Consider the following 56259-nt stretch of genomic DNA (forward strand, 5'->3'; position numbering starts at 1 on the left):
TGCCCGACATGCCCAGATGGCTGATCAGCGTGCCCACTTCGGCATTGATCAACAGGTACTTGGCCCGCCGCTCCACTCCCACGATGCGCTGCCCGGACAGGCGCACATCCAGGTCCTCCGGGATCGGCCAGCGCAGGCGCCGTTCGCGCACCACCACGCGACTGACGCGCTGGCCTTCCAGGTGCGGCGCAATCCCGCGACGGGTGGTTTCGACTTCGGGTAACTCGGGCATGTGTACCTCTTGGCTGACGGGTCAGTTCGCGCCCAGCTCGCGGATCGACAACTTCATGCTTTCAAAGTCGTAGTCCGACAGGCCGACGTAATCGAGCACCAGGTGACCGATGGCATTCCACTCATGGTCTTCTGCCTGACCGCCCAGTACGCGGTGAGAGGAACAGATGTGCTCGGCCATCTTCAGGATCGCCAGCAGGTTTTTAAGCTGCGGAGTGCGCGACGACTCATCGCTGAAAATCGCCAGGGCGTTATGGTGATTGGCGATAGCGTCGGTCACATGCTCCGGCAGGCGCCAGGACTTGGCGGTGTAGTAGCCGACCACCGCATGGTTGGTGTTGAACGCGTTGTTCTCGGTGTCGACCACCCGACAGTCGGGGCCGGCATTGGCGTAGGCCTGCTCGAGCACCGTCATGTAGTCGGGGAAGCGCTTGAGCATCAGCGGCACGCCGCAATCGTGAAACAAGCCCAGGGCGTAGGCTTCATCGACGGTCTGCGAGCCGGTGCGCTTGGCCAGGGTGAGGCAGGTCATGGCCACGTCCTGGGCGGTGTCCCAGAAGCGATTGAGGGTGACGATGGTGTCATCGCTCATCTCGCCCTTGATCGACTGCGCATTGATCAGGTTGATGATCGAGCGGCTGCCCAGCAGGTTCACCGCGCGCTGGATCGAGGCGATCTTGTTGCTCAGGCCGTAATACGGTGAGTTGACGATTTTCAGCAACGCGCCGGACAGGCCAGGGTCCTGGGCGATCAACCGGGCGATGACGCCCAGGTCCGGATCGGGCATGTACTGCTCCATCTGCAAATCCACCATGATCTGCGGTTGGGGCGGTACGCTGATACCTTGCAGGGCCTGCTGGATCTGCTCGGCGGAAAGCTCTTGGGACATAAGTACATACTCTGGGCTAGGCGGCGATTCTAACCTTTATGAAGACTTCGCCGACACCCAAATACCGAACTGAAACCGCTCCCACATGTCCGGCGGCGGGGCGAGTTCCTACACAACACGGTATACTCCCGCTCTTTTTTCCGGAGCGACGTCATGTCCCTGCCAAGCCTGCGTCTCAAAGCCAACGCCGATCGTCGTTTGCGCAACGGCCACCTGTGGGTCTACAGCAACGAAATCGACGTGGCCGCCACCCCACTCAACGGCTTCCAGGCGGGCGACCAGGCCATCCTCGAAGCGGCCGGCGGCAAGACCCTGGGCATCGTGGCCATGAGCCCCAACAACCTGATCTGCGCCCGCCTGCTGTCCCGTGACATCAAGTTGCCTTTGGACAAATCCCTGCTGGTGCACCGCATCAACGTCGCCCTGTCCCTGCGTGATCGCCTGTTCGACAAGCCGTTTTACCGCCTGGTCTACGGCGATTCCGACCTGCTGCCAGGTTTGGTGGTCGACCGTTTCGGCGACATTCTGGTGGTGCAGATCGCGTCAGCGACCATGGAAGCCCACAAAGAAGACGTAATTGCCGCGCTGACCCAAGTGCTCAAGCCCAGCGGCATCCTGTTCAAGAACGACTCCGCCGCGCGCGACGCCGAAGGCCTTAACCGCTACGTCGAAACCGTGTTCGGCTTGGTGCCGGAGTGGGTGGCGCTGGAAGAAAACGGCGTGAAATTCGAAGCCCCGGTAATCCAGGGCCAGAAGACCGGCTGGTTCTACGACCACCGCATGAACCGCGCGCGCCTGGCCCCGTATGCCAAGGGCAAACGCGTGCTCGACCTGTACAGCTACATCGGCGGCTGGGGCGTGCAAGCGGCCGCGTTCGGCGCCAGCGAGGTGTTCTGCGTCGACGCCTCGTCTTTCGCCCTCGACGGCGTGGAGCGCAACGCTGCGCTGAACGGCGTTGCCGAGAAGATGACCTGCATCGAAGGCGACGTCTTTGAGGCGTTGAAAGAACTCAAAGCCAGCGAAGAACGCTTCGACGTAATCGTCGCCGACCCACCGGCCTTCATCAAACGCAAAAAAGACATGAAAAACGGCGAAGGCGCCTACCGCCGCCTGAACGAGCAAGCCATGCGCCTGCTCAGCAAGGACGGCATCCTCGTCAGCGCCTCGTGCTCCATGCACCTGCCGGAAGACGACCTGCAAAACATCCTGCTCACCAGCGCCCGCCACCTGGACCGCAACATCCAGATGCTCGAACGCGGCGGCCAGGGCCCGGACCACCCGGTGCACCCGGCGATTGTCGAGACGCGGTATATCAAGAGCATTACGTGCCGGTTGCTGCCTAACAGCTGATAGAACGCAGATCAAATGTGGGAGCAAACCGCTCCCACATCTGCTTATGTGGCGCCATGAAGATTTTTCTTACGGCTGCGCACTACGCGAATCAGGGAAGCTTCCCACCCGGTTTTGATTGAATTCGATTTTTCGCAGACTACTATCGGTCTCTGGTTTTAAACCGGAAAACCCCCATGTCTGCACTCGCATCAACTACGCAAAAAACATCCTTCGTCACGCTACTGATGACCATGACACTGCTCGCGGTCTTCCCACTCGACGTGGTACTCCCCTCCTTCCCCGCGCTGTCCAGTCAATTTCACACAACACCTTCCGAGGTTGCTCAATCAGTGAGCATTTTCGCCCTGGGCCTGGCCGTTTCGCTGCTGTTGATCGGGCCGTTGTCCGACATGTTCGGTCGCAAAAAACTGTTGTTGATCGGCATCGCTGTGTCAGCAGCCGGCGCAGTGGGTTGCTTGCTGGCCCCGACGTTCGGCTGGTTTGTCGGCTTTCGCGTGCTTCAAGCGGTGGGATGCGGGGCGTTCGCCTTGTCGCAGGCGCTGATCCAGGACGTGTTTGCGGGCCGGGAGCTGGAGCGAATTCGAATATGGATGACCACCGCCGGCGGGATTTTCATCTCCAGCTCGCCGCTGATGGGCACCTGGCTACAACTTTACGGCGGCTGGGAGGCGAGTTTTTATGTCTTCATCATGCTCGCCACTGCGGTATGGCTCTGGTCTGCACGCCTGATGCACGACTCGCGCAGCACTCATCGCCCTTCATTGCGGCAGTTTTTCAGCGGCTATTGGCTGCTGTTTTCCGACTTTCGTTTCGTCGGCTATTGGCTGATTTCCGCCCTGGCTTTTGCCTGCCATTTCTCGTTTATCGTCATGTCACCCGTGATCTTCATGGAGCGCCTGAACCTCTCGGCCTATCAGTTCGCCTGGGCACTACTGCTGTACGGCGCGGCTTACGTATTGGGCGGCGTCATGGCCAGCATCCTGCACCGCAGGATGACCGGCGACAGGCAGATCAACGCAGGCCTGTTGCTGATCGCTTTTTCGGGACTGGTCATGCTCTGGCTGGCCTGGCAATGGGGCCTGTCTGCCGCCGCCGTTTTAATCCCCATGCTGATCTGCACCGCTGGCACTACCATTTGTCGCCCCATCGCCAACTCCAGGGCCATGACGCTCTACCCGCAGCTCGCCGGCACAGCGACCTCCGCCGGCAGCCTGCTGATTTTCATGTGCGGCGGCCTGATCAGCCTGGTGGTCAACCTGGCCAGCGCCAACCTGACCACGGCCCTCGCCCTCTGCTTCTTAATCCTCAGCGCCGTCGGGCTCGGCTTGAACGCGCTGATCCGTGATCGTCCGCACGTCCTGTAGCCGCTATCTTCACATCCGGGCCATTCCCTCAAACCCCCAGCGGTGTAGAATCGGCGCTATTCATCGCCAGTCATCCCCCGGCGGGTTTATGAGCTCAAGGCCCAGCATGCGGCGATCCCGCAACGCGAGAGGCAACTTTTGCGCACACAGCCATTTTCTGAGTGTGTCAGATGTCCATAGAAGCTCACTCCCCTCAAGAACCTGATTAGCCGCCCGGAGTGTTCCATGCCAGATTACCGCTCGAAAACATCCACCCATGGCCGCAACATGGCCGGCGCGCGCGCACTGTGGCGTGCCACGGGGATGAAGGATGACGACTTCAAGAAGCCGATCATCGCGATTGCCAACTCCTTTACCCAGTTCGTGCCCGGCCACGTGCACCTCAAGGACCTGGGCCAATTGGTCGCCCGCGAAATCGAACGCGCCGGCGGTGTAGCGAAAGAATTCAACACCATCGCCGTGGACGACGGCATCGCCATGGGCCATGACGGCATGCTCTATTCGCTGCCGAGCCGCGAGATCATCGCCGACTCCGTCGAATACATGGTCAACGCCCACTGCGCAGACGCCATCGTGTGCATCTCCAACTGCGACAAGATCACCCCTGGCATGCTGATGGCCGCCCTGCGCCTCAACATTCCGGTGATCTTTGTGTCCGGCGGCCCGATGGAAGCCGGCAAGACCAAACTCGCCTCCCACGGCCTCGACCTGGTGGACGCCATGGTCATCGCCGCCGATTCCAGCGCCTCTGACGAGCAGGTCGCGGAATACGAACGCAGTGCCTGCCCGACTTGCGGTTCGTGCTCTGGCATGTTCACCGCCAACTCGATGAACTGTCTGGTCGAAGCCCTGGGCCTGGCCTTGCCGGGCAACGGTTCGACACTGGCCACCCACAGCGACCGCGAGCAGTTGTTCCTGCAGGCCGGCCGTACCATCGTCGAGCTGTGCAAGCGTTACTACACCGAGAACGATGAGTCGGTATTGCCGCGCAACATCGCCAACTTCAAGGCGTTCGAAAACGCCATGACCCTGGACATCGCCATGGGCGGTTCCACCAACACCATCCTGCACTTGCTGGCCGCCGCTCAAGAGGCCGAGATCGATTTCGACCTGCGCGACATCGACCGTCTGTCCCGCCACGTGCCGCAGTTGTGCAAGGTCGCGCCGAACATCCAGAAGTACCACATGGAAGACGTGCACCGCGCCGGCGGGATCTTTTCGATCCTCGGCTCCCTGGCCCGTGGCGGCCTGCTGCACACCGACCTGCCGACCGTGCACAGCAAATCCCTGGCCGAAGGCATCGCCAAATGGGACATCACCCAGACGGACGACGAAGCGGTGCATCACTTCTTCAAGGCCGGCCCGGCGGGTATCCCCACGCAGACCGCGTTCAGCCAGTCGACCCGTTGGGACACCCTGGACGACGACCGTGAAAACGGCTGCATTCGCAGCGTCGAGCACGCCTATTCCCAGGAAGGCGGCCTGGCCGTGCTGTACGGCAACATCGCCGTCGACGGATGCGTGGTGAAAACCGCCGGTGTGGATGAGTCGATCCATGTGTTCGAAGGTCGCGCCAGGATCTACGAAAGCCAGGACAGCTCGGTACGTGGCATCCTCGCTGACGAAGTGAAGGAAGGCGATATCGTGATCATCCGCTACGAAGGCCCGAAAGGCGGCCCAGGCATGCAGGAGATGCTCTACCCCACGTCCTATCTGAAATCAAAGGGCCTGGGCAAAGCCTGCGCCCTGCTCACCGACGGCCGTTTCTCCGGCGGCACCTCGGGCCTGTCCATCGGCCACGCCTCACCGGAAGCTGCTGCCGGCGGCGCGATTGGCCTGGTGCAGGATGGCGACAAGGTGCTGATCGACATTCCGAACCGCTCGATCAACCTGTTGGTCAGCGATGAAGAACTGGCGGCACGCCGGGTCGAGCAGGACAAGAAGGGTTGGAAGCCGGTGGAGAAGCGTCCGCGCAAAGTCACCACCGCCTTGAAGGCTTACGCGCTGTTGGCCACCAGTGCCGACAAGGGCGCGGTGCGTAACAAGGCGATGCTCGACGGCCTGTAAGCTCGCCCAAAAAATGCCCCGCCAGCTGCGGGGCATTTTTTTGCCTGGAGAAAGTCCCCGGGCAATGAGGATCAAACATGTGGGAGGGGGCTTGCTCCCTCCCACAGTTGCCTGTGTGCACCCGGAGTTACTGAATCTCGTCAGGCTTGACGATCACCCAGTTCTTGTCTGCCGTCACCGGCAACCCTTCCTTGGCCTGCGCCGCTGCGTGCTTGGCCATCATGCCGTTCAGTTGGGTCATGTATTTGTCCTTGCGGTTGATCCACAGGTGGATGCCGCCCTTGGCCACGTCCACGTCGTGAAACAGCATGTAGCCATCGCTGGTCGGTGTGTCGCCGCCGACGATCACCGGTTTTTTCCATTCGTCGATGTAGGTGAGGATCGCCGCGTGCTTGCCGGCCATCCAGGTCGCCGGGGTCCACAGGTAAGGGGTGAGTTCCAGGCCAAGGTTGGCCTTCTCGTCATACTTGCCGGCGGCGATCTGTTTACGTGCGGTGGTCAGCTCGCCGGTCTTGCGGTCCTTGAGCAGGGTGCTCACGCCGATAACGTTTTCGGGTTTGACGTTGTAGCCGTACTTCGGATCGGCCGCGACCATGCGCACCAGCTCCTCGGACGCGGCAGTCATCACGTACACCTCGATGCCGTTTTCCATCAGCTTGTTGTACAGCTCGGCCTGGCCGGTGAAGACCTTCGGCGGCTGCACCTCGGATTTCTTCACCACGTCGCCTTCGAAATAGCTGACCGGCACCGGTTTGCCGGACGCCATCAGCTCATCCACCTGCACCTTCAGCTCCTTGAGGGTGAAGCCGGAGAACACCTGGGCCACCCACGGGTAGCAGACCATGTCGTCCACTTCGCACAAACGATAGTAGTAACTGAACAGGCTTTCCTTGTGCTCGGCGGTGTCTTTGAACGGCATCAGCTTGAGCGAGGGGTCGAGACTGTCACGCGTAATCAGCCCCTTGTTTTCCATGTAGGGCAGCAGGGACTCTTCGAGGTCGTAGCGGTAGCTGGTGTTGTCCATGTCGAAGACCGCGTAGTTACCCTTGTTGGCGTTGGCCGCGATCATTTCATTCAATTGCTTGGCGGCCGGCGCAGGCCAGTGTTTCAACTCGGTGGCGGCGAACGCCTGACTGGCGAGACCGAGGCAAAGTGCGGCGGCAAGAAGTTTCGGCGCGAGCTTCATAGGCGTTGGTTCCCTGAGTGAAAGACACCGACCCTAACAAATCCCTGTGACAGTTCCCATGTCGTGCACGACCGTGCACATCGTGATTGCGGCAGACACATACGCCTGAACGTCACATGCTTATTCCAAAAACGACAGTCACCATTCCATATCGGTATTAAATCAATATATTTCAAGGTGTTAGCCTTCCCGGTTCGCAATCGCAGGCTCTCGCGATTGGCTGCCTTCTCATTGGAGCTTCAATGAATCTGCCCCTGATCCTCAACTTGCTGGTGTTCGTGGCCCTGCTGCTGGGCCTGGCACAAACCCGTCGCACGAACTGGAGCCTGGCGAAAAAGGTGCTGTTTGCCTTGGCGCTCGGCGTTGCGTTCGGTGTGGTATTGCACGCCATCTACGGCGCCGGGCACCCTGTGCTCAAGGCCTCGATCGGCTGGTTCGACCTGGTCGGCAACGGCTACGTGCAACTGCTGCAAATGATCGTGATCCCGCTGGTGTTCGCCTCGATCCTCAGTGCCGTGGCGCGCCTGCATAACGCTTCGTCCCTGGGCAAGATCAGCTTCCTGACCATCGGTACGCTGCTGTTCACCACGGCAATTGCGGCATTGATCGGCATCGGCCTGACCAACCTGTTCGGCCTCACCGCCGAAGGGCTGGTGGCCGGCACCCAGGAAATGGCGCGCCTGCAAGTGATCCAGAGCGATTACGCGGGCAAGGTCGCCGACCTGAATATCCCGCAATTGCTGTTGTCGTTCGTGCCGGCCAACCCGTTCGCCGACCTGGCCCGGGCCAAGCCAACGTCGATCATCAGTGTGGTGATCTTCGCCGCGTTCCTCGGGGTTGCCGCGCTGCAACTGCTCAAGGACGACGTGGAAAAAGGCCGCAAGGTCGTCAACGCCATCGACACCCTGCAAGCCTGGGTGATGCGCCTGGTGCGCCTGGTGATGAAACTGACGCCGTATGGTGTATTGGCGCTGATGACCAAGGTGGTCGCCAGCTCCAACCTGCAGGACATCATCAAGCTCGGCAGCTTCGTGGTGGTGTCGTACTTGGCCCTGGGCCTGATGTTTGTGGTGCACGGCGTGCTGCTGTCGCTGGCCGGGGTCAACCCGCTGCGGTTTTTCCGCAAGGTGTGGCCGGTGCTGACCTTTGCCTTCACCAGCCGCTCCAGCGCGGCGGCGATTCCGCTGAGCATTGAAGCGCAGACCCGTCGCCTGGGCATCCCGCAATCCATCGCCGGCTTTGCCGCCTCGTTCGGCGCGACCATCGGCCAGAACGGCTGCGCCGGTCTCTACCCGGCGATGCTGGCGGTAATGGTTGCGCCAACCGTGGGCATCAACCCGCTGGACCCGCTGTGGATCGCAACCCTGGTGGCGATTGTGACCTTGAGTTCCGCCGGTGTGGCTGGCGTGGGCGGCGGCGCGACCTTTGCCGCGTTGATCGTATTGCCGGCGATGGGCTTGCCGGTGTCACTGGTGGCGCTGCTGATTTCCGTGGAACCGCTGATCGACATGGGCCGCACGGCGCTGAACGTGAACGGCTCAATGACGGCCGGCGCGATTACCAGCCAGATCATGGGGCAGACGGATAAGGCCTTGCTGGAGGCCGATGAGCATGCAGAGTTAGCGCAGGCCTGACAGATCGCTTTCGCAGGCAAGCCAGCTCCCACATTTGAATATATTCACAGTTCAAATGTGGGAGCTGGCTTGCCTGCGATGCTTTTAGGCTTTTTCCCACACTTCGAAGTTGTACGCCGGCTTTTCCCCCTCGGCCGCATTCTCGACAGTCGACACCAGGGTCCACTGGCTGCGATCAAACTCGGGAAACCACGCATCCCCCTCCGGGCTCAGCGCCACTCGCGTCAGATAAAGCCGATCAGCCTGTTCCAGCCCCTGCGCATACAATTGCGCGCCGCCGATCAGCATCAGCTCGTTCACACCTTGCGCCAGCGCCCATTGTTCAGCGCACTGCACCGCCGCTTCCAGCGACGGAAAAACTTGCGCACCTTCGAGCGCCAAGTCGGTCTGACGGCTGACCACCAGGTTCAAGCGCCCCGGCAACGGTCGGCCCAGGGAATCCCAGGTCTTGCGCCCCATGATGATCGGCTTGCCCAGGGTGGTGGCCTTGAAATATTTGAAATCCCCCGGCAAATGCCAGGGCATGCTGTTGTCGACGCCGATCACGCGGTTTTCACCGAGGGCTGCGATCAGGCTTAAAGGGAGAGTTTTTTTCATGGCGACGAGAATACCAGACCCGCCAGACTGCGGTTATGCTCCAGGCTCACTTGTTCAACAGGACCGCGCGTGACAGCACTGACCCCCCTGCAAAAACTTTGGCTGACGGAAGCCGTGCGCCTGCGCGAAGAACACGCCGGCCCCCTGGAAGACCTCGAAGCCAACCGCTTGGCCCGCGCGGCCGGTGGCGACCTGCCGACACGTATTGTGCACCGCGCCCTGCACCTGGCCGAGCGCGACGGGCTGAGCGCCGCCCTCACCCGCTGGCTGCAAGGCGCGCGTCTGGCGCTGGTATTGCTGGCCATCGTGGCCGTGATCAGCGGCGCCGGCCTGGGGTTTGCCGCGCTGGGTAACGGCCTTGTACCCGTGAATGTGTTTTGGGCCCTGGGCAGCCTGCTCGGCTTGAACCTGATCCTGTTGATGAGCTGGGCACTGGGCCTTTTGTTTGCCGGCGAACACAGCGCCAGCCTCGGGCGCCTGTGGCTGTGGCTCAGCGAAAAACTTGCACGCGATGCCAGGGTCGCCCAACTGGCGCCCGCCTTGTTGCTGCTGTTGCAACGCCGCAAACTCAATCGCTGGGCAGTCGGCGTGCTGGTCAACAGCCTGTGGCTGCTGGCCCTGCTCAGCGCCCTGGTGATTGTGCTGACACTGCTCGCCACCCGCCGCTACGGCTTCGTGTGGGAAACCACCATCCTCAGTGCCGACAGCTTTGTCGCCGTGACCCAGGCCCTTGGCGCCGCGCCCGCCGCGCTCGGTTTCAACGTGCCGAACGTCGAGATGATCCGCGCCAGCGGCGACGCCGCGCTGAATATCGAAAGCGCCCGCCAGGCCTGGGCTGCCTGGCTGGTCGGGGTGTTGCTGGTGTACGGCGTGCTGCCAAGACTGGTCCTCGCTTTGCTGTGCCTGTGGCGCTGGAAACACGGGCGCGCCGCCCTGAGCCTGGACCTCAACCTGCCCGGCTACAGTCAACTGCGCGAGCGGCTGATGCCGAGCAGCGAGCGTCTTGGGGTCAACGATGCCGCGCCGCAACAGCTGCATCACATCACCGGCGGCATCAGCGACCTGGCGAGCGACGGCGCGCTGCTGGTGGCCATCGAACTGGACGATCAACGCAGCTGGCCGCCCAAACTGCCCGCCAACGTAAAGCACGCTGGCATCCTCGACAGCCGCGAATCGCGCAACACGCTGCTGGAACAACTCACGCGCTTTCCGCCCGCACGCCTGGCCATCGCCTGCGACCCGCGCCGCTCGCCGGATCGCGGTAGCCTGGCGCTGATCGCTGAACTGGCGCGCAGTGCCACCGCCACCCGCGTGTGGCTGCTGCAAGCGCCGCCCGGCCAGGCGTTGGACGCCGAGCGCCTGGGCGATTGGCACAGCGCGCTGCAACAGCTGGAACTGCCCTTCGCCGACAGCGCGCCACTGAACTGGCTGGAGACCGGTCATGACTAAACCGCTGACACTCGCCGTGGTCGGCCACACCAACGTGGGCAAGACCTCGCTGCTGCGCACCCTCACCCGTGACGTGGGGTTCGGCGAGGTCTCCCATCGCCCCAGCACCACGCGGCATGTGGAAGGCGCGCGCCTGTCGGTGGATGGCGAAGCCTTGCTGGAGCTGTACGACACGCCTGGCCTGGAAGATGCCATCGCCCTGCTCGACTATCTGGAACGCCTCGACCGTCCCGGCGAACGCCTCGATGGCCCGGCGCGTCTGGCCCGCTTCCTCGACGGCAGCGAAGCGCGCCAGCGTTTCGAACAGGAGGCCAAGGTGCTGCGCCAACTGCTGGCCTCGGACGCCGGCCTGTATGTGATTGACGCCCGCGAGCCGGTGCTGGCCAAGTACCGCGATGAGCTGCAGGTGCTGGCCAGTTGCGGCAAACCGTTGCTGCCGGTGCTCAATTTTGTCAGCAGCAGCGAGCACCGCGAGCCCGACTGGCGCGAAGCCCTGGCGCGCCTCGGCCTGCATGCGCTGGTGCGTTTCGACAGCGTGGCGCCGCCCGAAGACGGTGAACGCCGCCTGTACGAAAGCCTGGCCCTGCTGCTGGAAAACGCTCGACCACAACTGGAACGCTTGATTCTCGACCAGGACGCCCAACGCCAGGCCCGCCAGCAAAGCGCCGCCCGCTTGATCGCCGAGCTGTTGATTGATTGCGCCGCATGCCGACGCAGCGTGGTGACCGAAGATGAGCAGCAAGCCGTCGGCGATCTGCGCAAAGCCGTGCGCCAGCGCGAACAAAAATGCGTGGAGGCGTTGCTCAAGCTGTTCGGCTTCCGCCCCCAGGACGCCGCCGCCAGCGACCTGCCACTGCTGGACGGGCGCTGGGGTGATGACCTGTTCAACCCGCAAACCCTCAAGCAATTGGGCGTGCGCGTCGGCGGCGGGATCGCTGCCGGCGCAGCAGCAGGTGCTGGCGTGGATTTACTGGTCGGTGGCCTGACCCTCGGCGCCGCCGCGCTTGCCGGCGCAATTGCCGGCGGCGCGCTGCAAACCGCACGCAGCTACGGCAGCCGCCTGCTGGGCAAGATCAAGGGCCAGCGCGAACTGACCGTCGACGACAGCGTGCTGCGTCTGCTCGCGTTGCGCCAGCGCCAGTTGCTCAAGGCCCTGAACCTGCGCGGCCATGCGGCGGTGCACAGCATCAAGGTCGACACGCCCCAGGACAAAACCTGGCGCGAAGGCAAGCTGCCGGACGCACTGCACAAGGCCCGCGCCTACCCGCAATGGTCGTCCCTCAACCCCGGCGCAAGACTGAGCCAGGCCGAACGCCACGAACAGGTCGAAGCCCTGGCAGGGCGACTGGACGAGCCCTAGCCCGCCAACACCTGCCGTGCCTTGACCTTGAGCAGGTCGAGGTCGAGTACCGGCACCTGCACGGCTTTAGCCTGCTCGTCCCAATGACGCAGGCGCAGGCTAACCGCGCAGAGCGGGTCCTGTTCAAAGGCCAGCGCCTCTTCGGCGCTCATCACGCCGCCCTGATAAGCCAGGGTGCGCCGGCTGGCTTCGCTTAGCCGCGCGTAATAGCCCGGCTGACTGAAGGTGAGGTAACGCTTGGCCTGCACGTGGTATTCCACCAGCCGGGCCAGGCGTTCGCTGAAACCGGCACGGCGCAGGTAGTCCGCGCCCAGTCGCTCATGGCTGAGCACGCCATAACCGCCCATGTTCTCGCCGCCCTGCCCGCACAAGTGGCCGATATCGTGGAAGAACGCCGCCAGCACCACTTCATCGTCAAAACCCTCGGCCATCGCCAGTTGCGCGGCCTGGGACATGTGCTCGAGCTGCGACACCGGCTCGCCGATGTAATCCGCCGTGCCGTGCTGCTCGTACAGGCCGAATACCTCGGCTATCGCCTGCTCCCGGTCCATCACGCCTCCCCCCACAACGTGGTGATATTGCGCTCGCCAAGCGCCGGGCCCACGCTCATGCCCACGCCGGTGTGCATCAATGCCGCGCTTACGCCCGGTGCCGTGCGCAGGAATGAAAACGGACCCGGCCCCCGCGAGCCATAGACGCCCTGCCAACGTTCGACCACCTGGACCTTGCAGCCCAGGGTCTGCTCGGCCAGTTCGAGCAGCCAGTCGTCGACCTGCTCGGCATTGAACGGCGAGGCATCGCTGCCGTAGTCGTGGGAGTCGCCGATGATCAGTTCGCCATGGGGCGTAGGGCTGATCAGCAGGTGAATGCCGTGTTCATGCAGGTGCGGCGCCTCGCGCAGTATCTGCGCCTGCACCGGCGCGGCTTCGGGCAAGTCGGCAAACGCGCCGTAGTGCACACAACTGAGGCCCGTGAGCAAGGCATGTTGCAGGTTCAGATTGCGCGCAGGCCGGGCGCGCAGCATTTGCAGGCGGCAGATATGCGGGTTGAGTTGGGCGATCGGCTCGGCCAACAGGGTCTGGTAGTCGTGGCCGGAGCAGACAATGATCTGCTCACCGCGAAAACTCCCCGCCGTGCTGTGCAACTGGCCGGGTTCGACGTCGCGCACCAGCGTGGAAAAATAAAACTCCACGTTCAGCGCCTGGCTGAGGTAGTGGATCAGCGCCGGGATCGCTTCGCGCGAATACAGCTGCTGATCGTCCTTGCCATGCAGCGCGGCGCGGTGATGGCGGAACTGGCCGTCGTAGAGGCCGCGCATCGCAGCGCCCTGCAACAGCTCGACGTTGTAGCCGTATTCACGGGCACGCCCGGCGCAGAAGGCTTCGAGCAGGTGCTCTTCTGCTTCGGTGCGGGCGAACAGGTACGCGCCATTGCGCTTGAGTTGCAGCCCGGCAACCTCGGCCCAGTGGCCCCAGATGGCGCGGCTTTCGCGCGCCAGGTCAAGCATCGTGCCTGGCGGCTGCCCGGTGACCAGGGCCTGGCCGAAGTTGCGCACCGAGGCGCCCAGCGGCGTGGCGCTGCGCTCGAACACCTTGACCTTGAGGCCGCGCTTGGCGGCGGCGTAGGCGTGGGACAGGCCGAGGATGCCGGCGCCGACGATTAACAGATCACTGTGTTGTGTCATGGAGTGATGCCCTGAATGTGAGACCGCTATCGGGAGCAAGCCCCCTGCCACAGTTGCTGTGCGAACACATTCAAATGTGGGAGGGGGCTTGCTCCCGATGAGGCCATCAGCCTTAAAGAAAACCTTACTGGCCCGCCACCTTCTCCGACTTGCCGTCATAGCGCTTGCGCCACTCGGTGAGGATGCTGTCGCGGTTCTTCGACGCCCACGCAAAGTCATTCTTGATCAGGCGCTGCTCGTAGTCCGCCGGCAATTCGGTCTGCGGTTTGGCGATGCCCGGTTGGGCGAGCACGGCAAAGTTGTCCTTGTACAGGTCCATCGCCGCAGGGCTGGCGGAGAAGTCGGCGAGCTTTTTGGCCGCGTCGGCGTGGGCGGTGCCCTTCATCACAGCGGTAGCTTCAATGTCCCAGCCCAGGCCTTCCTTGGGCAGGATGATGTCCAGCGGCGCGCCCTGGCGTTTCAACTGCACGGCCGGGTATTCAAACGAGATACCAATCGGGAATTCCCCGGAAGCGGCCAGCTTGCACGGCTTGGAGCCGGAGTGAACGTATTGGCCGATGTTCTGGTGCAGGTCGTCCATGTACTGCCAGCCCTGCTTCTCGCCGAAAGTTTGCAGCCAGGCGCTGACGTCGAGGAAGCCTGTGCCGGACGACGCCGGGTTGGGCATCACGATCTTGCCCTTGTACTCGGGCTTGGTCAGGTCCTGCCAGCTCACCGGCTTGGTCAGGCCCTGTTTCTCGGCTTCAACGGTGTTGAAGCAAATGGTCGCCGCCCACACGTCCATGCCGACCCAGGCCGGAGGGTTGGCGGCGTCGCGGTAGTTTTTGCCGATCTTGTCCAGATCCTTCGGCGCGTAGTTTTCAAGCATGCCCTGCTGATCGAGGATCGCCAGGCTCGATGCCGCCAGTCCCCACACCACGTCAGCCTGCGGGCGGGCTTTTTCGGCCAGCAGCTTGGCGGTGATGATGCCGGTGGAGTCGCGCACCCATTTGATCTCGACGTCAGGGTTGGCTTTTTCGAAGGCTTGTTTGTAGGTCTTCAACTGCTCGGCTTCGAGGGCCGTGTACACGGTCAGTTCGGTCTTGGCGAAGGCATTCAGGCTGAATGCGGTGAGGACGGCAGCGACCAGCGTCAGGGGCTTGAACATGGAACACCTCCTTCAAGGGTTATTGGCCGGGCGCGCTCTGGCGCCAGGCTTGAGAGCGGCGCAACGCGCCACGTGAGGCCCACGCCAGCAACAGCGAGACGCTGCCTGAGGTGAACAGAATCAGGGTCGACATCGCCGCCGCGCCGCCCACATTGCCGGCGTCGTCCATGTTCAACACGGCGACGGCGGCGAGGATGGTGTCGGGGCTGTAGAGGAAGATGGCGGCGGACACGGTGGTCATCGCCGACACAAACAGGTAGCGCACGATGTCCAGCAGCGCCGGCAGGCAGATCGGCACGGTTACGCGCAAATAATGGCGGTACAGCGGCGCCTTGAGGGACAGCGCAGCGGCTTCGAACTCGGCGTCCAACTGGCGCAGCGCAGTGGTGGCGGTCATCTGCGCAGTGGTCAGATAATGCGCAATGGTGCACACCACCAGCAGGGTCATGGTCCCGTAGAACACATGCAGCGGGTTGCCGTTGAGATTGAAAAAGAACACGTAGCCCAGGCCCAAAACCAGACCCGGCACCGCCATCGGCACAAAGCTGAGCAGGCGCAGGGCCAGGTTCAGGCCCTTCTGCCCCCTGGTTTTTTCCATCAGGTAAGCGCCGGTGAAGATCAGCACGCTGCCGATCAATGCGCTGCACAGCGCCAGGATCAGGCTGTTGCGATAGGCCAGCCAGCCGCCGCCGGCGGTGTCTTCGAACTGGTAGTGACTGAGCGACAGCGACAGGTTGTACGGCCAGAATTTCACCAGCGAGGAGTACACCGCCATGCCGAAGACCAGCAACAGCACGGCGCAGATCAGCACCACGATGGCCAGGTAGCAGGCGTCCCGTGCCCGCGATGGCGCCGGCCGGAAGACTTGGGCGCGGCCGCTCATGGCGTCGCCATGGCGACGGCGCAACCAGGTATCCACGCCAAAGCTGATCAGCGCCGGCAGCAGCAACACCATGCCGATCAACGCGCCGCGCCCAAACTGTTGCTGGCCGACCACCGCTTTGTAGGCTTCCAGCGCCAGCACCTGATAATCACCGCCCACCACCACCGGCACGCCGAAGTCGGTGATGGTCAGGGTAAACACCAGGCAGAACGCCGCGAACACTGCCTGGCGCGTGGCTGGCCAGGTGATGCTGCGAAACGCCCGGGCGGGGCTGGCGCCCATGCTGGATGCGGCATCGAACAGCCGCGCATCCGCCAGCGAGAGCGCCGAGAGCAGAATCATCAGGGCGTGTGGGAAGGTATAGATCACCTCCCCCAGCACGATCCCCCAGAAGCCGTAGATATTGTCCGCGAGCAAGCCGCGCAGCAGGCCCTGGTTGCCGAACAGGTAGACCAGCGCAATCCCCGGCAGCATCGACGGGGCCATCAGCGGCAGCAACGACAGGCCGCGCCAGATCGGCTTGGCGGGGATCAACGTGCGTTGCAGGGCGTAGGCAAACAGGTAGGCCAGCGGTACGACAATCGCCGCCACGCTGAGGGAGCCTTTCAGGCTATTGCCCAGCAACCAGTGGAAGTTGTCGCTGGTGACCAGTTCCCGCGCCGCTACCAGCCCGCCGCCCTGCCCGGCCTCGCTGCTGAAGCCGCGCCAGAAGATCGCCAGCAATGGCAGCAGGACCGCAACGCCCAGCAGCAGCAACCACACCAGCTTGCCGCCGAGCACGAACAGGCGGTCGCCCATTTCAGCGCGGGACACTTGGCGCGGTAACGTCATGACCGCCGCCATCTTAGGCGAACACCTGCAGGCTGCGCGGTGGCAGGGCCACCCAAATGTGCTGGGCGCCCAGGCGCGGCATGGCTTCCGGGGCCAGTTCGGCCAGCAGCGGGTGGCCGGGCAAGTGCTCCAGCTCGAAGCTCATGCGGCAGCGGTTGCCGAGGAACGTGATCTCGCGCACCTTGGCCGGAAACAGGTTTTCTTCATGCACAGGCGGGTTGACGCTGATGGCTTCCGGGCGGCAGAACAGCCGCCCGGAGGTGGCCACGCCCGCGTCGTCGGCCAGGCGCATGTTCAACCCGCCGACCTGAGCGTGGCTGGCACTGTTGCGGCTGAACGGCAGCCAGTTGCCCTGGCCGACAAACTCGGCCACGAACGGCGTGGCCGGACGGTCGTAGATCGCCTGGGGTGTGGCGTATTGCTCGACCTTGCCGTTGTTCATCACGGCAATACGGTCGGCCATCAACATGGCTTCGTCCTGGTTATGGGTGACCATCAGCGTGGTGACGCCCAGCCGCCGTTGCAGTTGGCGCAGCTCGGTGCACAGGTGCTCGCGCACCCGGGCGTCGAGGGCCGACATGGGTTCGTCCAGCAACAGCAACGACGGCGCCGGAGCCAGGGCGCGGGCCAGGGCCACGCGTTGTTGCTGGCCGCCGGAGAGTTGCCCGGGGTATTTCTTTTCACTGCCGACCAGGTCCACCAGTTCGAGCATCTGGCCGACGCGCTGGCGCACTTCATCGCGGCCGCTGCCGGTGAGGCCGTAGCCGATGTTCGCTTCGACGGTGAGGTTGGGAAACAGCGCGTAGGACTGGAACAGAATGCCGTAGTCCCGCGCCTGGGGCGGCAACAGCGATACGTCGCGCTCGCCCAGGTAAAGCTCACCGCTGTCCTGGCGCTCAAGGCCGGCGATGCAGCGCAGCAAGGTGGTCTTGCCGCAACCGGACGGGCCCAGCAGGCACACCAGCTCGCCGGCGGCGACGTCCAGGGACACGTTGTCCAGCGCGGTGAAGGCACCGAAGCGTTTCTGGATACCGCGCACGCGCATCGGCGCACCGGGGTTGTTCAGGGCTGTGTTCATGGGGGCACCTCATCAAACGGATGAAGGCCATGCTAGGGGGGCAATGCGTCGCGGGTGTGGCAGGAAGGCAAAACCCGGTGATAGTGGTATTGGTGGGTTTGGGTAGGCCTTAAGGAATGAGTTGTCTGGGCCACCACAAAACCTCAGAGCGGCGACATTTCCTGCGCCAACCCCAGAAACGCCGCCGGCAAGCGCGCGCCCTTCCTCTCCTTGAGGCAGTACAGATACTCCGGAATCTGCGGCGCATTCTCGATGGTCAGCACGCGCAATTGCGGGTCATGGGGCACTTCCTGTCGCGCAATGATGCTGATACCGATATTGCGCAGCACCGCCTCGCGGATCGATTCGCGGCTGCCGATTTCCAGCAGCGGGCCGTAACTCACGCCAGCGCCCTGCAACATTTCTTCGGTCAGTCGGCGCGTGGTGGAGCCTGCTTCGCGCATCAACAAGGTGTGCCCGGCCAGCGCCGTCAGCGGCACATGATCGAGCGCAGCCAGCGGATGATTGCGATGCACCGCCAGCACCAGCGGGTCGCTGCCCAATACGCGACGAATCAGCCGTGGGTCTTCCAGCAGCTGCGAAGACGCGGCGACGTCGACGCGGTAGTCATCCAGCGCTTCAAGCACCTGCTGCGAGTTGCCGATTTCCACCGACACGTCCACCAGCGGCAGGCGCTCGCGGAAGGCTTTGACCAGGTCAAGAATGTAGTACGGCGCCGTGGCGGCAATTCTCAGCGCGCCCTGCACCTGACCGTTGTTGCGCAGGAAAAACTCGATATCCGCTTCCTGCTGCAACAGCGCCTTGACCATCGGCAGCATCCGCGCGCCGTCGTCGCTGACCGTCAGGCGGCGCCCGCCACGGTAGAACAGCTCAATGCCGTACTGGCTTTCCAGATGACGGATCTGGGTGGTGACGGTGGGCTGGCTCAGGCCGAGCTTTTTTGCCGCCTGGGTGATGCTGCCCAGGCGGGCGACCATGAAAAACGCTTTCAGCTCGGCACTCAGCACACCCGCCCCTCATCGTTTATTTGCGCAACAGGCGCAGGCCATTGAACACCACCAGCAGGCTCACGCCCATGTCGGCGAACACCGCCATCCACATGGTGGCCATGCCAAGGAAGGTGACGGCCAGGAAGATCGCCTTGATCACCAGCGCCAGGGCGATGTTCTGCTTGAGGATACGCGAGGTTTGTCGCGACAAACGAATGAATGCCGGGATCTTGCGCAAGTCATCGTCCATCAGCGCGACGTCGGCGGTTTCGATGGCGGTGTCGGTGCCGGCTGCCGCCATGGCAAAGCCGATTTCGGCGCGGGCCAGGGCCGGGGCGTCGTTGATGCCGTCGCCGACCATGCCGACGCGGTGGCCCTGCTGGTAGAGGGTTTCGATGGCTTGCAGCTTGTCGGTGGGCAACAGGTCGCCCTGGGCCTGGTCGATCCCGACCTGGGCGGCAATCGCCTGCGCTGTGTAGGTGTTGTCGCCGGTGAGCATCAGGGTCTTGATGCCCAGCTCGTGCAATTGCCGGATGGCTTCGCGGCTGCTGTCTTTCACCGTATCGGCCACGGCGAACAGCGCAAGCGGGCCGGACGCGTCGAGCAGCAGCACCACGGACTTGCCTTGTTTCTCCAGGGCGAACAGCTTTTCTTCCAGTTCGGGCGAGCACAGGCCCAGGTCTTCCACCAGGCGATGGTTGCCCAGGTGGTAGGTCTGGCCATTGATATCGCCGCGCACCCCACGACCGGCCAGGGCTTCGAAGTTATCCACAACGTGCACCGGCAGTTTCTTATCCACAGCCGCATTGGCGATTGCCAGCGACACCGGGTGATCGGAACGCCCGGCCAGGCTGGCGGCAAGCGCGGGGGCGCTGTCTTCGACGGTGGGGAACAGCGCCAGGTAATCGGTTTGCACCGGCTTGCCGTGGGTAATGGTGCCGGTCTTGTCCAGGGCCAGGTAGTCGAGTTTGTAACCGCCCTCCAGGTACACGCCGCCCTTGATCAGGATGCCCTTGCGCGCCGCCGCCGCCAGGCCACTGACGATGGTCACCGGGGTGGAAATCACCAGCGCGCAGGGGCAGGCCACCACCAGCAGCACCAGGGCACGGTAGATCCAGTCCACCCAGACGCCGGCCATGAACAACGGCGGGATGATCGCCACGCCCAAGGCAAACAGGAACACCACGGGGGTGTAGATCTTCGAAAAGCTGTCGACAAAGCGTTGGGTCGGCGCGCGGGCGCCCTGGGCCTGTTCCACGGCGTGGATGATCCGCGCCAGCGTGGAGTTGTTGGCCGCGGCCGTCACCTTGTATTCCAGAGAGCCGGCCTGATTGATGGTGCCGGCGAAGACCTTGTCGCCCACGGTCTTTTCAATGGGCAGGCTTTCACCGGTGATCGGTGCCTGGTCGATAGTAGACTGGCCGGCGGTGACTTCACCGTCCAAGCCAATGCGCTCGCCGGGTTTAACCCGCACGATGGCGCCGAGATCGATACCTTTGACTTCCTTTTCGACCCAGCTGCCGTCCGCCTGCTGCACCGTCGCCTGCTCCGGCGTCATCTGCATCAAGCCGCTGATGGCATTGCGCGCACGGTCCAGAGACTTGGCTTCGATCAACTCGGCCACGGTGAACAGGAACATCACCATTGCCGCTTCCGGCCACTGGCCGATCAACACGGCGCCGGTCACCGCGATGCTCATCAGCGCGTTGATGTTGAGGTTGAGGTTCTTCAGGGCGATCCAGCCCTTTTTGTAGGTGGTGAGGCCGCCGCTGAGGATCGAAACCAATGCCACCAGCGCAATCAGCCAGGTCGGCGCCACGCCGGAAAAATGCAGCACCTCGGCGCCCAGCGCACCGACGCCGGACAACGCCAGCGGCCACCAGTGTTTTTTCGCCGGCGGCTCGGCGGCCGGCGTGCCCTCTTCAATCGGATCGGCCTGCATCCCCAGGGACTTGATCGCCTCGACGATCGGCGCGGTGCTCGGCAGGTCATGGGTGACGCCGAGGATACGGTTGATCAGGTTGAATTCCAGCTGCTGCACGCCGGCCAGCTTGCCCAGTTTGTTCTGGATCAGCGTCTGCTCGGTGGGGCAGTCCATCGCTTCGATACGAAAGGTGCTCAGGCGCGAGCCCGCCGAGGGTGCCTCGCTCAGTTGCACCCGCGCCGGCGCCGGCTCACTGGAACAGCAGGCGCCGCCATGGTTGTGCACGGGCGTAAGTTTTTTGGGTGCATGATCGTGGGTGTGCAGAGAATCGCTCATTCTGTCGCGTCCTTATAAGGTGCCTGTTGCCAAGTAAAGACCCTGTAGCCACTATAGGGTCAAGCACCCATTTGGAGATTGCTGCAATGAAGATCGGCGAATTGGCCAAACACACCGACTGCGCGGTGGAAACTATCCGCTACTACGAGAAGGAAGGCCTGCTGCCGCCCCCGGCGCGCACCGATGCCAACTACCGCGTATACACCCAGGCGCACACCGAGCGGCTGATCTTCATCCGCAACTGCCGCAGCCTGGACATGACCCTCGAAGAAATCCGCAGCCTGCTTGGCCTGCGCGACAGCCCCCAGGATCAGTGCGAAAACGTGAATGCGTTGATTGATGAGCACATCCACCACGTGAAAGCACGGATCGACGGGCTGCTGGCGTTGCAGGAACAGCTGCTCGACCTGCGCCAGCGCTGTGGCGGCGGCCCGGAATGCGGGATTTTGCAGCGGCTGGAGGTAAGCGGGAGTGTGCAGGCCAGCGAAGCGGAGCCTTCACACGTGGGCCGCAGCCACGGCCACTGATACCGCCAGGATTAACACCAGATCCAAATGTGGGAGGGGCTTGCTCCCGATTGCAGAGCGTCAGTCAACAGATGCTTGAATGACACACCGCTATCGGGAGCAAGCCGCCTCCCACACTTGACCGAGAACGACGCTTAGATCGCGACGTCAGCCTTGATGCTCGGATCGGCGTCGTAGCCCACGATCTCGAAATCTTCAAACCTGTAATCGTAGATCGACGCAGGCTTGCGCTTGATCACCAGCTCCGGCAGCTTCTTCGGCGTGCGCGCCAGCTGGGTGCGGATCTGCTCCATGTGGTTGCTGTAGGCGTGGGTATCGCCGGTGGTGACGATGATCTCGTGAGGGATCAGGTCGCACTGCTGGGCCAGCATGTGGGTGAGCAACGCGAGCGCGGCGGTGTTGTACGGCAGGCCGAGGAACACGTCGGAGCTGCGGATATACAACTGCATCGACAGGTGGCCGTCATGCACGAATGCCTGGTACAGCAGGTGGCACGGCGGCAGGGCCTGCTTGCCGTTGCGCGCGTTTTCCTGAGGGCTTTGGGTTTCGTCGGGCAGGTACTCGACGTTCCAGCCGTGAAACAGGATGCGGCGGCTGTTGGGGTTGGTCTTGAGCGTGTGCACCATGTAGTCGATCTGGTTGATGGTGCCGCCGTCTTTGGTCGGCCAGGCGGTCCACTGCTCGCCGTACACCGGGCCGAGGTCGCCGTCTTCGGTGGCCCATTCGTCCCAGATTTTTACGCCGTTTTCATTGAGCCACTTGATGTTGGTGTTGCCGCTCAACATCCAGATCAGTTCGTTGGCGATGCTTTTGAAGTGCAACTTCTTGGTGGTCAGCAGCGGGAAGCCGTCGGCCAGATTATGCCGATACTGACGGGCGAACACGGCTTTGGTGCCGGTGCCGGTGCGGTCGCCCTTGGTCAGGCCATTGGTCACGACGTCGTTCAGCAGTTCGAGATATTGCTTCATGTGCTTACCTGTATCGTTGAAGCCGAGGCGCGCCTCGGCATTCGTATTTAAAGCGCGGCGTTCTTGATGCCTTGCGGGCGGTTGTAGGCCCACCACAGCATGCCCAGGCCGGCGATGATCATCGGCAGGCTCAGCACTTGCCCCATGGTCAACCAGCCCCACGCCAGGTAGCCCAACTGGGCGTCCGGCACCCGCACGAACTCGACGATGAAGCGGAAGATCCCGTAGAACAGCGCGAACATCCCCGAAACGGCCATGGTCGGGCGTGGCTTGCGCGAGAAGATATAAAGGATAAGGAACAGTGCCACACCTTCCAACGCGAACTGGTACAACTGCGACGGGTGGCGCGGCAGTTGCGCCGGGTCGCTGAACGGCGGGAACACCATGGCCCACGGTACGTCGGTCGGCTTGCCCCACAATTCGGCGTTGATGAAGTTACCGATACGCCCGGCGCCCAGGCCAATCGGCACCATCGGCGCGACGAAGTCCATCAGTTGGAAAAACGACTTGCCGTTGCGGCGGCCAAACCACCAGGCGGCGATCATCACGCCGATAAAGCCGCCGTGGAACGCCATGCCGCCCTTCCACACCTCGAAGATCAGCGTCGGGTTGGCGACGTACGCCGGCAGATCGTAGAACAACACGTACCCCAGTCGCCCGCCGACGATCACGCCCATCGACAACCAGAAGATCAGGTCGGAGAGCTTTTCCTTGGTCCAGGTCGGGTCGAAGCGGTTCAGGCGCCGGGACGCCAGGAACCAGGCACCGCCGATGCCGACGAGGTACATCAACCCGTACCAGTGGATTTTCAGCGGACCAATGGCCAGGGCCACCGGGTCGATCTGCGGGTAAGGCAGCATTGCGACTCCTCGTTAAATACAGTTAGTCATGACGCACCGGACCATGCCGATGCGCGATTAAGCCTGCGTTACAGCGGCCAGATCAAATCAGGAAGTTCACATACACGCCCAACAGCCCGGCATGTTAACGGATGGAAGGTGCGCGGCCCAACTGCGTTGTCATGGAACGCCTGCGGTTGTGTGGGTAGAGTGGCCAAAAACACAACAGGGAATCACCCGATGTGCCTGATTGTCTTCGCCTGGCGGCCGGGCCATGCCCAGCCGCTGATCGTCGCGGCCAACCGCGATGAATTCTACGCCCGCCCCACTCTGCCGCTGGCCCAATGGCCGGACGCGCCTGATGTTTACGCCGGCCGTGACCAGGAAGCCGGCGGCACCTGGCTGGGAATCAGTGCCGACGGGCGCTTTGCCGCCCTGACCAATATCCGCGAGCCGCACCAGCCGCCGGCACGCACCTCACGCGGTGAGCTGGTGGCACGGTTTCTCAGTGGTTCGCAGCCCATTGACCGATATTTGGACGAAGTTAATCGCCGTTCGATTGAATATGCCGGGTTTAACCTGCTGCTGGGTACGCGGGACGAGATGTGGCACTACAACGCCAACGAGAGCCAGCCGACCCGCTTGAAGCCTGGGGTTTATGGCTTGTCCAATGCCGGCCTGGACACACCCTGGCCGAAGTTGCTCAAGGCCAGAGCGGCGCTGCGCGAGTTGCTGGAAGACCCACAGCCGCAAGCCTTGCTGGCGATCATGAGCGACCCGCAGACCGCACCGTTTGCGCAGTTGCCGGATACCGGCGTGGGGTTGGCCACCGAGAGTCTGTTATCCAGCGTGTTTATCGCCAGCGCCAGTTACGGAACGCGGGTGAGTACAGCGCTGATTGTGAATGCCGACGGTACGCGGCGCATGGTGGAGCGCAGTTTCGGCCCGCAGGGTGGGCGGTTGGGTGAAATCGAACTCAACCTCTAATCCCAAAACAGATTCAATGTGGGAGGGGGCTTGCTACCGGTAGCTTTCTATCAGTCAAGTAGTGGTTGACTGACACTCAGCTATCGGGAGCAAGCCCCCTCTCACATTTGGATCGTCTGCAGCATCAGAGCGTCTTGGCAGAACCCGGGTTGATCATCCGCGTCAGCCCCAGGTTTTTCAGCGCCAGTTGCAGCGAGCTGTGGATAACTTGCGGATTGTCGATGGTCATCAACTCGGCCAGCAGCTCTTTGGCCATGCCCAGTTCCACCTGACGCAGCATCCACTTCACCTTCGGCAAGTTGGTGGCGTTCATCGACAGGCTGTCAAAACCCATCGCCATCAACAGCACCGCCGCTGCCGGGTCGCCGGCCATTTCGCCGCAGATGCTCACCGGCTTGCCCTCGGCATGGGCGTCGCGCACCACATGTTGCAGGGCTTGCAGCACCGCCGGGTGCAGATAGTCGTAGAGGTCGGCCACGCGCGGGTTGTTGCGGTCCACGGCCAGCAGGTATTGGGTAAGGTCGTTGGAGCCGACCGACAGGAAGTCCACCTGCCGCGCCAGCTCCTTGGCCTGGTACACCGCCGCCGGGATTTCGATCATCACGCCAATCGGCGGCATCGGCACGTCCGAGCCTTCGTCGCGCACTTCGCCCCAGGCGCGGTGGATCAGGTGCAGCGCCTCTTCCAGCTCGTGGGTGCCGGAGATCATCGGCAGCAGGATGCGCAGGTTGTTCAGGCCTTCGCTGGCCTTGAGCATGGCGCGCGTCTGCACCAGGAAAATTTCCGGGTGGTCGAGGGTCACGCGGATGCCGCGCCAACCGAGGAAGGGGTTGTCTTCCTTGATCGGGAAATACGACAGGGATTTATCGCCGCCGATATCGAGGCTGCGCATGGTCACCGGCAACGGGTGAAACGCTTGCAGTTGCTCGCGGTAGATCGCCAGCTGTTCCTTCTCGCTCGGGAATCGCTGGTTGATCATGAACGGCACTTCGGTACGGTACAGCCCAACGCCTTCGGCACCGCGCTGTTGCGCGCGGGCAACGTCGGCCAGCAGGCCGGTGTTCACCAGCAGCGGCACGCGGTGGCCGTCGAGGGTCACGCACGGCAGTTCGCGCAGCGAATCGAGGCCCAGCGCCAGTTGTTTCTCTTCTTCCACCACTTCGGCGTACTGCTTGCGCAGCAGCTCACTGGGGTTGGTGAAGACTTCACCGCGATGGCCATCGACGATCATGTCGATGCCGTCGACCTTGGAATACGGCAATTCCACCAGGCCCATCACCGTCGGGATGCCCATGGCCCGGGCCAGGATCGCGACGTGGGAGTTACCCGAACCCAGTACCGACACCAGGCCCACCAACTTGCCCTCCGGCACTTCGCCGAGCATGGTGGCGGTCAGTTCTTCACTGATCAGAATGGTGTTGTCGGGGTAGACCAGATTGGTGGTGCGGTCTTCCTGCAGGTAGGCCAGCAGACGGCGACCGAGGTCGCGCACATCCGAAGCGCGTTCGCGCAGGTAGGCGTCGTCCATCAATTCGAAACGGTTGACGTGATCGGTGACCACCTGGCGCAGTGCGCCCTGGGCCCACTGGCCGGTCTTGATCACGGTCTTGACTTCGTTACCCAGGGACGCGTCGTCGAGCATCATCTGGTACACGTCAAACAGCGCACGCTCTTCGGGGCGCAGTTGGGTGGCCAGCTTGGTCGACAGGTTGCGCATGTCGGCGCGCACGCCTTCCAGGGCGGTCTTGAACAGTTTGATTTCGGCGTCAATGTCCTTGACGGTCTTGTCCGGCACCACATCGAGGTCGGCCGGCGGCAACATGACCACGGCCGTACCGACCGCTGCGCCCGGCGAACCCGGCACGCCAATGAACTTGGCCTCCTGGATACCCTTGCCCTCACGGCCCAGGCCGCGAATCGAGCCCGTCGCCTCGGCGTGGGCGATAACCCCGGCGAGCTGCGCGCTCATGGTCACGAGGAAGGCTTCTTCCCCTTCATCGAACTGACGACGTTCCTTTTGCTGGATAACCAACACGCCGACGACACGGCGGTGGTGAATGATCGGTGCGCCGAGGAAGGACGCGTAGCGCTCTTCGCCGGTTTCGGCAAAGTAGCGGTAACGGGGGTGATCGGCTGCGTGCTCAAGGTTGAGGGGTTCTTCACGCGTCCCCACCAGGCCCACCAGCCCCTCGTTGGGCGCCATGCTGACCTTGCCGATGGAGCGCTTGTTCAGGCCCTCGGTGGCCATCAGCACAAAACGGTTGGTCTCGGGGTCCAGCAGGTAGACCGAGCAGACCTGGCTGCCCATGGCTTCCTTGACGCGCAACACAATAATCCCCAACGCCGCCTTGAGATCCTTGGCGGAGTTAACTTCCTGGACGATCTTGCGCAGCGTATTGAGCATGGCTCGGGGTCGAACTCCGTCGTCAGTCGCGCGATAAAAGGCGCGGGGCAAGCTCTTTGAGCGCGCGACGATACACTTCGCGCTTGAATGTCACCACCTGGCCCAACGGGTACCAATAGCTGACCCAGCGCCAGCCATCGAACTCCGGTTTACCGGTCAAATCCATCCGCACCCGTTGCTCGTTGGAGATCAGGCGCAAAAGAAACCATTTCTGCTTCTGGCCGATGCACAGCGGTTGGCTGTGAGTACGCACCAGGCGTTGCGGCAAACGATAGCGCAACCAGCCACGGGTGCAGGCCAGAATTTGCACATCTTCGCGTTCAAGGCCCACTTCTTCGTTCAACTCACGGTACAAGGCGTCTTCAGGGGATTCGTCGGGGTTGATTCCGCCTTGAGGAAACTGCCAGGCATCCTGGTTGATTCGGCGAGCCCATAGCACCTGTCCGGCATCATTCGTAAGAATAATCCCGACATTAGGACGGAAACCATCGGGGTCGATCACGGCAACAACCTCGCAAACGCATGTCGCCGCATTGTTCCACAAAGGTTGATCAAGCGGCAACGAGGCTTCTTAGCTTATGTGCACTCTTGTGAAAAGTCCGTATTCTGGACGCCTTTTTACAGACTTTTCAGCGAGTAACTGCAATGCGCCTGGCTTTATTCGACTTGGACAACACGCTTCTCGGCGGTGACAGCGACCACGCCTGGGGCGATTACCTCTGCGAGCGCGGGATTCTCGACGCGGTGGCCTACAAGGCGCGTAACGATGAGTTCTATCAGGACTACCTGGCCGGCCGGCTCGACAATGCCGCCTACCTTAACTTCAGCCTGGAAATCCTCGGCCGTACCGAGCGGGCCCAGTTGGATGAATGGCATCGCGACTTCATGCGCGACTGCATCACGCCACTGATGCTGCCGCTGGCGGAACAGCTGCTGGCCAGGCACCGCGCCGCTGGCGACAAGCTGGTGATCATCACCGCGACCAACCGCTTCGTCACCGCGCCGATTGCCGAACTGCTGGGGGTCGAGACGCTGATCGCTACTGAATGCGAAGAGGTTGATGGGCGTTACACCGGGCGCAGCACCGACGTACCGTGCTTTCGCGAAGGCAAGGTGACGCGCTTGAACCGTTGGCTGGAAGAGACGGGCTACAGCCTGGAAGACAGCTATTTCTACAGTGATTCGATGAATGATTTGCCGCTGCTGGAGCAGGTGACACACCCGGTGGCGGTGGACCCGGACCCGAATCTGCGGGCTGAGGCCGAAAAGCGTGGCTGGCCGATAATTACCCTGCGCAGCTGATATTGCTCCTGTGGCGAGCGGGCTTGCCCCGCGTTGGGGTGCGAAGCGCCCCCAATCAAGCAAAACGCGGTGTACCTGATACGGCTCAGCGTCTGGCTTTGGGGCTGCTGCGCAGCCCAACGCAGGACAAGCCTGCTCGCCACAGGGAATCTGCGCTTAACTGAACGGCATTAGGGCAAGCCCGCTCGCCACAAAAAATCTCAAACCGGCTTGGCCCCCATCAACCCGGCAATCACCACAAACCCCACCAGGCTGACCACCGCCAGCACCCGCGTGAAGTTCAGGCTGCCACCCTCACCCCTGCGCAGGCGATTGAGGCGCGCCACCAGCCAGAACCAGGCCAGCGCGGCCACGGTATACACAATACTCGAGCCCAGAATCCAGGTTTGCCCCAGCGGCCAGCCCGTCAGGTGTGCCAGCCACCAGCCGGTGAACGGCATGCTCACCACGCACACCCCCATCAATAACCATACAAACACCCACGGGCGTTGCAGGGTCACCGCCGGGCCTGCTCTGCGTTTGCGCCAGGCCAGCAGCGCCAGGCCAATACCGCTGAGCAACAGCAATACCGTGGCAGCAATGTGGATAACTTTCAGGGTGATCAGGGTTTCCATCGCTCGTATTCCTTAAAAGGTTGCGCCTGCAGCGTAGTCGCTAACCGAGGAAGAGTGTGTAGGCCGGGTTCTCGCTTTCATCCCAGTACGGGTAGCCAATCGCCTCAAGGGCCGCCGGCACCAGGTGACGCTCGTCCGCCGGCACTTGCAGGCCGGCGACCACACGGCCGTCTGCCGCACCGTGGTTACGGTAGTGAAACATCGAGATGTTCCAGCGCCCGCCCAGTTTATTAAGGAAGTTGAACAAGGCCCCCGGCCGCTCCGGGAACTCGAAACGGAACACCAATTCATTGCTGACGTGCGCCGCATGCCCGCCGACCATATGGCGAATGTGCAATTTGGCCAGTTCGTTTTCGGTCAGGTCCACCACCGGGAAACCCTGCTGGGTGAGGCTGGCGATCAGTGCGCTGCGCGGGTCGTTGTCCGGGTGGGTCTGCACGCCGACAAAGATGTGCGCCTCGCTGCCGGAGTGGTAGCGGTAGTTGAACTCGGTGATCTGGCGCTTGCCCACAGCCTCGCAGAACGCCTTGAAGCTGCCCGGCCGTTCGGGGATGGTCACGGCGATGATGGCTTCGCGGCCCTCGCCCAGTTCGGCGCGCTCGGCCACATGGCGCAGGCGGTCGAAGTTGACGTTGGCGCCGGAGTCGATGGCAACGAACGTCTGCCCGCTGACGCCGCGGGTCTCCACGTATTTCTTGATGCCGGCCACGCCCAGCGCGCCGGCCGGCTCGGTGATGGAGCGGGTGTCGTCGTAGATGTCCTTGATCGCCGCGCAGATTTCATCGGTGCTGACGGTGATCACTTCATCCACATAATCCTTGCAGATTTCGAAGGTGTAATGGCCGATCTGCGCCACCGCCACGCCATCGGCAAACAGGCCCACGGTCGGCAGCACCACGCGTTCGCCAGCGGCCATGGCCTCTTGCAGGCAGTTGGAATCGTCCGGCTCGACGCCGATGACCTTGATCTCCGGGCGCAGGTATTTCACGTACGCCGCGATGCCGGCGATCAGCCCGCCGCCGCCCACCGGCACGAAAATCGCGTCCAAGGGCCCTGGGTGCTGGCGCAGGATTTCCATCGCCACGGTGCCCTGCCCGGCAATGGTGTGCGGATCATCGTAGGGGTGGATGTAGACGTAGCCTTGTTCGTCGACCAGCTTGAGCGAGTAGGCCAGCGCCTCCGGGAAGGAGTCGCCGTGCAGCACCACGATGCCGCCCCGGGAGCGCACGCCTTCGACCTTGATCTCGGGTGTAGTCTTGGGCATCACGATAGTGGCTTTGACCCCCAGCACCTTGGCCGCCAGGGCCAGGCCCTGGGCGTGGTTGCCCGCCGACGCGGTGACCACGCCGCGCGCGCGCTCCTCGCTGCCGAGCTGGGTGAGCTTGTTGTAGGCGCCGCGAATCTTGAACGAGAACACCGGCTGCAAGTCTTCGCGTTTGAGCCAGACCTTGTTGTCCAGGCGTTCGCAAAGCTGCGGGGCGATCTGCAACGGGGTTTCTACGGCAACGTCGTAAACGCGCGAGGTGAGGATCTTTTTGACGTAGTCTTCAAGCATCGGCGGCAATCACTGGGCGAGTGGGACAGGACCGATGAGTCTAACCCGGCCTTTGGCCGTAGGACCACACGAATCCCGAGGTTTTGTTGGGTTATACTCGCCGCCCTCGATAACTCCCCGCCCGTTCCGGAGCCCGCATGACCCAGGATCAACTCAAACAGGCAGTGGCCCAGGCCGCCGTCGATTTAATCCTTCCCAGACTCGACGACAAAAGCGTCGTCGGTGTCGGCACCGGCTCCACCGCCAACTGCTTTATCGATGCGCTGGCCCTGCACAAGGGCGCGTTCGACGGCGCCGTGGCCAGCTCCGAAGCCACCGCCGCGCGCCTCAAGGGCCATGGCATTCCTGTGTACGAGCTCAACACCGTTAGCGACCTGGAGTTCTACATCGACGGCGCCGATGAGAGCGACGAGCACCTGAACCTGATCAAGGGCGGCGGCGCAGCCCTGACCCGCGAGAAAATCGTCGCGGCCGTGGCCAAAACCTTTATCTGCATCGCCGATGCCAGCAAGCTGGTGCCGGTGCTCGGCGCCTTCCCGCTGCCGGTGGAGGTGATCCCCATGGCCCGCAGCCACGTGGCCCGCGAGCTGGTGAAGCTGGGCGGCGACCCGGTGTACCGCGAAGGCGTGCTGACCGACAACGGCAACATCATCATTGACGTGTTCAATATGCAGATCACTGATCCGGTGGGGCTGGAAACGCAGATCAATGCCATTGTCGGCGTGGTTACCAACGGCCTGTTCGCTGCTCGCCCGGCGGATGTGTTGTTGCTGGGCACTCCTGAAGGCGTGAAAACCCTCAAAGCCTGACACAGTCGCTAAATGTGGGAGGGGCTTGCTCCCGATAGCGGTGGCTCAGTCACATCTGTGTTGACTGACACACTGCTATCGGGAGCAAGCCCCTCCCACATTGGATCTCCCACATTGGATCTTCAGCGGTTCAAGCGTCCGGTTTCTTGAATACATAAAACAGGTTCGGTTCGCTCACCAGGTACAGGCTGCCCTGGTCGTCCATGGCGATCCCTTCGGCCTGGGGCACGCGTTTCTTCAATCCATGGCGTCCATTGAGCAACGACAAGGTGCTCAATGGGCGACCGTCGATATCCAGCTCCAACACCAGAAACGACTCATCCGACAGCGCCAGCAAATGGCCGCTGCGCTCGTCGTACTGCAGGCTCGACAGGTCGCGCACGAACAGCCCGGCATCGCGCTTGGGGTTATTGATCACGTGCACCGAGTAGGTTTTTTCCGCTTTGAAATGGGGAAACCCGTGGACCTCGTAGATCAGCATCGGGTCGCGCTCCTTGGCGACGAACAGGCGCTTGCCCACCGAGTCGTAGGCCAGGCCTTCAAAGCCCTTGTTGCTGCCCATGTGCACGCCCAGGGTCATTTGCTCGGCGTCGGCCGCGTCGAGAAATTGCGTGTCATCGTCCACGTGCACCTTGATCAGCCGTTGCTGGCGCTCATCGCTGATCACGTAGATGTTGTCGCTGATGAACTCCACCGCCTCGGCATCGCCAAACCCTACCAGCGCAATACGCCGCAGGATCCTGCCGTCCAGGGACAGCTCGATCAGTTCGGCGTTTTTGTTGGTCACGGTAAACAGGCTTTTGCGCACCGGGTCGTAGGTGAGCGCCGAGACATCGTCGTCCAGGCCCTCGATTTTCTGCGCTTCGAGGGTGACCTGGTAGTCGTTCAGGCCGATGGAGCGCTGGTCGGCCGGTTGGCGCCACACTTGCCAGTTGAACCAGGCCCGTTCGAACAGGCGAAACTGCTGGGCGACGACCACGCCGGCCACCAGGGCGATCAACAACAGGATGAGAAAAGCAGGTTTGGGACGGGCAAGTCGACGCATCGGGGCGGGCTCGGAGAAAAAAACTGGCGAATAGATATCAAGGTCGCCTGAATTTAAACTTAAACGCGCCCGGCTGTCTGGCGAATGCCGTTTACAGGGATCAAACCGACGCAATCCGCCGGTTATTGATGCTTTTCGAAACGGTAGAACAGGTTGGGCTCACTGACCATGTAGAGGTTGCCCTCGTCATCCATGGTCACCCCTTCGGCACGGGGAATGGTGTTCTTCAGGCCGTTGAAACCACCGAGCAGGGTCATGAAACTGACTTGCTTGCCATGCTCGTCCAGCTCCAGCAGCAGGTGCGAGTCGGCTGACAGCACCAGCAGGTGGCCGGTACGTGGGTCGACCGCCAGGGCCGACAGGTTGCGTACATCCAGTTCGTTGCTGCTCAGCTTCTGCTTGGCGCCGACCAGGGTCTGGCTGCCATCACTTTTCCAGGTGAACAGCGCAGGCGGGCGCTCTTCGCCGAGCACCAGTTGCTGGTTGCGCGGGTCCCAGGCGACGGCTTCAAAGGCCTTGTTCTGGTCCTTGGACGGGCCCAGGTCATAACTGGGGAAATCGGCTTTGTTCAGCGCAGTGGTACCCGCATCGATCCTGACGATGGTAAGGCTGTGCTGACGCTCATCAACCACGGCGATCAGGCCGTTTTCCATCACCGTCACGGCTTCCGGGTTGTTCCAGCCATTGAGCGGCATCTTGCGCAGCACGTCGCCTTGCAGGCTCAGTTCGACCAGAAACGGGTTCTTGCCCATCACCGAAAACAGCGTTTTGCTGTGCGGATTGTAGGAGACGTCCGACGCCTCATCCCCTTCCATCCCGGGCAGCAATTTGGCATCGATCACCGCGTGATAGTCCGGCAGCCAGATGCTTTGCTGGCGTTCTGCCGGGGATTCGAAGCGTTCCAGCACCCACAGCACGCCCCGGTCGTCCCAATGCATGGCCCAGGCCACGCCATACAGAACCGCAGCGGCCAGGAATACCCAGGAATACCAGCGCATGAAACGGCGGGGGCGAAGCGTGGATTTGGAGGTAGGCAGAGGCACGGCCATGGGTCGCTTTTCCGGAAAGTCAGCGGTAGGGAATAGCACAGGATGCGAAGGGCTGCGCGTTAGAAGCGAGGATTATCCAGACGGCGTGTGAAAAAAATGCAAAGACGGTAGTGCTGTGGCGAGCGGGCTTGCCCCGCGTTGGGCTGCGCAGCAGCCCCAAAACTATGCGCTGCGCAGTGTCAGGTGTACCGCGCTTTTGTTGATTGGGGGCGCTTCGCACCCCAACGCGGGGCAAGCCCGCTCGCCACAACACACCCGCTCGCCACAGCAAGCCCGCTTGCTACAACGGGCGCGCTTGCTACAGAGGCTCCGGTTTGCTGCACGACAGCGCTAAGGCGAAGATTTGCGGAGCCTCCCACAGGTTTTGACCAAGCTTTTAGCGAACGACGCTTTCGAAGCGGGTGCCGCCCGCCAGTTCCAGCACCAGTTCATCGCCCACATTCAGCGGGCCCACGCCGGCGGGAGTGCCGGTGAGGATGACGTCGCCAGCCTGCAGCGAGAAGCAGCCGGCCATGTGCTGGATCATCGGGATGATCGGGTTGAGCATCAGCGCGCTGTTGCCGTCCTGGCGCACTTCGCCATTGATGGTCAGGCGGATGCCGATGTCGGTGACGTCCGGGTACGTGCTGCTCACCACGAAGGGGGCAATCACCGCCGCGCCGTCGAACGACTTGGCGATTTCCCAGGGCAAACCCTGGGATTTGAGTTCGGCCTGCTTGTCGCGAAGCGTCAGGTCCAGGGCCGGGGCGAAGCCGGAGATGGCGTCCAGCACTTCTTCACGGTTGGGGTTGTTCGACAGGGGCTTGCCGATCAGCACCGCGATTTCCGCCTCGTAGTGCACCGAGCCGCGCTCGGTGGGGATGGCGAAACCGCCCTCCAGCCCGACCACGCAACTGCCCGGTTTGATGAACAGCAGCGGTTCGGTGGGCACCGGGTTGTTCAGTTCCTTGGCATGTTCGGCGTAGTTACGCCCGATGCACACCACTTTGCCCAACGGGAAGTGGATATTGGTGCCGTCGATATACTTGTGCTGGTAGCTCATGGAACGACTCCTTCAGGTGCGTTTTAAACAGCGAAGATCTTGCCGGGGTTCATGATCCCGTTCGGGTCGAATACCGCTTTCACGGCCTTCATGTATTCGATTTCAACCGGTGAGCGGCTGTAGGCCAGGTAATCGCGCTTGGTCATGCCCACGCCGTGTTCGGCCGAGATCGAGCCGTTGTACTTCTGCACGGTTTCGAACACCCACTTGTTCACGGTGGCGCACTTGGCGAAGAACTCATCCTTGCTCAGGTTTTCCGGCTTGAGGATGTTCAGGTGCAGATTGCCGTCGCCGATGTGGCCGAACCAGACGATTTCGAAGTCGGGGTAGTGCTCGCCAACGATTGCATCGATTTCCTTGAGGAAGGCCGGGACCTTGGAGACCGTCACCGAGATGTCGTTCTTGTACGGCGTCCAGTGGGAAATGGTCTCGGAGATGTACTCGCGCAGTTTCCACAGGTTGTGCAGCTGGGTGTCGCTCTGGCTCATCACGCCGTCCAGCACCCAGCCCTGCTCCACGCAGTGCTCGAAGGTTTCCAGCGCATGGTTGGCGACGTCTTCGGTGGTGGCTTCGAATTCCAGCAACGCGTAGAACGGGCAATCGGTCTCGAACGGCGCGGGCACATCGCCACGGCCCATGACCTTGGCCAGGGCTTTGTCGGAAAAGAACTCGAAGGCGGTCAGGTCCAGCTTGCCCTGGAACGCGTGCAGCACCGGCATGATCGAGTCGAAGTCGATGGTGCCCAGCACCATGGCCGTGAGGTTTTTGGGCGCTCGGTCCAGGCGCATGGTGGCCTCGACCACAAACCCCAGGGTACCTTCGGCGCCGATGAACAACTGGCGCATGTCATAGCCGGTGGCGTTCTTGATCAGGTCGCGGTTCAGTTCCAGCACATCGCCCCTGCCGGTGACGACCTTCATGCCGGCCACCCAGTTGCGGGTCATGCCGTAGCGAATCACCTTGATTCCGCCGGCATTGGTGCCGATGTTGCCGCCAATCTGGCTGGAACCGGACGAGGCGAAGTCCACCGGGTAGTACAGGCCGTTTTCCTCGGCGACGTTCTGCAATTGCTTGGTGACCACGCCCGGCTGACACACGGCGGTGCGGTCGGTGAGGTTCACGTCGAGAATCTGGTTCATGTAGTCGAACGACACCACCACCTCGCCATTGGCCGCCACCGCCGCCGCCGACAGCCCGGTACGCCCGCCGGATGGCACCAGCGCGACCTTGCGCTCATTGGCCCAACGAACGATGGCCTGCACCTGTTCGATGGTCTTGGGAAAGACGATGGCGGTGGGCGCCGGGGCGAAATGCTTGGTCCAGTCCTTGCCGTAGGTTTCCAGGGAGTCGGCATCGGTCAGCACCTTGCCGGGCTCAACCAGGGTCTTCAGCTCATCAATCAGGGCAACCTGGGTCATCGACAGAACTCTCGAACAATTCATGGTCATCCTGAGAACGCTTCACGTCGCAGGAATAGGTGTTTAGCGGGGTGCGTATGCTAGCATACCGCCCCCGCAGGACAGACCCAAAGGGCGTTTCTGCGGTGACGGCTTTCCTGCCGTCCGGGTCAGCTCTGTGCCCTGATTTACCAATACGTTTCTGTTTGGCGAGTGGCTGTTGTCGTCAGGCAAGGCGCCGCGACGACTCATAGCTGGCTATGGGGAGGAGCGGCAACGCAGCATGACGGCAACAGGCGCCGTCAAACGGGAACAGTATTGGTGAATCAGGGCACATCCGGCTATTCGATTCCCTGCCATTTTTCTCCGGGATACAGGTTTACGCAGATGAGCAAGACTTCTCTCGATAAGAGCAAGATCAAGTTCCTTCTTCTGGAAGGCGTCCACCCATCGGCCGTCGACGTCCTGAAGGCCGCCGGGTACACCAGCATTGAGTACATCACCAGTTCTCTGCCGGAAGCCCAACTGAAGGAAAAGATCGCCGACGCGCACTTTATCGGCATTCGCTCCCGCACTCAGCTGACCGAAGAGATCTTCGATCACGCCAAGAAACTCGTGGCGGTCGGCTGTTTCTGCATCGGCACCAACCAGGTTGACCTGAACGCTGCGCGCGAGCGCGGCATCGCGGTGTTCAACGCACCGTACTCCAACACCCGTTCCGTTGCGGAGCTGGTGCTGGCCGAGGCCATCCTGCTGTTGCGCGGTATCCCCGAGAAGAACGCTTCCTGCCACCGTGGCGGCTGGATCAAGAGCGCGGCCAACTCCTTCGAGATCCGTGGCAAGAAGCTGGGCATCATCGGCTACGGCTCGATTGGTACGCAGCTGTCGGTGCTGGCCGAAGGCCTGGGCATGCAGGTGTTCTTCTACGACACCCTGACCAAGCTGCCATTGGGCAACGCCACTCAGGTGTCGAGCCTGAACGAGCTGCTGGGCATGTCCGATATCGTCACCCTGCACGTACCGGAAACGTCCGAGACCCAGTGGATGATGGGCGAGAAGGAAATCCGCGCAATCAAGAAAGGCGGGATCCTGATCAACGCCGCGCGCGGCACTGTGGTCAAGCTGGACGCCCTGGCCGACGCGATCAAGGACAAGCACCTGATCGGCGCCGCCATCGACGTGTTCCCGGTGGAGCCGCGCTCCAACGACGACGTCTTCGAAAGCCCGCTGCGTGGACTGGACAACGTGATCCTGACCCCGCACATCGGCGGTTCCACCGCTGAAGCCCAGGCCAACATCGGTCTGGAAGTGGCCGAGAAGCTGGTCAAGTACAGCGACAACGGTACCTCGGTGTCGTCGGTGAACTTCCCGGAAGTGGCCCTGCCGGCTCACCCTGGCAAGCACCGCCTGCTGCACATCCACCAGAACATTCCAGGTGTGATGATGGAGATCAACAAGGTGTTTGCAGAAAACGGCATCAACATCTCCGGTCAGTTCCTGCAGACCAACGAGAAGGTCGGCTACGTGGTGATCGACGTCGATGCCGAGTACTCGGATCTGGCGCAGGAGAAGCTGCAGCACATCTCCGGCACTATCCGCAGCCGCGTATTGTTCTAACGTTTCACGCCGCACAAAAAAATGGGAGACCCGCAGGGGTCTCCCATTTTTTTAGCCGAACAACGCTTACTTGACGTTAACGGTGATGACCTTGGACACCACGGTCGGGTTGAATTGCATGTGCAGCTTGTCGCCCGCCACCAGTTGCAAGGTGTGCTTGCCCGGGGTGAGGGTCAGTTCGGTTTCGGTCTGGGCCTTGCCGTAATGGATCACGGTGTCGGTGGCCGGGATCGGCAGCTTGGCGTCCGGCAATTCCTTCTGATCGATCAGCAGGTGATGGTGACCGGTGCCGGCGGCCTGCTCGGTGGCCGGGGCCAGCGTCAAGCCTTCCATGCCGAACTTGACGGTGAAGGTCTTGTCGACGGTGGCGCCGTCCTTGGGCGAGACGATAAACACCTTGGCACCCTCAGGTGGAGCGCTGCGCGGGATGCCGTCAGCGGCGCCAGCCAACATCGATGCACCCAGCAGCAGGCTGGCCAGGGCGGTACGAGACATAAGGGCTTTCATTCGCTTCTCCAGTTTTGTATGAAATCTGTAGGTTCAGGACAACTTCGCGACATATTGCTGTCCAAGGCACTCGACACCCTGACAAAGCGATGCTGATCGGCGCCTCGCACATTCGAATCTAGGAGTGACCATGCGCTTCTCGCCTGGCCTGTTACTGTTGCTACCCCTCTTGAGTCCCTTGGCTCACGCCGAGTTGATCGACGATATCAACGATCGCGGTGAACTGCGCATCGTCCTGCAAGCCAATACGCCGCCTTACAACTTCAAGGACGGCGACAAGCTCACCGGTTTTGAAGTGGAGCTGGGCGAACAACTGGCCAAGGAGATGGACCTGCGCCCCTCGTTCATCACCACCGATGACGCCGACATGCTGTCGGGCGTGGAAACCGGCAAGTACGACGTGGCCATCAACCATATCGCTATGACTGCCGAGCTTGAGGATCGTTTCGATTTCAGCGAGGCGTACAGCGAGAAACCCGAGCTGGCGATTCCGTTTCAGAAGGGCAACCCGGCGTTCAAGGTGAGCCTGGACAACGCGTTGCATCGGGTGAAGGCCGATGGCCGGTTGAAGGCGATGTGGCGGAAATGGTTAAAGCCTGAGTAACACGCGGTGAATGTGCAAGGCGCTGGAGCCTCTGTGGCGAGCGGGCTTGCCCCGCGTTGGGGTGCGCAGCGCCCCCAATCAAGGAAAACGCGGTGTGCCTGACACTGCACTGCGCATGATTTTGGGGCTGCTGCGCACCCCAACGCGGGGCAAGCCCGCTCGCCACAAAGCCCGCTCACCACAAAGATGTGGTTACCTGAAATTTCAAGCTTTGAATCAGCACATTATTTTTTGATAAGCGCTGGGTCCCGGCCGAGTCGGTGCTTAGAAAGGCTCATTGCCCCGCCGGCGAAACCAGCCCGTAAGCGACAGCCGTTCGCGCGTGGCGGGCAACACTTCGTGGGGCACTTCGCCCGACAGGAACACCACCAGGCTGCCGCCGGTGGGCACCACATCGTGTTCGGTGCCGCCCTTGAGGTACATGCGCAACTGGCCGCCGTGCTCGGGCAGCCAGGCGTCATTCAGGTAGATAACGGCCGATACCATGCGCCGATCATCGTCGCGAAAACGGTCCACATGCCTGAGATAAAACGCGCCGGGCGGGTACATCGCAAAATGGCTTTCGAAATCTTCCAGGCCCAGGAACAGGCCACGGTTCATGGCCAGGCGCAGGCTGTCCATCACGGCCATGTAAGTGTCGCAGACGGCGGCGTCGCCCTCCTCCAGCCACTGGATATGGTCACCGCGAATCCCCTCACGAATCTCCTGCGTCGGGCCGCGCCCCACGGCCGCAGGCGCCAGCTCACCTTCGGCCGCACGTTTACGGCACTCAGCCGCCAACTCCAGGGTCAGAACCTCGGGCAGGAAGGCGTGCTGCTGCGACCAGCCTTTTTCGGCCAGGTCGTCGACAATGCGTTGCAGCAAGGGGTGATCGAGGGGTATTTGCATGGCGCGCATAGTATCCATACGCCTGGGAATTCGACAGCGCCGTCGAGCGACTGAACACACTTTAGTCAGGTGACTGATAGGACTTCTCGACAAATCCTACGCCCGACACGGACAATAGTGGCCGACTGACAGGAGTCCTTATGCGTCGTTTGTTTTTTTCCTTGCTGATGTTCTGCGTGTTGCCCGCCTGGGCAGACAGCCATGACCAGTTGTACAAGGTTGCCGGCTGGGCCGAACAACGTGCGCATTTCAATGACGCCCTCAGCGCCGCCCAGCAGCGCTACCGCAACAGCCTGCCGCCGGCGGTGTACCAGGCGCTGGTGGACAACAGCAACAAACGCTTCGCCGCCCAGGCCATGGACCAGCGGGCCGAGGCGCAATTGCGCAAGCACCTGGCCGACCCGCAACCGGCGCTGAGTTTTTTCCAGTCGCCGCTGGGCCGCAAGATCGTCGCCGCCGAGTTGCTCGCCACGCGCCGTGACCAACTGGCGAAAAACGCCCAGGGCCTGCCAAAAATCCAGGCCGACGCCACCCGCAGCCTGATCATCGGCCACCTGGCCCAGGCGTTGCCCGCCCGTGAAGCCGGTGCGGAAGTCAGCCTGGCGATTGCCGGCGTGGCGGCCGACAGCCTCAGCCAAATGATCCCCGGCTTGCTCGGCGGCGGGCAGGCCCAGGGCATGTTGAACGGCCAACGCGAACGGCTGATGCAGCAGATCGATAAGGACCTGTACAACACCTTGCTCTACGTCTATCGGGATTTGTCCGACCCGGAGCTGGAAGAATTCGCGACCTTTGCAGAGTCACCGCAGGGCAAGGCGTATTACCAGGCGGCGCTGGCGGCGATCCGGGCAGGATTGGCGGTGGGCCAAAGCACTTCAAGCCTGGCACCGTAAAAAATGTGGGAGGGGCTTGCTCCCGATAACAGAGTGCCAGTCGACACCAAGGCGACTGATGCACCGCTATCGGGAGCAAGCCCCTCCCACATTGCGAGCTGGATTACTTCAGGTGGTCCGTCAAATAGCGGAAGTACGCTTCGCGAATCGGCGCAATCTCATTGGCCAGGTGATGCCTCCCCTTGGCCAGCATCAGCACCTCGGGTTGCTCGAACTTGCTGCGCAGCACCTGCAGGTTGTGCTGCCAGTCTACCGTCATGTCTTCCTCGCCCTGCACAATCACCACTCGCCTTGCGCTGCGTGGCGCCGCTTCGATGCGCTTGATCCATTGCACCAGCGCTCCCACCCAGGCGGTGGGCAGTTGCCGGGGTTGCAGCGGATCGGCTTCAAGAAACGGTTTGAATTCGGGGTCGTGGGTGTTCTCGCTGAACCGCCGCGCGATGCCTTTGACGAATGGCCGCAGCAGGTAATAGCTGAGCTGCGACCAGCCCCAGGCGCGCGGGCGCACCAACGGGGACAGCAGCAGGACCTTGCCCTGGGCCGGACTGTCGGCGCCGTGGCTGAGCAAGTGGTCCACCACCACCGCGCCGCCGGTGCTTTGCCCGAACAGATGCCAGGGCTGCGGCAAGTGCAACGCCTGGGCCTGCTCGAACAACCCATGCACCACGTGCTGATACACCGCGAAATCATCGATGCTGGCACGCGTGCCGCTGGACAGACCGTGCCCGGGCAGGTCGCAGGCGATCACCACAAAACCCTGTTCCAGCGCCCAGTCCACCACATGCCGATACAGCCCCATGTGGTCATAGAAGCCATGAAACAAAAACATCGTCGCCACCGGCACCGGCGGCCACCATACCTGCGCCACCACCTCGAAGCCGTCCACCTCGAAGCGCCCCAGACGGCTCACCACCTTGCGCGAAGGCAAGTCAAGCCCGTAGAAACGCTGGTACACCCGCGCCTCGGCTGACAGCGGTTGCGCATCCACCAGCGGGCGCAGACTCGCGCGCAGGTGATCGGGGTCAAAGGTGACAGGCATAAAGGGTTCCAGACTCACGGTGAAGATGAAGATCGAGCTGCGATATTCATCTGTCGAGGCAGGCATGGCAAGCTACGCGACCCTTGAGGATCGATCCGAATGCGACAGCCCTACCGTTCCGCCCTGTTCGCCGGCCTGTTGCTGGTCCTCTGCACCGGCGTGCTGTGGGCGGCGTATGCCTGGTTTCAGGGCCGCTACCTGCGCGCCTTCAGCGCACACACGGCGGTATTCTCTGGCGATGCGCTGCGCCTGCCCGCCGAACTTGCCGGCCCCGGCCCGATTCGCCTGGTGCACTTCTGGGACCCGGCCTGCCCGTGCACGGTCGGCAACCAGCAGCACCTGGGCGACCTGATCGAGCACTACGCGCCCAGGGGCGTCGAGTTCTATGCCGTGCAAAAGCCCGGCAGCCATGGCCAGTTGCCCGCCAACCTGCTGGCGCTCAAAGCCCTCGACGCGCTGCCCGGCGCCGAGCAGATACCGGCCAGCCCGGCCGTGGGTATCTGGGACCGCAGCGGCAAGCTCGCCTATTTCGGGCCGTACAGCGAAGGGCTCACGTGCAACGCCAGAAACAGTTTTATCGAACCGATCCTGCAGGCGCTGGAGGGCGGCCGCGAGGTCAACGCCACCCACACCCTCGCGGTGGGCTGCTATTGCTCGTGGCCTTCGGCCCGTATTGCGCCCTGAACAGGCAACCTGAACGTAGGCTGTTGCGCCGGCGAACTTCGAAAACCGCGGCGTCCGGCTGCGGTATGTTGGCCGCTCCCAGACCACCGCACAGACCCCATGAGCCAACTGACTTTCATCCTCTGGATTCTCAACGTCATCGTTGATACGTCCGGCCAACTGGCCTTCAAGGCCGCCGCCACCCACAGCGCGGAATTTTCCGGCATGGCCCACTGGCGCCACATGCTGGCGCGCCACTGGTTCTGGATCGGCATCGGCCTCTACGTGATCGAGTTCGTGCTGTGGCTGGCCTTTCTGTCGCTGGTGCCGTTGTCGGTGGCGGTGATGCTCGGCTCGTTCAATATCGTGGTGATCATGATTGCCGGCCGCCTGTGGTTCAAAGAAAGCCTGACCAAATGGCGCTTGATCGGCATCCTGCTGATCGCCCTGGGCACTGTCGTTGTGGGGTTCGGCTGATGAAACGTTTTTATATCCTTGGTTTTCTCTCGCTGATCTTTTTCGACACCCTGGCCCAGGTCAGTTTCAAGTACGCCTCGATCCACGCCGAACCCCTGGCGATGGATGTGGCCTGGCTGGTCCGTGTGTTTGGTCACCCCTGGATCTACGGCGCGTTTGTCGGCTATATCGGTGCGTTCTTCACCTGGATGACCTTGATGAAACACGCGCCCATCGGCCCGGCGTTCGCGGCGTCCTACCTGGAGCTGATCAGCGTGACGCTGGTGTCGGTGTGGCTGTTCAACGACACGCTGACCCTTCCCAAGGTCATCGGCGGCCTGCTGATCGTGGCGGGCATTCTGTGTCTGGCGCGCCAGGAAAGCCCCGAGACCAAGACCGGCGAGACGGCGCTGGAAACCTCGCCCTCCTGAGGGTTACCTCGCAGCCCAACCTTGATGAATCTGCCGGACCAGTCGCGCGTTCAGCGCGTTCTGTTGCTGCTGCCAGATCTGCACCTGATCCGGCGGTAGCGCCACCTGGCCGTCCGACGCACTCAACCAACGCTTGAACGCACTCTGATAATGGTATTCGGACACGTCGCCAGTGATGTCGGCGCCGATAATCCGGCCCTGACAGGCCTCGATCAATGCCGCCAGGTGATGCTCCAGAAACTCACCCTGATCCCAGTTGGTGTTCACCACGTCCGGGCTCAGCACGTCCTTGTCGATGGACAGGTACACCGGCAGCGCTCGATCAAACTGCGCCAGAAACGCGCTCATCAGCGCATCGGCATGGCTGAAGGCGCGATTGCCGCGGCCACAGCCCACCCAGTTCATCCAGCGCGTATCGACGTTGACGTTCCAGTAGGTCAGCTTGCCCTTGAGCAGCGGCGACCAGTGATTTTCCCAGGCGTGCCCCAGGCCAATGTCCTGCGAGCCGATACCCAGTACATGCACATGCTCGACCTGCGGCAGACGGCTGGCCCAGTACACCCATGAACCGCAGTGGATGCCGAACGGGTAGCGCATGTTATCGGGGTGGTTGTCGCAGATGATCAGCTGGAATTTCTGCTGCGTGGGCAGGCGCTTGAGCAGCAGATGACTGAGGTGGTGATAGTCGCCGCTGCCGGTGAACACACAGCCATGCTCGTCGGGCATTCGCGTATCGAGGGCTTTTTCCAGCGCGTGGAATTGCCTCCAGCGGCAGCCGAAGCGGATGGTTTCCTGCCAGGCCTGCAACGGCAGGTGCACCGCGTCGGAAATGTCACTCACGGCCCCGTCAAAATCGAGGATCAGCGGTGTCAGGGCCTTCATGACGTGTGTTCCTGATGCCATTGGGTGTCGCTTTCAAAGTGATGACGCCAGCGGTTGCCCAGCTTGCGCAGCAGCGGGTTGCGCACCCACACCAGATGGCGGGTGAAGGTGAAGCTGGCGCCGAGGCTGGCCTTGACCTCAGGGTCGGTCCAGCCCGCCACGTAAAAATCCAGGCCCTGGGCAACGGCGTATTCCAGGTTCACGAACCAGCTGACCACGTACAGGTTGAAGTCCAGCGCCAGCGGGTAGTTGAGGCCGATGTACTTGTCGAGCAGCTTGCCGTCCTGCACGTAGCACAGGTTGTAGCCGACCAGTTCGTCGCAGTGCCAGTAACAGAACACACGCCCATGGCTGTGGGCGTCGCGCAGCAGTTCGGTAAAGAACGCCGGGGTGAGCAGGTCAAAATGGATCTCGCTCTGGTCGTATACCGCGCGGTACAGCCCGTAGAGGCGCGCCAGCCAGGCGTCGTCGTTGAAGCGCGCGTCGCCGGTTTGCAGCACTTCGATGTGCAGCGCCTCACGGCTGCGCAGTTTGCGTCGGATATTGCGGCGACGGCTGTAGGACAGACGCGCGAGGTAGTCGTCGACGCTGCTGAAGTTGATCGGCACATACGCCAGCGCCTGGCCTTCCAGACTGATGAAGCCGCGACGTGTGCAGTCATCGATCAGGAGTTGCGCGTAGTGGTTGTCGGCCTCGCTCAGCAGCGGCGATTGGCACGGCACGTCCTTGACGATGGTGAGCGCACGTTGCGGCGCGCATTCATGCTGCAACCACTGGGCAAGGTCCTGGGGCGACACGCCCTGGGGGAACGGCGCATATTCGCTGACGGTGGTGCCCACAAAGCAGCTGTCGATCCGCAGCCAGGCATGCCAGAGCCCGTAGCCTGGCCAGCCGCGCACACGTTCCACGAAGCTGTCGTCGGCGGTGGTCAGCAGGTCGAAGGGGGTGAAGAAGTACGGCAGGCCCTGATGGGAAACCTGCGCGTCAAAACCCACCGGCGGGTGCCGCAAAAAACCTGCAATCAGCGAGGGGGCTTCCAGGCAGCCGGTATAGGCAACCTCGGGACGCAGCGGGGCGGGTAACGGTTGCACGGCGCAGGTCATGGCAAAAAAGCTCGAAAGTATCCCGCGCCATAGTGCCCCAGCGGGGCGCGGGCCACTTGAACCTCGGCTGTCGAGGCGGCAATCGGCATTTCATCGCCAAACCCATTAGACTTCGATGACCTTTGAAGGCGACTGACCAAGGACCGTCCATGAAACGCAGCCTGATCGTGCTTGCCCTGCTGATCGTCGCCGTCATGGCCGGCGTTGGCGGCTATGTCTACAGCAAACAACCGACCCGCCAGGGCACGCAGACGCTGGCCAACCTGCAAGGCTCGGTCACGGTGCGCTATGACGAGCGTGGCGTGCCGCACATTCGCGCCGGCAACGAGGCCGATCTGTATCGCGCCCTCGGCTATGTGCAGGCCCAGGACCGGCTGTTCCAGATGGAGATGATGCGGCGCCTGGCCCGTGGCGAACTGGCCGAGGTGCTGGGGCCCAAACTGCTGGAGACCGACAAGCTGTTTCGCAGCCTGCGCATTCGCGAGCGCGCCGCTGACTACGTGGCGCACATGGACCACGAGTCCGCGACCTGGAAAGCCCTGCAAGCCTACCTCGACGGCATCAACCAGTATCAGGCCGGCCACCCCAGCCCCCTGGAGTTCGACGTGCTGGGCATTGCCAAGCGGCCGTTCACCGCCGAGGACAGCGTCAGTGTTGCCGGGTACATGGCCTACAGCTTTGCCGCCGCGTTTCGTACCGAGCCGTTGCTGACCTATATCCACGACCGGTTGGGCAGCGACTACCTGAAGGTCTTCGACCTCGACTGGCAGCCCAGGGGCGCCCTGAACCTGGCAGACAGCGACTGGCAACACCTCGGCGCCCTTGCCCGGTTGAGCGATCAGGCCCTGGCCGACAATGGTTTGCCGCAGTTCGAAGGCAGCAACGCCTGGGCCATCAGTGGCAGCCGCACCCAGAGCGGCAAGCCGTTGCTGGCGGGCGACCCGCATATTCGTTTTTCGGTGCCGGCGGTGTGGTACGAGGCGCAGCTGTCGGCGCCGGGCTTTGAGCTGTACGGCTACCACAACGCGCTGTCGCCGATGGCGTTTCTGGGGCACAACCTGGACTTCGGCTGGAGCCTGACCATGTTCCAGAACGATGACCTCGACCTGATCGCCGAGAAGACCAACCCGGACAACCCCAACCAGGTCTGGTACCACGGCCAATGGGTCGACATGACCCGCAGCGAACAGCAGATTGCAGTCAAGGGCCAGGAGCCGGTCACCCTCACCCTGCGCCGCTCGCCCCACGGCCCGATCATCAACAGTGTGCTCGGCGATAACAGCGGCACGACGCCGATTGCCATGTGGTGGGCGTTTCTCGACACCGACAACCGCAGCCTCGAAGGCTTCTACGAACTCAACCGCGCCGACACCCTGGCCAAGGCGCGCGCGGCGTCTTCCAAAGTGTCGGCGCCGGGCCTGAACATCGTGTGGGCCAATGCCAAGGGCGACATCGGCTGGTGGGCGGCGGCGCAATTGCCGATGCGGCCGCCGGGCGTGAATGCCGGGATGATCCTCGACGGCAGCACACCGGAAGGCGACAAACTGGGCTTCTACCCGTTCAGTGCCAACCCGCAGGAAGAGAACCCGGCGCGGGGTTACGTGGTGTCCGCCAATGCCCAGCCGGTATCGCCCACCGGCATGGAAATCCCTGGTTATTACAACCTGCCCGACCGTGGCCAGCAGTTGAATGCGCAGTTGAGCGACAACAGCGTGAAGTGGAACGTCACCAACAGCCAGGCTCTGCAACTGGGCACCACCACGGCGTTCGGCCCGCGCCTGCTGGCGCCGTTGTTGACGGTGCTGCGAGAGGTGGTCAAGGACCCGGCCCAGTTGCAGCTGGTGGAGCAACTGGCGGCGTGGAAAGGCGATTATCCGCTCGATTCCACCAGTGCCACGCTGTTCAACCAGTTCCTGTTCAACCTGGCCGAGGCGGCCTTCCACCCCAAACTTGGCGACGCACTGTTCAAGACCCTGCTCAGCACCCGCGTGATCGACGCCGCGCTGCCGCGCCTGGCTGCGTCCGCGGACTCACCCTGGTGGGACGGCAAGCGCGCCGACACCGTCAAGCGCGCGTGGGACAACAGCCTGAGCCATCTCAAGGCTACATTCGGCGACGACCCGACGCAGTGGCAATGGGGCAAGGCGCACACCCTGACCCACGGCCATCCGCTGGGCTCGCAACAGCCGCTGGACCAGATCGTTAACGTCGGCCCGTTCGCCGCGCCCGGCACCCACGAAGTACCGAACAACCAGTCAGCCAATATCGGCCCGGCGCCCTGGCCCGTCACCTACGGCCCCTCCACCCGCCGCCTGATCGACTTCGCCGATGCCGCCCATGCCCTCACCATCAACCCGGTCGGACAAAGCGGCGTGCCGTTCGACGCGCATTACAGCGACCAGGCACAAACCTACATCGAGGGCGGCTACGAACAGGCGCACTTCACCGACGAGGAAGTCACCGCCAACACGCGCGGCACGCTCAAGCTGCTGCCAGCGCGATAGGCATTGGTCGAGGGGCACTCTCAAACCGGTGCCTCAAACCGGTGCGGCGAAGTTGAGCCTGAACCGCTGCGGCGTCACCCCCAGCCGGCGGCTGAACACGCTGCGCATGTGCTGTGCATCGCGAAAGCCGCACTGATAAGCCACCGTCTTGAGCGGCGCGCGGGTGCTTTCGAGCATCACCCGCGCGGCATCCACGCGTGCACGCTCGACGAACTCCGCCGGGGTGATGTGCGCTTCACGGGCGAACACCCGGGAGAAATTGCGCGCACTCATGCTGGCCGCCCTGGCCAGATCGGCGATGGTCAAATCCCCGGTTAAATTGGCCAACACATACAACTGCACCCGAGCCACCGCCGAGGAGGTGTCGGCATGGGGTGTGAGAAATGGGCTGAACTGCGACTGCCCGCCCGAACGCTGGGTGAACACCACAAGGCGCTTGGCAACGCTCAAGGCCACCTCCGGCCCGTGATCCTGGGCCAGCAGGTACAACGACAAATCGATACCCGCCGTCACACCGGCCGAGGTGTAGAGGTTGCCGTCCTGCACGTAAAGACGGTCGGCCTCGACCCGCGCCGAGGGGCACAGGCGCGCCAGGTCAGCGGCATCGTTCCAATGCGTTGTCACGGTTTTCCCGCCCAGCAAACCGGCACGCGCGAGCATGAACGCGCCGTTGCAGATCGACCCGAAGCGCTGCGACCGGGCCGCTGCGCCGCGCAACCAATCATAGAACTGCGCGCCGAAGTCCTCGAAGGGCAACTGCGGGCCGCCGGCGACCAGCAGCAGATCACAGGTTTGCAGAGCTTCGCTGTAGTGCTTGTGGGCTTGCAGCGACAACCCATTGGAAGCGGCCATCACGCCGTGACCCACACCGATCACTTCCAGTTGGTAATGGTCCTCGGGCGCCAGGAATCGGTTCGCCTCGCAGAACACATCCATGGGTCCGCTCACGTCCAGCGACTGGACGCCAGGGAAGATCAGGATGGCGACGGTTCTATGCATGACGACACCTTTATAGGGCTGACCCGACACCCCTGTGGGAGCTGACTTGCCTGCGATGCAGACACCTCGGTGTATCAGGTATATCGAGGTGATGCTATCAGGCAAGCCACCGCCCCCATTCGACCGAGTACACCCCTGGCACGATGTGTCGGCATATTGGCCGCAATCGCACCCTCGCCGCGATGGCCGCCCGGCAGGTGCGCGACCAGACTGGGTGCTTCCCACAGGAGAACAACCATGACCACGACCATCGCCGGCATCAAGATCCCCGACAGCGCCCTGGCCAGGGCCGCTACCGACTACATCCGCGACATCGAGTCCGACCTGCTCTACCACCACTCGCGCCGGGTGTTCCTGTTTGGCGCATTGAGCGGTGAACGCAAGCAGTTGGCGTACAACCCTGAGTTGCTGTACGTCGGCGCGATGTTCCATGACCTGGGCTTGATGGAAGGCCATCGCAGCGACGACAAGCGCTTCGAAGTGGACGGCGCCAATGCGGCGGCGAAGTTTCTCAAGCCTTACGGGCTGAGCGATGACGATATCGAGCAGGTATGGCTGTCCATCGCCCTGCACACAACCCCGGGGGTGCCGCAGCATCTGCGCCCCACGGTGGCGCTGGTAACCGCCGGTGTGGAAATGGACGTGCTGGGCATGGACTACGCCGCGTTCAGCAGCGCGCAACGCGAGGCTGTGGTGCATGCGCATCCACGCGGTGAGGGGTTCAAGGAGTGCATCATCTGTGCATTTGCCGACGGCTTGCGCCATCGTCCGCAGACCACGTTTGGTAACGTAAAGACCGATGTTCTGCTGGACCAGGTGCCGGGGTTCAAGCCGACGAATTTTGTACAGGTGATTCGCACCTCGCCGTGGGCAGCGTAATCAACTTGAAATGCAATTAAAGGTGGGAGGGGGCTTGCTCCCGATAGCAGTGGGTCAGTCTCACTTCAATTGACTGACACCCTACTCTCGGGAGCAAGCCCCCTCCCACACTTTAAATTGGAGCCGGCGCGCGGCGTTTGTCGGGCTGTTTCCAGCCTTCGGCGGCGGCTTCTTCGATGGCTTGCTGAATAGCCTTCTTGCGATGCTCTTCGGCACGCCGGCTGAAGAACCACACCAGAAACGTCACCAGCGACACCGCCAACAGAATCAGACTCGCCACGGCGTTGATCTCGGGTTTGACCCCCAGGCGCACCGCCGAGAACACTTCCATCGGCAAGGTGGTCGAACCCGGCCCCGACACGAAGCTGGCCAGTACCAAATCGTCCAGCGACAGCGCAAACGACATCATGCCGCCCGCCGCCAGCGACGGCGCGATCATCGGGATGGTGATCAGGAAGAACACCTTCCACGGCCGCGCGCCCAGGTCCATCGCCGCTTCTTCAATCGACAGGTCCAGCTCACGCAGGCGCGCCGATACCACCACCGCCACGTACGCCGCGCAGAAGGTGGTGTGGGCGATCCAGATGGTGACGATGCCACGTTCCTGGGGCCAGCCGATCAACTGCGCCATCGCCACGAACAGCAGCAACAGCGACAGACCGGTGATCACTTCGGGCATCACCAGCGGCGCGGTGACCAGGCCGCCGAACAGCGTGCGGCCCTTGAACTGGCTGATGCGCGTCAGCACGAAGGCCGCCAGCGTACCCAGCGCCACCGCCGCCACCGCCGTGTAGCAGGCGATTTCCAGCGAGCGCGCCACCGAGCCCATCAACTGGGTGTTGTCCAGCAGGCCCACGTACCATTTGATCGACCAACCGCCCCACACCGTCACCAGCTTGGATTCGTTGAACGAGTAGATCACCAGGATCAGCATCGGCAAGTAGATGAACAACAAGCCTGCGACCAGCATGAAGCTGGAGAAACGAAAGCGTTTCATATCTTGCCCTCCAGCTCTTTGGCCTGGCTGCGGTTGAACAGGATGATTGGCACGATCAGGATCGCCAGCATCACCACCGCCAGGGCGGACGCCACCGGCCAGTCACGGTTATTGAAGAATTCCTGCCACAGCACTTTACCGATCATCAGGGTTTCCGGGCCGCCGAGCAGTTCGGGGATCACGAACTCGCCCACCACCGGGATAAACACCAGCATGCAACCGGCAATGATGCCGTTCTTGGACAGCGGCACGGTGATTTTCCAGAAGCTGTTGAAGGTGCTCGAACCCAGATCGGATGCGGCTTCCAGCAGGCTCTGATCGTGCTTCACCAGGTTGGCGTACAGCGGCAGGATCATGAACGGCAGGTACGAATAGACCACGCCGATGTACACCGCAATGTTGGTGTTGAGGATCTGCAGCGGCTCGCTGATCAGCCCCATGGACATCAGGAAGCCATTGAGCAGACCGTTGTTGCTGAGGATGCCCATCCACGCATACACGCGGATCAGGATCGCGGTCCAGGTCGGCATCATGATCAGCAGCACCAGCACCGTCTGCATCTCTTTGCGCGCGGTGGCGATGGCGTAGGCCATCGGGTAACCGACCAGCAGGCACAGCAGCGTGCTGAAAAACGCCATTTTCAGCGAGCCGAGGTAGGCGGCGATGTACAGCTCGTCCCCCGCCAGCAGACTGTAGTTGGCCAGGTTCAGCACCACTTGCAGCTTCTGCTCAACGTAGGTGTAGATCTCGGTGTACGGCGGGATCGCCACATCGGCTTCGGCAAAGCTGATTTTCAACACGATGAAAAACGGCAGTGCGAAAAACAGGAACAGCCACAGGAACGGAATCCCGATGACCACCTGCTTGCCACTGGGGACGAGGCGGTTCAAGCGCCGTTTGAGTTTTTTTGTGTTCATGAGCGCAGTACCACGCCGCTGTCGTCTTCCCACCACACGTACACCTGATCACCCCAGGTAGGGCGCTGGCCACGGCGCTCGGCGTTGGCGACGAAGGACTGCACCAGCTTGCCGCTCGGCAGCTCCACGTAGAACACCGAGTGACCGCCCAGGTAAGCGATGTCGTGCACCTTGCCGCTGGACCAGTTGTGTTCGCAGGTCGGCATCTCTGAGGTGACCAACAGTTTTTCCGGGCGGATGGCGTAGGTCACCGACTTGTCTTCCACCGCAGTGGCGATGCCGTAGCCCACGTAGATGTCGCGGTCCAGGTCCGGGCATTTGAGCACCGCGTGGCCTTCGGCGTCGTCCACCACCTGGGTTTCGAAGATGTTGACGTTGCCGATGAATTCGCACACCAGACGGCTGGTCGGCGTCTCGTAGATATCGATCGGGCTGCCGATCTGCGCGATCCAGCCCAGGTGCATGATCGCGATGCGCTCGGCCATGGTCATGGCCTCCTCCTGGTCGTGGGTGACCATCACGCAGGTCACGCCGACGCGCTCGATGATCTCCACCAGCTCGAGCTGCATCTGCGAGCGCAGTTTCTTGTCCAGCGCGCCCATCGGCTCATCGAGCAGCAGCAGTTTCGGGCGCTTGGCCAGGGAGCGGGCCAGGGCCACGCGCTGGCGCTGACCGCCGGACAACTGGTGCGGCTTGCGCTTGGCGTACTGGCTCATCTGCACCAGCTTGAGCATCTCGGCCACGCGGGCGTCGACTTCGGCCTTGGGGATCTTGTCCTGCTGCAGGCCGAAGGCGATGTTCTGCGCCACGGTCATGTGCGGGAACAGCGCGTAGGACTGGAACATCATGTTGATCGGCCGCTCGTAGGGCGGCATGTCGGTGATGTCCACACCGTCGAGGTAGATGCGGCCTTCGGTCGGGCGCTCGAAACCTGCAAGCATGCGCAGCAGGGTGGACTTGCCCGATCCCGAACCGCCGAGCAGGGCGAAAATCTCGCCTTTCTTGATTTCCAGGGACACATCGTCCACGGCAATCGTCTCGTCGAACTTCTTCGTGACCCGGTCGATTTTGACCAGCACCTTCTTCGGTGTCTGGTCGCCCTCGAGGGCTTTCTTGTAGGCGCCGGAGGCAACAGCCATTTACGAAACTCCCAAAAAAAGAGTGCAGTTCGCCCAATGCGGGCGAACCCTGGATAGTTTGAGCGCTACTTGCCCGTCTTGACCTTGGTCCAGCTACGGGTCATCAAGCGTTGCACCTTCGGGGGTAGCTCGAAGTTGACGAATGTCCGGTCGAGAACCGCCTGCGGTGGGTAAACCGCTGCGTCGGTGCGTATCGATTGCTCCATCAGTGTGTCCGACCCCGGGTTAGGGTTGGCGTAACCGACGTAATCACTGACCTGGGCGATCACCTCAGGTTGCAGCAAATAGTTGATGAAGGCGTGGGCTTCCTTGACGTTGGTGGCGTCCTTGGGAATCGCCAGTACGTCGAACCACAGGTTGCCGCCTTCCTTGGGAATCGCGTAGGCGATGTTCACGCCCTTGCCTGCTTCGGCCGCACGGGCCTTAGCCTGGAACACATCGCCGGAGAAACCGGCCGCCACGCAGATATTGCCGTTGGCCAGGTCCGAGATGTATTTGGAGGAATGGAAGTAGGTCACGTAGGGCCGTACTTTGAGCAGCTTCTCTTCGGCCTTCTTGTAGTCGGCCGGGTTGGTGCTGTTGGGATCCAGGCCCATGTAGTTGAGCACCGCCGGCAGCATCTCATCGGCCGAGTCCATGAACGACACGCCGCAGCTGGCGAGCTTCTTCATGTTTTCCGGTTCGAACAGCACCGCCCAGGAGTCGATATGGTCGACGCCCAGCACCTCTTTCACTTTATCGACGTTGTAGCCGATGCCGTTGGTGCCCCACAGGTACGGCACAGAATACTGGTTACCCGGATCGTTCTTTTCCAGACGCTTGAGCAACGCCGGGTCAAGATTGGAATAATTAGTCAGCAATGACTTGTCGAGCTTCTGGAACGCCCCAGCCTTGATCTGCTTGCCGAGAAAGTGGTTGGACGGCACTACCACGTCGTAGCCGGTGCGTCCGGCCAGCAGCTTGCCTTCCAGGGTTTCGTTGGAATCAAACACGTCGTACACGGGCTTGATGCCGGTGGCCTTTTCGAAGTTGGCCAGGGTGTCGGGGCCGATGTAGTCCGACCAGTTATAAATATGCACCGTCGGTGCAGCCTGCACGCTGACAGCCAGCGTGATACCTGCACCCACCAGCAAGGCTTTGCGAAATAAAGAAATTGGCAAGTGGAGGTCCTCTTCAATAGTTGGCCCTGAAGTTGTTGCCCGGCAACAAAACCGGCGCGCAACTTACCTTCGATAAACCGATCCGGCAAAACTTTCTTTCATTTAATTAATGTGTGGGAGGGCGTTTGCGCCCTCCCACGGGTAGCAGGGCTTACTTGCCCGACTTGATCTTGGTCCAGCTGCGCGTCATCTCGCGCTGGGTAGCGGCCGGCAGGTCGGCAATTGCATACAGCTTGGCTTGCACGTCCGCTGGCGGGTAGATGCCCGGGTCGCTGGTGATGTCTTTATCGACCAGTGCGGTAGCCTTCTCGTTACCGTTCGGGAAACGCACGCTGTTGGTGATCGACGCCATCACTTCCGGCTTGAGCAGGTAGTTCATGAACTTATAGGCGGCATCGACGTTTTCGGCATCCTTGGGAATGGCGACCATGTCGAAGAAGCTGCCGGCGCCTTCCTTGGGAATGTCGTAGGCCACCTTGACCTTGCCGCCGGCTTCGGCCGCGCGGGACTTGGCCTGCTGGATGTCACCCGAGTAACCCACGGCTACGCAGATGTTGCCGTTGGCCAGGTCCGAGATGTACTTGGACGAGTGGAAGTAGCCGATCGAAGGACGGATTTTCAGGAACAGCGCTTCGGCTTGCTTGAGGTCGTCTTTCTTCTGGCTGTCGGTTGGCAGGCCCAGGTAATGCAGGGCAATCGGCAGCATTTCGGTGGGCGAATCGAGGAAGCTCACGCCGCAGCTTTTCAGCTTGGCGATGTTCTCGGGCTGGAGCAGCACGTCCCACGAGTCGATCTTGTCCACGCCCAGCGCAGCCTTGACCTTCTCCGGGTTGTAGCCGATGCCGATGGAGCCCCACATGTACGGGAACGCGTGCTTGTTGCCCGGGTCGCTGACCGACACGGCTTTGAGCAGGGATTTGTTCAGGTTGCTGTAGTTGGGCAACTTGGACGTGTCCAGTTCCTGGTACACACCGGCCTTGATCTGCTTGGCGAGGAAATTGTTCGACGGCACGACGATGTCGTAACCGGACTTGCCCGCCAGCAACTTGGCTTCCAGGGTTTCGTTGCTGTCGAACACGTCGTACACCACTTTGATGCCCGACTCTTTTTCAAAGTTGGCGATGGTGTCCGGTGCAATGTAGTCGGACCAGTTGTACACGTGCAGCACTTTACTGTCTGCCTGGGCCGCGCCCGCCATTGCGCCCATCAGGGACAAGGCGAGGAGGGTCTTGCCAGCGTTTTTCAAACCTGATGCCTTCATTATGGTGATGCTCCGATTTTTTCTTTATTAGCCACAGCCTGCGTTATTTGATGCGTGCTGAGACTAGCACTTAGCCCTGCAATTGGGCCAAGGTCAGGTCCAGGCAGGTACGCGCCTTGGTCACCAGTTCGTCAATTTCCGCGTGGCTGATCACAAGCGGCGGAGAAATGATCATGGTATCGCCCACGGCACGCATGATCAGGCCGTTGTTGAAGCAAAAGTTACGACAGATCATGCCTGCGCCACGGCCTTCATAACGCTTGCGCGTGGCCTTGTCCTGCACCAGCTCAATCGCACCCAGCAAGCCAACACCGCGTACTTCGCCCACCAACGGATGATCCGCAAGCTCGCGCAGACGTTTCTGCAAATAGGGTGCCGTTTCATCCTGCACACGCTGGATGATTTTCTCGTCGCGCAGAATGCGGATGTTTTCCAGCGCCACCGCCGCCGCCACCGGATGCCCGGAGTAGGTGAAGCCGTGGTTGAAATCACCGCCTTCATTGAGCACGGCCACCACGTCGTCGTGCACGATCAACCCGCCCATGGGGATGTAGCCCGAGGTCAGGCCCTTGGCGATGGTCATCATGTGCGGCTTGAGCCCGTAGAAGTCGCTGCCGAACCACTCACCGGTTCGGCCGAAGCCGCAGATCACTTCGTCGGCGACAAACAGAATGTCGTACTTCGCAAGAATTTCCTTGATGCGCGGCCAGTAGGTCGCAGGCGGCACGATCACGCCACCCGCGCCCTGGATCGGCTCGGCAATAAAGGCGCCGACGTTGTCCACGCCCAGCTCCAGGATCTTGGCTTCCAACTGGTCGGCGGCCCATACGCCAAACGCCTCCGGGCTCATGTCGCCGCCTTCGCCAAACCAGTACGGCTGAGCGATGTGGGTAATGCCAGGGATCGGCAGGTCGCCCTGCTCGTGCATATAAGTCATGCCGCCCAGGCTGGCGCCGGCCACGGTGGAGCCGTGGTAGCCATTTTTGCGGCTGATGATGGTTTTCTTGTTCGGCTGGCCTTTGATCGCCCAATAGTGGCGGACCATGCGCAACATGGTGTCGTTGCCTTCGGAGCCGGAGCCGGCGAAAAACACGTGATTCATGCCGGCGGGCGCGACGTCGGCGATAGCCTTGGCCAATTCCAGGGCCGGCGGGTGGGCGGTCTGGAAGAACAGGTTGTAGTACGGCAGGGCTTTCATCTGTTTGGCGGCGGCGTCGGCCAGCTCATCGCGGCCGTAGCCGATGGCCACGCACCACAGGCCGGCCATGCCGTCGAGGATCTTGTTGCCTTCGCTGTCCCACAGGTAAACACCGTGGGCCTTGGTGATGATCCTCGGGCCTTTCTCTTTCAATTGCTTGAAGTCGCTGAACGGCGCCAGGTGGTGATCGTTGCTCAAGGCTTGCCATTCACGGGTTTGCGGGTTGTTGCTGGACATACAGGTCTCCTGGTTCGGTGAAGGGCGCGCCGTCTGCACAGCGCGCCCGGCGCATCAGACGGCGAAGAGCAGGAATTCCCGCTCCCACGAACTGATCACGCGCTTGAAGTTTTCATGCTCGGCCCGCTTGACCGCGACGTAGCCGGTGATGAATTTCTGCCCGAGGTATTTCTCGATGGTCTTGCTGTTTTCCATGCGTTCCAGGGCGTCTTCGATGGTCAACGGCAGGCGCAGGTTGCGTCGCTCGTAGCCTCGGCCCACCACTGGCGCGCTGGGGTTGTGCTGCTCGACCATGCCGATGTAGCCACACAGCAGGCTGGCGGCAATCGCCAGGTACGGGTTGGC

52 protein-coding genes (2 of these 52 cut by a window edge) are annotated in these 56259 nt (G+C 62.2%); 18 read left to right on the forward strand and 34 right to left on the reverse strand.

The window, feature by feature from the left end:
- Nucleotides 1-232 carry the 5' portion of a bifunctional DNA-formamidopyrimidine glycosylase/DNA-(apurinic or apyrimidinic site) lyase gene (gene mutM, locus RHM60_RS14730; protein ID WP_209985983.1) on the reverse strand. 581 nt of this gene lie to the left of the window's left edge, so only the first 232 of its 813 coding nucleotides appear in the window; it begins with the start codon at nucleotides 230-232; its stop codon lies off the left edge, out of view.
- 21 nt (nucleotides 233-253) lie between these two features.
- The gene (locus RHM60_RS14735) at nucleotides 254-1120 is read right to left on the reverse strand and encodes an HDOD domain-containing protein (RefSeq protein WP_209985986.1); all 867 of its coding nucleotides are present in this window, start codon (nucleotides 1118-1120) and stop codon (nucleotides 254-256) included.
- Nucleotides 1121-1273: 153 nt separating this feature from the next.
- Between RHM60_RS14735 and RHM60_RS14740 the strand changes: the two genes are divergently transcribed.
- The 3 genes from RHM60_RS14740 to ilvD all read left to right on the forward strand — a co-directional run bounded on the left by RHM60_RS14740 (nucleotide 1274) and on the right by ilvD (nucleotide 5904).
- Nucleotides 1274-2470, forward strand: coding sequence for a class I SAM-dependent rRNA methyltransferase (locus RHM60_RS14740; RefSeq protein WP_209985989.1), 1197 nt, complete (start codon nucleotides 1274-1276; stop codon nucleotides 2468-2470).
- A 176-nt stretch (nucleotides 2471-2646) separates the two neighbouring features.
- Entirely contained in the window at nucleotides 2647-3837 is a 1191-nt protein-coding gene (locus RHM60_RS14745; RefSeq protein ID WP_209985992.1) for an MFS transporter, read from the forward strand.
- A 225-nt stretch (nucleotides 3838-4062) separates the two neighbouring features.
- On the forward strand, nucleotides 4063-5904 hold the full coding sequence (gene ilvD / locus RHM60_RS14750; protein WP_322212122.1) for a dihydroxy-acid dehydratase: 1842 nt from the start codon (nucleotides 4063-4065) through the stop codon (nucleotides 5902-5904).
- A gap of 127 nt (nucleotides 5905-6031) precedes the next feature.
- Here the strand turns inward: ilvD and RHM60_RS14755 are convergent, their stop codons facing one another.
- Nucleotides 6032-7090, reverse strand: a complete 1059-nt coding sequence (locus tag RHM60_RS14755) for a haloacid dehalogenase-like hydrolase (protein ID WP_209985998.1) — start codon at nucleotides 7088-7090, stop codon at nucleotides 6032-6034.
- 242 nt (nucleotides 7091-7332) lie between these two features.
- On the opposite strand from RHM60_RS14755, the gene RHM60_RS14760 reads away from it, so the two are divergent.
- Nucleotides 7333-8724, forward strand: a complete 1392-nt coding sequence (locus RHM60_RS14760; protein ID WP_322212123.1) for an L-cystine transporter — start codon at nucleotides 7333-7335, stop codon at nucleotides 8722-8724.
- A gap of 84 nt (nucleotides 8725-8808) precedes the next feature.
- Here RHM60_RS14760 and RHM60_RS14765 read toward each other — a convergent pair whose 3' ends face one another.
- Nucleotides 8809-9321, reverse strand: a complete 513-nt coding sequence (locus tag RHM60_RS14765; RefSeq protein WP_322212124.1) for a dihydrofolate reductase — start codon at nucleotides 9319-9321, stop codon at nucleotides 8809-8811.
- Between the two features lie 69 nt (nucleotides 9322-9390).
- On the opposite strand from RHM60_RS14765, the gene RHM60_RS14770 reads away from it, so the two are divergent.
- Nucleotides 9391-10770 carry a DUF2868 domain-containing protein gene (locus RHM60_RS14770; RefSeq protein WP_231422745.1) on the forward strand — a complete coding sequence of 460 codons (1380 nt, stop codon included), beginning with the start codon at nucleotides 9391-9393 and terminating at the stop codon, nucleotides 10768-10770.
- A complete protein-coding gene (locus RHM60_RS14775) occupies nucleotides 10763-12130 on the forward strand; it encodes a DUF3482 domain-containing protein (RefSeq protein WP_322212125.1) in 1368 nt (455 codons plus the stop codon). Before RHM60_RS14770 ends, RHM60_RS14775 begins: the two co-directional genes overlap by 8 nt.
- Here the strand turns inward: RHM60_RS14775 and RHM60_RS14780 are convergent.
- The 7 genes from RHM60_RS14780 to RHM60_RS14810 form a co-directional block, all read right to left on the reverse strand.
- Entirely contained in the window at nucleotides 12127-12681 is a 555-nt protein-coding gene (locus RHM60_RS14780) for a phosphonate degradation HD-domain oxygenase (RefSeq protein WP_231422747.1), read from the reverse strand. The two genes, RHM60_RS14775 and RHM60_RS14780, sit on opposite strands and share 4 nt — an antisense overlap.
- Entirely contained in the window at nucleotides 12681-13814 is a 1134-nt protein-coding gene (locus RHM60_RS14785; RefSeq protein ID WP_322212126.1) for a TIGR03364 family FAD-dependent oxidoreductase, read from the reverse strand. Before RHM60_RS14785 ends, RHM60_RS14780 begins: the two co-directional genes overlap by 1 nt.
- A gap of 124 nt (nucleotides 13815-13938) precedes the next feature.
- Nucleotides 13939-14961 (reverse strand): putative 2-aminoethylphosphonate ABC transporter substrate-binding protein, encoded by a 1023-nt coding sequence (locus tag RHM60_RS14790; RefSeq protein WP_231422749.1) that lies wholly within the window; start codon nucleotides 14959-14961, stop codon nucleotides 13939-13941.
- A gap of 19 nt (nucleotides 14962-14980) precedes the next feature.
- Nucleotides 14981-16687, reverse strand: a complete 1707-nt coding sequence (locus RHM60_RS14795) for a putative 2-aminoethylphosphonate ABC transporter permease subunit (protein ID WP_322212127.1) — start codon at nucleotides 16685-16687, stop codon at nucleotides 14981-14983.
- Between the two features lies 1 nt (nucleotide 16688).
- A complete protein-coding gene (locus RHM60_RS14800) occupies nucleotides 16689-17753 on the reverse strand; it encodes a putative 2-aminoethylphosphonate ABC transporter ATP-binding protein (RefSeq protein ID WP_231422751.1) in 1065 nt (354 codons plus the stop codon).
- A 143-nt stretch (nucleotides 17754-17896) separates the two neighbouring features.
- Entirely contained in the window at nucleotides 17897-18760 is an 864-nt protein-coding gene (locus RHM60_RS14805; protein WP_209986024.1) for a LysR family transcriptional regulator, read from the reverse strand.
- Between the two features lie 16 nt (nucleotides 18761-18776).
- Nucleotides 18777-21002: a heavy metal translocating P-type ATPase gene (locus tag RHM60_RS14810; RefSeq protein WP_322212128.1), complete on the reverse strand. Its 2226-nt coding sequence runs from the start codon at nucleotides 21000-21002 to the stop codon at nucleotides 18777-18779.
- 86 nt (nucleotides 21003-21088) lie between these two features.
- Between RHM60_RS14810 and cadR the strand changes: the two genes are divergently transcribed.
- Nucleotides 21089-21529, forward strand: coding sequence for a Cd(II)/Pb(II)-responsive transcriptional regulator (gene cadR / locus RHM60_RS14815; RefSeq protein WP_209986031.1), 441 nt, complete (start codon nucleotides 21089-21091; stop codon nucleotides 21527-21529).
- Nucleotides 21530-21663: 134 nt separating this feature from the next.
- On the opposite strand, the gene RHM60_RS14820 is transcribed toward cadR, so the two are convergent.
- Both RHM60_RS14820 and lgt read right to left on the reverse strand, forming a co-directional pair.
- On the reverse strand, nucleotides 21664-22497 hold the full coding sequence (locus RHM60_RS14820) for a thymidylate synthase (RefSeq protein WP_122307967.1): 834 nt from the start codon (nucleotides 22495-22497) through the stop codon (nucleotides 21664-21666).
- Nucleotides 22498-22544: 47 nt separating this feature from the next.
- On the reverse strand, nucleotides 22545-23357 hold the full coding sequence (gene lgt, locus RHM60_RS14825; RefSeq protein ID WP_003234701.1) for a prolipoprotein diacylglyceryl transferase: 813 nt from the start codon (nucleotides 23355-23357) through the stop codon (nucleotides 22545-22547).
- 219 nt (nucleotides 23358-23576) lie between these two features.
- Between lgt and RHM60_RS14830 the strand changes: the two genes are divergently transcribed.
- Entirely contained in the window at nucleotides 23577-24323 is a 747-nt protein-coding gene (locus RHM60_RS14830) for an NRDE family protein (protein ID WP_322212129.1), read from the forward strand.
- 124 nt (nucleotides 24324-24447) lie between these two features.
- Here RHM60_RS14830 and ptsP read toward each other — a convergent pair whose 3' ends face one another.
- Both ptsP and RHM60_RS14840 read right to left on the reverse strand, forming a co-directional pair.
- Nucleotides 24448-26727 carry a phosphoenolpyruvate--protein phosphotransferase gene (ptsP, locus tag RHM60_RS14835; RefSeq protein WP_209986037.1) on the reverse strand — a complete coding sequence of 760 codons (2280 nt, stop codon included), beginning with the start codon at nucleotides 26725-26727 and terminating at the stop codon, nucleotides 24448-24450.
- 22 nt (nucleotides 26728-26749) lie between these two features.
- A complete protein-coding gene (locus RHM60_RS14840) occupies nucleotides 26750-27229 on the reverse strand; it encodes an RNA pyrophosphohydrolase (protein ID WP_003234706.1) in 480 nt (159 codons plus the stop codon).
- Between the two features lie 143 nt (nucleotides 27230-27372).
- On the opposite strand from RHM60_RS14840, the gene RHM60_RS14845 reads away from it, so the two are divergent.
- Nucleotides 27373-28029 (forward strand): HAD family hydrolase, encoded by a 657-nt coding sequence (locus RHM60_RS14845; protein ID WP_322212130.1) that lies wholly within the window; start codon nucleotides 27373-27375, stop codon nucleotides 28027-28029.
- 200 nt (nucleotides 28030-28229) lie between these two features.
- On the opposite strand, the gene RHM60_RS14850 is transcribed toward RHM60_RS14845, so the two are convergent.
- Together RHM60_RS14850 and ilvA are read right to left on the reverse strand one after the other, a co-directional pair.
- Complete coding sequence (locus RHM60_RS14850) at nucleotides 28230-28643, reverse strand: DUF2269 family protein (protein WP_322212131.1); 414 nt, start codon at nucleotides 28641-28643, stop codon at nucleotides 28230-28232.
- Between the two features lie 40 nt (nucleotides 28644-28683).
- On the reverse strand, nucleotides 28684-30198 hold the full coding sequence (gene ilvA, locus RHM60_RS14855; RefSeq protein WP_209986046.1) for a threonine ammonia-lyase, biosynthetic: 1515 nt from the start codon (nucleotides 30196-30198) through the stop codon (nucleotides 28684-28686).
- A gap of 137 nt (nucleotides 30199-30335) precedes the next feature.
- On the opposite strand from ilvA, the gene rpiA reads away from it, so the two are divergent.
- Nucleotides 30336-31007, forward strand: a complete 672-nt coding sequence (rpiA, locus tag RHM60_RS14860) for a ribose-5-phosphate isomerase RpiA (protein WP_231422755.1) — start codon at nucleotides 30336-30338, stop codon at nucleotides 31005-31007.
- Nucleotides 31008-31137: 130 nt separating this feature from the next.
- On the opposite strand, the gene RHM60_RS14865 is transcribed toward rpiA, so the two are convergent.
- The 4 genes from RHM60_RS14865 to RHM60_RS14880 all read right to left on the reverse strand — a co-directional run bounded on the left by RHM60_RS14865 (nucleotide 31138) and on the right by RHM60_RS14880 (nucleotide 35561).
- The gene (locus RHM60_RS14865; RefSeq protein ID WP_209986052.1) at nucleotides 31138-32052 is read right to left on the reverse strand and encodes an SdiA-regulated domain-containing protein; all 915 of its coding nucleotides are present in this window, start codon (nucleotides 32050-32052) and stop codon (nucleotides 31138-31140) included.
- Nucleotides 32053-32174: 122 nt separating this feature from the next.
- Complete coding sequence (locus RHM60_RS14870) at nucleotides 32175-33101, reverse strand: SdiA-regulated domain-containing protein (RefSeq protein ID WP_209986055.1); 927 nt, start codon at nucleotides 33099-33101, stop codon at nucleotides 32175-32177.
- Between the two features lie 376 nt (nucleotides 33102-33477).
- Nucleotides 33478-34143 (reverse strand): fumarylacetoacetate hydrolase family protein, encoded by a 666-nt coding sequence (locus tag RHM60_RS14875; protein WP_057006468.1) that lies wholly within the window; start codon nucleotides 34141-34143, stop codon nucleotides 33478-33480.
- Nucleotides 34144-34166: 23 nt separating this feature from the next.
- Nucleotides 34167-35561, reverse strand: a complete 1395-nt coding sequence (locus tag RHM60_RS14880) for an FAD-binding oxidoreductase (protein WP_322212132.1) — start codon at nucleotides 35559-35561, stop codon at nucleotides 34167-34169.
- A gap of 366 nt (nucleotides 35562-35927) precedes the next feature.
- On the opposite strand from RHM60_RS14880, the gene serA reads away from it, so the two are divergent.
- Nucleotides 35928-37157, forward strand: coding sequence for a phosphoglycerate dehydrogenase (serA, locus tag RHM60_RS14885; protein WP_057006466.1), 1230 nt, complete (start codon nucleotides 35928-35930; stop codon nucleotides 37155-37157).
- A 66-nt stretch (nucleotides 37158-37223) separates the two neighbouring features.
- Here serA and RHM60_RS14890 read toward each other — a convergent pair whose 3' ends face one another.
- On the reverse strand, nucleotides 37224-37664 hold the full coding sequence (locus RHM60_RS14890; RefSeq protein ID WP_209986065.1) for a DUF4399 domain-containing protein: 441 nt from the start codon (nucleotides 37662-37664) through the stop codon (nucleotides 37224-37226).
- A 130-nt stretch (nucleotides 37665-37794) separates the two neighbouring features.
- Here RHM60_RS14890 and RHM60_RS14895 point away from each other — a divergent pair, with 130 nt between their 5' ends.
- Nucleotides 37795-38268 (forward strand): transporter substrate-binding domain-containing protein, encoded by a 474-nt coding sequence (locus RHM60_RS14895; RefSeq protein ID WP_322212133.1) that lies wholly within the window; start codon nucleotides 37795-37797, stop codon nucleotides 38266-38268.
- Between the two features lie 264 nt (nucleotides 38269-38532).
- On the opposite strand, the gene RHM60_RS14900 is transcribed toward RHM60_RS14895, so the two are convergent.
- The gene (locus tag RHM60_RS14900) at nucleotides 38533-39165 is read right to left on the reverse strand and encodes a 2OG-Fe(II) oxygenase (RefSeq protein ID WP_209986070.1); all 633 of its coding nucleotides are present in this window, start codon (nucleotides 39163-39165) and stop codon (nucleotides 38533-38535) included.
- A gap of 131 nt (nucleotides 39166-39296) precedes the next feature.
- On the opposite strand from RHM60_RS14900, the gene RHM60_RS14905 reads away from it, so the two are divergent.
- A complete protein-coding gene (locus RHM60_RS14905) occupies nucleotides 39297-40049 on the forward strand; it encodes a DUF2059 domain-containing protein (RefSeq protein ID WP_322212134.1) in 753 nt (250 codons plus the stop codon).
- A 103-nt stretch (nucleotides 40050-40152) separates the two neighbouring features.
- Here RHM60_RS14905 and RHM60_RS14910 read toward each other — a convergent pair whose 3' ends face one another.
- Nucleotides 40153-41088 (reverse strand): alpha/beta hydrolase, encoded by a 936-nt coding sequence (locus RHM60_RS14910; RefSeq protein WP_209986077.1) that lies wholly within the window; start codon nucleotides 41086-41088, stop codon nucleotides 40153-40155.
- Between the two features lie 99 nt (nucleotides 41089-41187).
- Between RHM60_RS14910 and RHM60_RS14915 the strand changes: the two genes are divergently transcribed.
- The 3 genes from RHM60_RS14915 (at nucleotide 41188) to RHM60_RS14925 (ending at nucleotide 42638) form a co-directional block, all read left to right on the forward strand.
- On the forward strand, nucleotides 41188-41772 hold the full coding sequence (locus RHM60_RS14915) for a DUF6436 domain-containing protein (protein WP_322212135.1): 585 nt from the start codon (nucleotides 41188-41190) through the stop codon (nucleotides 41770-41772).
- Nucleotides 41773-41871: 99 nt separating this feature from the next.
- Complete coding sequence (locus tag RHM60_RS14920; protein ID WP_209986083.1) at nucleotides 41872-42228, forward strand: EamA family transporter; 357 nt, start codon at nucleotides 41872-41874, stop codon at nucleotides 42226-42228.
- Nucleotides 42228-42638, forward strand: coding sequence for a DMT family transporter (locus tag RHM60_RS14925; RefSeq protein ID WP_322212136.1), 411 nt, complete (start codon nucleotides 42228-42230; stop codon nucleotides 42636-42638). The genes RHM60_RS14920 and RHM60_RS14925 overlap by 1 nt, the downstream gene beginning before the upstream one ends.
- 3 nt (nucleotides 42639-42641) lie before the next feature.
- Here RHM60_RS14925 and RHM60_RS14930 read toward each other — a convergent pair whose 3' ends face one another.
- Together RHM60_RS14930 and RHM60_RS14935 are read right to left on the reverse strand one after the other, a co-directional pair.
- Entirely contained in the window at nucleotides 42642-43520 is an 879-nt protein-coding gene (locus tag RHM60_RS14930) for a hypothetical protein (protein ID WP_322212137.1), read from the reverse strand.
- Nucleotides 43517-44623, reverse strand: coding sequence for a GNAT family N-acetyltransferase (locus RHM60_RS14935; RefSeq protein WP_322212138.1), 1107 nt, complete (start codon nucleotides 44621-44623; stop codon nucleotides 43517-43519). The genes RHM60_RS14930 and RHM60_RS14935 overlap by 4 nt, the downstream gene beginning before the upstream one ends.
- 149 nt (nucleotides 44624-44772) lie before the next feature.
- Here RHM60_RS14935 and RHM60_RS14940 point away from each other — a divergent pair, with 149 nt between their 5' ends.
- Nucleotides 44773-47127, forward strand: coding sequence for a penicillin acylase family protein (locus tag RHM60_RS14940; RefSeq protein ID WP_322212139.1), 2355 nt, complete (start codon nucleotides 44773-44775; stop codon nucleotides 47125-47127).
- Between the two features lie 33 nt (nucleotides 47128-47160).
- On the opposite strand, the gene RHM60_RS14945 is transcribed toward RHM60_RS14940, so the two are convergent.
- Nucleotides 47161-48126, reverse strand: a complete 966-nt coding sequence (locus RHM60_RS14945) for a GlxA family transcriptional regulator (protein WP_231422762.1) — start codon at nucleotides 48124-48126, stop codon at nucleotides 47161-47163.
- 237 nt (nucleotides 48127-48363) lie between these two features.
- Between RHM60_RS14945 and RHM60_RS14950 the strand changes: the two genes are divergently transcribed.
- Nucleotides 48364-49005, forward strand: a complete 642-nt coding sequence (locus tag RHM60_RS14950; RefSeq protein ID WP_322212140.1) for an HD domain-containing protein — start codon at nucleotides 48364-48366, stop codon at nucleotides 49003-49005.
- A gap of 112 nt (nucleotides 49006-49117) precedes the next feature.
- Here the strand turns inward: RHM60_RS14950 and RHM60_RS14955 are convergent, their stop codons facing one another.
- From RHM60_RS14955 to RHM60_RS14985, 7 genes are all read right to left on the reverse strand, one after another.
- Nucleotides 49118-50002 carry an ABC transporter permease subunit gene (locus tag RHM60_RS14955; protein ID WP_231422764.1) on the reverse strand — a complete coding sequence of 295 codons (885 nt, stop codon included), beginning with the start codon at nucleotides 50000-50002 and terminating at the stop codon, nucleotides 49118-49120.
- Nucleotides 49999-50919 carry an ABC transporter permease subunit gene (locus RHM60_RS14960; protein ID WP_057006456.1) on the reverse strand — a complete coding sequence of 307 codons (921 nt, stop codon included), beginning with the start codon at nucleotides 50917-50919 and terminating at the stop codon, nucleotides 49999-50001. Before RHM60_RS14960 ends, RHM60_RS14955 begins: the two co-directional genes overlap by 4 nt.
- Nucleotides 50916-52058 (reverse strand): ABC transporter ATP-binding protein, encoded by a 1143-nt coding sequence (locus RHM60_RS14965; protein WP_057006455.1) that lies wholly within the window; start codon nucleotides 52056-52058, stop codon nucleotides 50916-50918. The genes RHM60_RS14960 and RHM60_RS14965 overlap by 4 nt, the downstream gene beginning before the upstream one ends.
- A gap of 65 nt (nucleotides 52059-52123) precedes the next feature.
- A complete protein-coding gene (locus RHM60_RS14970) occupies nucleotides 52124-53218 on the reverse strand; it encodes a polyamine ABC transporter substrate-binding protein (RefSeq protein WP_209986121.1) in 1095 nt (364 codons plus the stop codon).
- 151 nt (nucleotides 53219-53369) lie between these two features.
- Nucleotides 53370-54464 carry a polyamine ABC transporter substrate-binding protein gene (locus RHM60_RS14975; protein ID WP_209990556.1) on the reverse strand — a complete coding sequence of 365 codons (1095 nt, stop codon included), beginning with the start codon at nucleotides 54462-54464 and terminating at the stop codon, nucleotides 53370-53372.
- Nucleotides 54465-54549: 85 nt separating this feature from the next.
- On the reverse strand, nucleotides 54550-55914 hold the full coding sequence (locus tag RHM60_RS14980) for an aspartate aminotransferase family protein (RefSeq protein WP_231422766.1): 1365 nt from the start codon (nucleotides 55912-55914) through the stop codon (nucleotides 54550-54552).
- Nucleotides 55915-55968: 54 nt separating this feature from the next.
- On the reverse strand, nucleotides 55969-56259 hold the end of the coding sequence (locus RHM60_RS14985; protein WP_057006451.1) for a glutamine synthetase family protein. It continues 1068 nt past the right edge of the window; 291 of the gene's 1359 nt are visible here — the last part of the coding sequence; the start codon falls outside the window, past its right edge — the gene reads right to left on this strand; it ends in the stop codon at nucleotides 55969-55971.

This window comes from Pseudomonas sp. MH9.3, assembly GCF_034354675.1.
GTDB lineage: Bacteria > Pseudomonadota > Gammaproteobacteria > Pseudomonadales > Pseudomonadaceae > Aquipseudomonas.

Excerpts from the sequence above, each read along its gene's own strand:
- RHM60_RS14735 (WP_209985986.1), bottom strand. The coding sequence starts at position 1,120 with ATGTCCCAAGAGCTTTCCGCCGAGCAGATCCAGCAGGCCCTGCAAGGT.
- RHM60_RS14740 (WP_209985989.1), top strand. The coding sequence starts at position 1,274 with ATGTCCCTGCCAAGCCTGCGTCTCAAAGCCAACGCCGATCGTCGTTTG.
- RHM60_RS14745 (WP_209985992.1), top strand. The coding sequence starts at position 2,647 with ATGTCTGCACTCGCATCAACTACGCAAAAAACATCCTTCGTCACGCTA.
- ilvD (WP_322212122.1), top strand. The coding sequence starts at position 4,063 with ATGCCAGATTACCGCTCGAAAACATCCACCCATGGCCGCAACATGGCC.
- RHM60_RS14755 (WP_209985998.1), bottom strand. The coding sequence starts at position 7,090 with ATGAAGCTCGCGCCGAAACTTCTTGCCGCCGCACTTTGCCTCGGTCTC.
- RHM60_RS14760 (WP_322212123.1), top strand. The coding sequence starts at position 7,333 with ATGAATCTGCCCCTGATCCTCAACTTGCTGGTGTTCGTGGCCCTGCTG.
- RHM60_RS14765 (WP_322212124.1), bottom strand. The coding sequence starts at position 9,321 with ATGAAAAAAACTCTCCCTTTAAGCCTGATCGCAGCCCTCGGTGAAAAC.
- RHM60_RS14775 (WP_322212125.1), top strand. The coding sequence starts at position 10,763 with ATGACTAAACCGCTGACACTCGCCGTGGTCGGCCACACCAACGTGGGC.
- RHM60_RS14780 (WP_231422747.1), bottom strand. The coding sequence starts at position 12,681 with ATGGACCGGGAGCAGGCGATAGCCGAGGTATTCGGCCTGTACGAGCAG.
- RHM60_RS14785 (WP_322212126.1), bottom strand. The coding sequence starts at position 13,814 with ATGACACAACACAGTGATCTGTTAATCGTCGGCGCCGGCATCCTCGGC.
- RHM60_RS14790 (WP_231422749.1), bottom strand. The coding sequence starts at position 14,961 with ATGTTCAAGCCCCTGACGCTGGTCGCTGCCGTCCTCACCGCATTCAGC.
- RHM60_RS14795 (WP_322212127.1), bottom strand. The coding sequence starts at position 16,687 with ATGGCGGCGGTCATGACGTTACCGCGCCAAGTGTCCCGCGCTGAAATG.
- RHM60_RS14800 (WP_231422751.1), bottom strand. The coding sequence starts at position 17,753 with ATGAACACAGCCCTGAACAACCCCGGTGCGCCGATGCGCGTGCGCGGT.
- RHM60_RS14810 (WP_322212128.1), bottom strand. The coding sequence starts at position 21,002 with ATGAGCGATTCTCTGCACACCCACGATCATGCACCCAAAAAACTTACG.
- cadR (WP_209986031.1), top strand. The coding sequence starts at position 21,089 with ATGAAGATCGGCGAATTGGCCAAACACACCGACTGCGCGGTGGAAACT.
- RHM60_RS14820 (WP_122307967.1), bottom strand. The coding sequence starts at position 22,497 with ATGAAGCAATATCTCGAACTGCTGAACGACGTCGTGACCAATGGCCTG.
- lgt (WP_003234701.1), bottom strand. The coding sequence starts at position 23,357 with ATGCTGCCTTACCCGCAGATCGACCCGGTGGCCCTGGCCATTGGTCCG.
- RHM60_RS14830 (WP_322212129.1), top strand. The coding sequence starts at position 23,577 with ATGTGCCTGATTGTCTTCGCCTGGCGGCCGGGCCATGCCCAGCCGCTG.
- ptsP (WP_209986037.1), bottom strand. The coding sequence starts at position 26,727 with ATGCTCAATACGCTGCGCAAGATCGTCCAGGAAGTTAACTCCGCCAAG.
- RHM60_RS14845 (WP_322212130.1), top strand. The coding sequence starts at position 27,373 with ATGCGCCTGGCTTTATTCGACTTGGACAACACGCTTCTCGGCGGTGAC.
- RHM60_RS14850 (WP_322212131.1), bottom strand. The coding sequence starts at position 28,643 with ATGGAAACCCTGATCACCCTGAAAGTTATCCACATTGCTGCCACGGTA.
- ilvA (WP_209986046.1), bottom strand. The coding sequence starts at position 30,198 with ATGCTTGAAGACTACGTCAAAAAGATCCTCACCTCGCGCGTTTACGAC.
- rpiA (WP_231422755.1), top strand. The coding sequence starts at position 30,336 with ATGACCCAGGATCAACTCAAACAGGCAGTGGCCCAGGCCGCCGTCGAT.
- RHM60_RS14865 (WP_209986052.1), bottom strand. The coding sequence starts at position 32,052 with ATGCGTCGACTTGCCCGTCCCAAACCTGCTTTTCTCATCCTGTTGTTG.
- RHM60_RS14870 (WP_209986055.1), bottom strand. The coding sequence starts at position 33,101 with ATGGCCGTGCCTCTGCCTACCTCCAAATCCACGCTTCGCCCCCGCCGT.
- RHM60_RS14875 (WP_057006468.1), bottom strand. The coding sequence starts at position 34,143 with ATGAGCTACCAGCACAAGTATATCGACGGCACCAATATCCACTTCCCG.
- RHM60_RS14880 (WP_322212132.1), bottom strand. The coding sequence starts at position 35,561 with ATGACCCAGGTTGCCCTGATTGATGAGCTGAAGACCCTGGTTGAGCCC.
- serA (WP_057006466.1), top strand. The coding sequence starts at position 35,928 with ATGAGCAAGACTTCTCTCGATAAGAGCAAGATCAAGTTCCTTCTTCTG.
- RHM60_RS14890 (WP_209986065.1), bottom strand. The coding sequence starts at position 37,664 with ATGAAAGCCCTTATGTCTCGTACCGCCCTGGCCAGCCTGCTGCTGGGT.
- RHM60_RS14895 (WP_322212133.1), top strand. The coding sequence starts at position 37,795 with ATGCGCTTCTCGCCTGGCCTGTTACTGTTGCTACCCCTCTTGAGTCCC.
- RHM60_RS14900 (WP_209986070.1), bottom strand. The coding sequence starts at position 39,165 with ATGCGCGCCATGCAAATACCCCTCGATCACCCCTTGCTGCAACGCATT.
- RHM60_RS14905 (WP_322212134.1), top strand. The coding sequence starts at position 39,297 with ATGCGTCGTTTGTTTTTTTCCTTGCTGATGTTCTGCGTGTTGCCCGCC.
- RHM60_RS14910 (WP_209986077.1), bottom strand. The coding sequence starts at position 41,088 with ATGCCTGTCACCTTTGACCCCGATCACCTGCGCGCGAGTCTGCGCCCG.
- RHM60_RS14915 (WP_322212135.1), top strand. The coding sequence starts at position 41,188 with ATGCGACAGCCCTACCGTTCCGCCCTGTTCGCCGGCCTGTTGCTGGTC.
- RHM60_RS14920 (WP_209986083.1), top strand. The coding sequence starts at position 41,872 with ATGAGCCAACTGACTTTCATCCTCTGGATTCTCAACGTCATCGTTGAT.
- RHM60_RS14925 (WP_322212136.1), top strand. The coding sequence starts at position 42,228 with ATGAAACGTTTTTATATCCTTGGTTTTCTCTCGCTGATCTTTTTCGAC.
- RHM60_RS14930 (WP_322212137.1), bottom strand. The coding sequence starts at position 43,520 with ATGAAGGCCCTGACACCGCTGATCCTCGATTTTGACGGGGCCGTGAGT.
- RHM60_RS14935 (WP_322212138.1), bottom strand. The coding sequence starts at position 44,623 with ATGACCTGCGCCGTGCAACCGTTACCCGCCCCGCTGCGTCCCGAGGTT.
- RHM60_RS14940 (WP_322212139.1), top strand. The coding sequence starts at position 44,773 with ATGAAACGCAGCCTGATCGTGCTTGCCCTGCTGATCGTCGCCGTCATG.
- RHM60_RS14945 (WP_231422762.1), bottom strand. The coding sequence starts at position 48,126 with ATGCATAGAACCGTCGCCATCCTGATCTTCCCTGGCGTCCAGTCGCTG.
- RHM60_RS14950 (WP_322212140.1), top strand. The coding sequence starts at position 48,364 with ATGACCACGACCATCGCCGGCATCAAGATCCCCGACAGCGCCCTGGCC.
- RHM60_RS14955 (WP_231422764.1), bottom strand. The coding sequence starts at position 50,002 with ATGAAACGCTTTCGTTTCTCCAGCTTCATGCTGGTCGCAGGCTTGTTG.
- RHM60_RS14960 (WP_057006456.1), bottom strand. The coding sequence starts at position 50,919 with ATGAACACAAAAAAACTCAAACGGCGCTTGAACCGCCTCGTCCCCAGT.
- RHM60_RS14965 (WP_057006455.1), bottom strand. The coding sequence starts at position 52,058 with ATGGCTGTTGCCTCCGGCGCCTACAAGAAAGCCCTCGAGGGCGACCAG.
- RHM60_RS14980 (WP_231422766.1), bottom strand. The coding sequence starts at position 55,914 with ATGTCCAGCAACAACCCGCAAACCCGTGAATGGCAAGCCTTGAGCAAC.